This window comes from Actinoallomurus acaciae (assembly GCF_042429965.1).
Lineage (GTDB): Bacteria > Actinomycetota > Actinomycetes > Streptosporangiales > Streptosporangiaceae > Actinoallomurus > Actinoallomurus acaciae.
In genome coordinates, this window is the sequence record NZ_JBHLZP010000010.1 from 1 (window position 1) to 44,926 (window position 44,926).

Genomic DNA, 44,926 nt, shown 5'->3' on the forward strand with positions numbered 1-44,926 from the left:
CGCGTCATGGCCTCGGCCGGGATGACCAGCGCCGTGCGATCGCGGTGAGGGCCGGAGTCGACCTCGATCGCGCGCCCGGACCGGTCGGCGATGACCCCGGTCACGCGGGCGATGTCGACCCAGACGCGCTCGGCCACCGTGCCGCCGGTGCCGGACGGGCGCACGACGACGTCGCGGCCGGGCCGGAGGGCGCTCACCCCCGCCCGGCCCGCGTGCCAGACGAAGACGTCGGCCGCGATCGGCATGCGCACCTCCTCACCGTCCGGTGTGGACAGGACGAGCAGGTGCGGGCTGGCGTCGACGACGGTGCCCTCGACGCCGTGCAGGGGACGGGTGCCGGCGTCGTACGGCTCGGACGCCCGGTCGCCGGACACGGCTTCGCGGAGCCGGCGTCGGCGCAGGACGAGATCGCGGGTGGGCGACGGCATGGGGGTCTCCGGAGCTTCGATGATCGTAAGTCGTCAGGCGTTGAGTAAGACTGCATGTCAACACTTACCCCGAGCCCTCCTCCTGTCGACTCCTTTGTCCAAATAAACCAATGAACCTCATCGGAAATACGTGACAATTATTCGCGATGTGGCGTGGCGTGTTGACCGGAATATGAGATTCGACTTGGTCCATAATTACGATCTTCATGCGATCGTCAGGCCTGGTGGCAACAGCACTCCCCAGCCTTCCGGACGGTCACGTGGGCGCACTACCGCAGGACGATTTCCACGACTTCGTGGCCGCGCGGCGGCCGACGTTGCTGCGTGCGGCCATGTTGCTGACCGCGGACCGGTCCGACGCCGAAGATCTGCTCCAGTCCGCGCTGACCAAGACCTATCTCGCCTGGGAGCGGATCAACGACCGCGGCGCGCTGGACGGTTATGTGCGCCGCACGATGGTGAACATCAACATCTCGTGGTGGCGGCGCAGAAAGCTCGAGGAGTACCCCACCGACGAACTGCCCGACACCCCGATCGCCGACCACACGCGCCGCAGCGAGCTCCGCGACGGCCTGGACCGCATCCTCGACCGGCTGCCCGCCCGCCAGCGCGCCGCCGTCGTCCTGCGCTACTACGAGGATCTGACCGAGACCGAGATCGCCGAGACCCTCGGCGTCAGCGTCGGCACGGTCAAGAGCACCGTCTCTCGCGCCATGGCCAAGCTGCGCGACGAGGCCGCCGGCGAACTCGCCTCACTCGAATGACCGTGATCTCGCATCGGTGATCGTGAACTGCTGACAACCGCGCACGCTCGGGACAGAATCCGATTCACCACCCTCGAGCGTGGAGGCCGCCGTGTGGAGCACGATGCAGGACTATCCACTGACCATCTCATCGATCATGCGATACGGCACCGAGGTCTTCGGCGACGGCGAGGTCGCCACCTTCACGGGTGACGGGGTACGCCGCGTCTCGTACGCAGAGCTGGGCCGGCGCGCGGCGCGGCTGGCGAACGCCCTGCGCGACCTGGGCATCCACACCGACCAGCGGGTCGCGACCTTCCAGTGGAACACCGCCGAGCACCTCGAGGCGTACCTGGCGATCCCCTCGATGGGCGCCGTCATGCACACTCTCAACGTCCGCCTGTCCGCCGACCAGCTCATCTACATCGCCGGGCACGCCGAGGACGAGATCGTCATCGTCAGCGGTTCGCTGGTGCCGCTGCTCGCGTCCGTGCTGCCGAAGATGGAGACCGTACGGCACGTCATCGTCATCGGCGACGCCGACCTGTCCGCGCTGTCCTCCTCGGGCAAGACGCTGCACTCGTACGAGGAACTGCTGGCCGCGGCGCCCGACACGTACGACTGGCCCGAGATCGACGAACGCCAGGCCGCGGCGATGTGCTACACGAGCGGCACCACGGGCAACCCCAAGGGCGTCGTCTACTCGCACCGCTCGGCGTACCTGCACTCGATGGCCGCCTGCACCGGGAACGCCTTCGCGCTGTCCGCCGCGGATCGGGTGCTGCCCGTGGTCCCGATGTTCCACGCGAACGCGTGGGGGCTCCCGTACGCCGCGCTCATGGCCGGCGCGTCACTGGTGATGCCCGACCGGTTCCTGCAGGCCGAGGCGCTGGCGCGTCTCATCGAGGACGAGCGCCCGACGGTGTCCGGCGCCGTGCCGACGATCTGGAACGACCTGCTCCGCCACGCCCGCGAGCACGACTCGGACCTGAGCGCGCTGCGGCTGGTGGTGTGCGGCGGCTCGGCCGTGCCGGAGTCGCTGATGCGCTCGTTCGAGGAACTCGGCGTGCACATCGTGCAGGCGTGGGGGATGACCGAAACGTCACCGCTCGCCTCGATCGCCCACCCACCGCCCGGCGTCGCCGACCCGTGGCCGTACCGCGCGAGCCAGGGACGCGTCATAAGCGGCCTGGAGGCCCGGGTGGTCGGCGACGGCGACCGCGTGCTGCCCTCGGACGGCGCCGCGGTCGGCGAGATCGAGGTACGCGGCGCGTGGGTGACCGCGGCGTACTACAAGGATGAGGACCCCTCGAAGTTCAACGAGGGCTGGCTGCGCACGGGCGACGTCGGCACGGCCTCCCCCGACGGCTACCTGACCCTGACCGACCGGGCCAAGGACGTCATCAAGTCCGGCGGTGAGTGGATCTCCTCGGTGGACCTGGAGAACCACCTGATGGCCCACCCGGACGTGATCGAGGCCGCGGTCGTCGGCGTACCGGACCCACGCTGGCAGGAACGCCCGCTGGCCTCGGTCGTCCTGCGCTCGGGCGCGGAGACCTCCGCGCCGGACCTGCGCGCTTTCCTGGCCGAGCGAGTGCCGAAGTGGCAGCTGCCGGAGCGATGGACCTTCATCGCCGAGGTGCCCAAGACCTCGGTGGGCAAGTTCTCCAAGAAGACCTTGCGCCAGATGTACGCGGACGGCGGGTTGGAGGTCGTACGGGCCGATTCCTGACTGGCGTTGTCAGGGCATCTTCGGCCAGTATGCCAAGTGCGCCCAGGCGTGGGTCTGCTCCTGGACGTTGGCGAGCAGCCAGTCGGTGAACCGCGCGTGGCTGAGCGTGGGAGCGGTGTCATCCTCGCCGTAGGACCAGACCTCGGGATCCTCGCCTCCGCCGCGGAGGAAGTCGAACTGAACCCCTTGATGCATGAGGATGACGCGGTCCTCGCCGGTGAGCGAGAGGCCTGTTCCGGCCAGAAGCTCATCGGCGGCCCGCCGCAACCCGAGCACGTCGGGGTGGAAGACGTCACATCCTTGGAGGAACCGCCCCGCCCCGGCCCCCGCCTGCTCGAGAAAACACCGGTAGGCGTACGCCAACGGCGCAGGCTGGTCGTCATCGACCTGCCGGATGAGATCGCCGCTGAGCCCCTGGATGTCGTTCTCCGACGCCGTGGTGCCGTCGGAAACCATCGCGAGACACGTCCTGACCCGCTCGTCGGCCGACAACCCAACCAGGACGCTGTCACTCGCCCGCTCCATGCCACCCCCGGTCCGTTCGTCTGTAAAGCCTGGTACATGGTGGGACGCGCGAAATGAGGCCAATGTTCCGCCCGATGACCAACGATGCGCCGGGGACCGAGCCATCCACTTTGCCGGGAGACCCGGTTGACCGGTACCCTGTGTGCGGCCTGAGGGCTACCAGGAGGCTTCGCCTAGTCCGGTCTATGGCGCCGCACTGCTAATGCGGTTTGGGCTTACCGTCCATCCGGGGTTCAAATCCCCGAGCCTCCGCTCTACCTGCACCCTCTCCGGTGGCGTGAGCACTGGAGGGGGTGCTTTTGATCTTGTGGTCTCATTCGGTCCCCCAGAGGGCTGAGCCGATGAGCGCGCTGGCGTCCCGGACCTGTGGAGAGGCGACGTGCGTGTACCGCTCCGTCGTCGTGACGCGGGCATGGCCCAGGATCTCTTGGACGACGCGGATGTGTACGCCCTGCTCGATGAGGAGCGTGGCCGCGGTGTGCCGGGCGTCGTGGAGCTGGCCGTCGCGGACGCCGGCCTTCTTGAGGACGGTCTTCCACTCACGCCAGTCCTCGGTGCGGCGGATCGGGTTGGGTTACCGCCCTCCGGAGCCGGGTGCGTGGCCGCGTGAGTCTTCAGAAGAGAAGATCACGTCAATAGTCTCGGCTGGATGAACAAAACGATCTTTGACGAGGTCGCGGTGTTGTGGGCCGGACATCTCGGTGCACCGTGGCCTGATGATCTTTACCGAGTGGATGACGGTGACGTGGTCGGGATCGACGCTGCAATGGCTGGATGCGTCTCGGTCTACGTGAAAAGCCGTGGCGTGCTGGATGAGGAGCGGTCCCACGTCCTCCACCACGGCGCCCGCGCTCTTCGAAGGATCCTTCCCCGTCTGCGAGGCGAAGGCGCGGTATACGTCCGCCGCTTGATCCAGATGGCAGAGTTGATCAATGAGGACAGGCGGTCAGCCTCTTAGGCGTGGCCGTGCCCGCACGGTTGGCCCAGGTACAACGGCGGTTTCAGGACCTGAGCTCAGCGAATTTCTTCGATGTCCGTGGGAAGAAGGGTGCGCAACTGGTCGCGGGTCGCCTGAGATCCGCCGCGCTCCAGCCGGGTGATGCGGCGGGCGTGTGCGGTCTGGGCGGCTTCGAAGAGCTTGCGGATTTCGCGGCCGTTTCCCTGGTCGAACCTTTCGGTCCGATCGGTCACGTGGTCGCGGATGGCGGCGCGCGTACTGTCGGGGACGTCGAAGCCGGAGGACTTCGCGATGCCGGCGAAGATGTCGACCAGCTCGTCCGGGCCGTACGGGGCGAAGGCGATGGTCCGGGAGAACCGTGACGCGAGCCCGGGGTTCGCCGCGAGGAAGCCGGCCATCTCGTCGGTGTAGCCGGCGACGATGACGACGACCTCGTCGCGGTGGTCCTCCATGAGCTTGACGAGTGTGTCGATGGCCTCCTGCCCGAAGTCGGCATTCGCCCCGAACTGTCGCGCGAGGGTGTAGACCTCGTCGATGAACAGGACCCCGCCACGCGCCTCGTCGAACTTGGCCGTGGTCTTCTGCGTGGTCTGGCCGAGGTACTGGCCGACCAGGTCGGCTCGGGAGGCCTCGATGAAGTGGCCGCGGGCCAGCACGCCGAGAGCGGCCAAGAGCTCCCCGTAGAGCCGCGCGACCGTGGTCTTCCCGGTGCCGGGCGGGCCTGCGAAGATCAGATGGCTGGAGATCGGTGCGGCGTCCAAGCCCTCCTGCCGTCTGCGCCGAGTGGCGGCGATCAGATCGATGGTGTCACGGACCTGGCTCTTGACCGCCTCCAGGCCGATCATCGCGTTGAGCCGGTCGAGGATCGCCTGGAGCTGTCCCGCGTCGCGTACCTCGCCCAGCCTGGTGCTCAGGCCGGTGTCGACGACGCCGTCGAGATCTTCGGGCAGCAGCAGGGTCAGTTCCTCGGCCGTCGCGCGGCCGTCCTGGCCGGACAGTCGCAGCGCCTGCTGTTCGACGACGGCCTCGAAGATGCGCCGGGCCTCCCGGCCGTTGCCGAAGGTCTCGTCTCTCCGGGCCCGCTGAAAGTGGGCGAGAAGTGACGCCTGCGCCTGCTCGGTGAACCGGAAACCGTACTGCGCGGCGAGGGCCTCGGTGATGCTCGTCAACTCGGCCGGGCTGTAGTTCTCAAATTCGATGGTGCGAGAGATGCGCGACTTCAGCCCGGGATTCGCCGTCAGGAACGTGCGCATCTCGGCCGAATAACCGGCGACGATGACGACGATCTCGTCGCGGTGGTCCTCCATGAGCTTGACGAGTGTGTCGATGGCCTCCTGCCCGAAGTCGGTGCCCGTGCCGAAGCGGCGGGACAGGGTGTACGCCTCGTCGATGAACAGCACTCCGCCCAACGCCTGGGTGAAGACGGCCGCGGTCTTCTGCGTGGTCTCACCCAGCACCTGCCCGACCAGCTCCCGGCGCGACACTTCGGTGAACTGCCCGGTGGGGACCACACCAAGAGCGGCGAGCAGCCGTCCGTACAGGCGGGCGACCGTCGTCTTACCGGTGCCGGGGGCGCCGGCGAAGACCATGTGGCGGCCGATCGCCGGTCCTTGCGGCAGCCCTGCCTGCCTGCGCTGCTCGGCGATGCGCAGGAGGCCGACCAGCTTGCCGATCTCGCGCTTCACCTCCGCCAGGCCCACCATCGCGCTCAACTCGGCGAGCAGTTCGTCAACGCCCGGTTCCAGCGTCGCGCCCGAGGCCTCGGGCGCGACGGCGGCGGGTTCCGGCGGAGGCGCCGTCGCGGCGGTGGTGGAATCGACGGCACCGCCGCCGATGTCGACTTCGATGATGTCGTCGGCGCCGTTCGCCTCGGAGCTCACCCGTTCCATGCGTACCTGCGAGCCGGCCGTCGTGACGATGCCCTGGCCGGCGTTGCCCGTGATGGTGCAGTCGCGCAGAACCGCTCTGGCACCCGGGTCCACGGCGACGCCGATGCTCTTGTTGTGCGACACCTTGGCTCCGTCGAGCGTGAGCACTCCTTCGTTCGCAGCCGACGCGCCGAACTGGGATTTGGTGATCGTGCCCCCGGTGAACCGTGCCGTGCCCGCGCCGCTCACCGCCAGCCCGCAGCTCGTCGCCTGCGTGATGTCGCAGTCCTCGAACGTGGCGGTGGAGAGCTCGTCCACCACCGCACCGTTGCGCCTGCCGTCCTCGATGTGCACGGAACGTGCGGTCAGCGTCGCGTTGGCCGTGACCCACACGCCGTCGGCTCCTGATCCGGTGACGAGGCAGTCCTCGGCGGTGGCGGAGGCGTTGTCACGGACCACCAGGCTGCTCTGGCCCGACGTACGAAGGCGGGAGTCGCGGATGGTGGCCTTGGCGCGCCCCTGCGCCAGAATGCTCGCGGCCGTGGAGTCCTCGATCTCACAGCGCTCGATCAGCGGTGTCGAGCCCTCGGAGACCCAGATGCCGTGCTCGCCCGCACGCTGGACGCGGCAGTCTCGAACGGTGACCCTGCTTCCGTTGCGGATGGCGATCCCGCACAGGTCGGCGTTGAACACCTCGGTGTGCTCGACCAGACCGGCGGAGTCGGAGTAGACGATGCCACCGCCGTGAACACGGCTGTCCCGGACGAAGAGTTCGGCTCTGTTCCACACGCTGATCGCACGGCTCGACCTGCTGACGAAGTCGCACTGTTCGACGATCAGAGTGCCGCCTGCCGCCTCCAGGGGGACGCCTTCGGCGTTCCCGTTGCGCAACGTCAGGCCCCGCAAGGTGACATGGCCCTCGATCCGCAGCGTGTAGCTTCCGGCGCAGTCCACCGTGACCGTTCCAGGACCGCCGACCGCGGTGATCACCGCGTTCCCCCAGTATTTGAGGGCGTCCGAACGGTAGACGCCCGGCTCCACGGCGATGTGGCGCAGTCGCTCCCCGGGCGGCCCCAAGGCCTTCGCCGCGTCGGCGATCGTCGGGAACGCCTGTGGATTCGTCTGGGATACGACAAAGTCCGGCAACGGAAGTCCCCCTGAGCGGTCAAAATGAATCCACCACCGATAATTCACCACAGATGACCCCCGTACCGCCATAATTGCCACTCACCGCGCTCACGCGGGTCGTCGCAGTCGTGCCGCCGGGCCTGGACGACCTCGACCAGCAGGGGCCGCTCCGTTTCGTACGAGGGATCTGGGACCATGGCAGGCCCGGTGACCGGGACGGATTCCTCCCGTTTCAGTACGATGTCACCGACAGGGGCTCCTCATGGGCGAGTAAAGTCGCGGCCTGCCTTACGATCTGATGACCTTCGAGGAGCGCGACCAGGTCGACGCCGAGCGCACCGACGCGATCCGAGAGACCGTGTCCAGCCTGCCCGCGCGGCCCGGTACCCGACGCAAGGAGCCCCCCAACCGTGAAGATCATCGACCGCGTCAAGACGTACATCCGACAGAAAAAGGGAAGCGAGCCCGGCTCGACCGGCCACCCGGTCGACGAAGCGGCCGACCCCGCCCCGGCGCAGCCCGACAGCGCAGAGCACGAGCAGAGCCGCGACGACGAGAAGCCCGCGGCGTCCACGACCGAGGAGACGCCGGAGCCCGAACCGGCCGCGGAACCGGCCACCGAGGCGGCCGTGGAAGCGACGACCGAGGCGGCCGCCGAGTCGGCCCCGGAACCGGCCACCGAGTCCGAGGCGACCCCGGAACCGGCCTCCGAGGCGACCCCGGAACCGGCCACTGAGGCCGCCCCGGAACCGGCCCCCGAGCCGGAGGCAGACCCGGAACCGGCCCCCGAACCGGCCGCGGAAGCGACGACCGAGCCGACCACGGCGCCCGCCGCGTGCCCGCGCTGCGGTGCGACCGGCGAGGCGCCCTGCACGACCCCGTCCGGCAAGGCGACGAAGCCCCACAAGGGGCGCGAGCAATGAGCAGTGGTGCTGCGGACTCCCGGACGGACCCGCGGGTCGACGCGGTGCGCGAGGCGCACTCGTCGAGCACGCAGGCCGACCGGGTCCGCGGCCACCTGGCAGGACACAGATAGGCCCCCGGCGGTCTCTGCCGGACACGCGGATGATCCCCGAACCGGTCTCATTCGTGGCCGAGATCGAATAACAGCCGCCGAGGTCCGCCGACGTTCGCCCACCTGTGCAGACGCAGACGTCGACGGATCTTGGCAGTGGGGCCTTCCCCGCGTACGCCGATCCACCGGATCTCCTGCCAGGAACAGGTACGACCGCGACCGGGCCCCAAACCACCCCGCCCGGCATGGGGCCCGGTCGTACCATTCGATGCCGCGCGGCTCAGGAAGCGATGACCTCCCCCCGCGACCCGGCCGAATCCCCCCAGACGTCCGGCCGGTCGGGTCACCGCGAGCCCGGCGGCACTAGCGACATCTTCGCTGAAGGGGCCGACCGCTCATATCCCCCATCGGGTGGGGTTGTTTTTCAGGAGACCATGAGGTAAAGGGCCGCCGCCTCCCGATCGCCCGCTCAGCGCCTCGGTGATCCTTGGCCGGGGGCCGCGGTATCCGGCCGTCGCCCGGCGGCGACGTTGGCCAGTTCGACCCGTGAGCCGATGTCGAGCTTACGAAACACCTGACGAAGATGAAATTTGACGGTGTGGGGCGAGACGAACATCTGTGCGGCGACTCGCTGGTTCGTAAGGCCCTGTGCGACGAGTGTCGCGACGCTGCGTTCGGTGTCGGTCAGGCTGTCCCAGCCGGTCACGGGCCGAGCCGACTGCTTCCAGTGACGGCGCCGGAGTCCGAACCCGCGTAGTCTCGCGCGGACACGAGCGGCATCCCGCAGGGCTCCGATCTTTTCGTAACCCTCAAGCGCTCGGTCCAGGCTGTGGACGGCGGCCTGATAGTCGGGTTCGACCGTGCCACGGGTGAGCATGACGCCCAGGTCTTCGGCGGCCGAGGCGCGGGCCCATGGATCGACGAGCCGGGCGCCGGCGTGCCGGAGCGACGCCGCGTCGTTGTCGAGGATCCCGCGGGCGTGCGCTGCCGCATCGGCGAGGGCGGGGAAGTCGGGGTTGCTCTGGGCGAGTGCCTCGATGGTGTCGACGACCGCCACGGCGAGCGCGCGGTCGCCGGCGGCCAGCGAGACTCGTGTCTGCCAGGCCGCCAGGCTGGGTTCCAGTCCCAGGTGCCAGCGCCACATCCGTGTGTCGGCACCGAGCACCTGCTTCGCGCGCCCCGGGCCGCTCTCGGCCTCGGTCACCAGCGCCACGGCCCAGGTTCCCCATCCCCACGGTATGGCGTTGTCGTCGGCCTGGGCGCGATACCGCTCGATGTGCCGGACGGCCTGGGACAGGTCGCCACGCCGCAGCGCGACGATGGCGAGCACGGCGTGTCCCAGCCGGGTGAACCCGTAGGTGCCCAGCTCTCCGGCCGTCTCGAGCCCTGCCTCGGCCTCGGCGGCGGCGTCATCGGGCCGGCCGGCGGTGAGCCGCATGTACGCACGTACGAACACGATGTTGGCGGCGTGCACGGTCTGTCCCGTCGCCTCGATCTCTTCCTCCGCGGCCCGGATGACCGTCTCGGCCTCCTCGAAGTGACGCATGCACTGGAGAATGGCCGCCAGGAAGAGACGCGGGGTCGCGGCGTGCGTCCTACTCGACTCGCCGAGCGCGATCCGTACGGCATCGCGGATGTGACCGAACCCATCGGCGATCCGTCCTTCCGCCCAGGCGATGTGCAGGAGAAGCATGAGCGCTCCCACTCGGGCGTCGTCGCCGTGCCCGTCGGGGTCGGCCGTGATCGTCTCTGCCCGCCGCCTGCCCTGCCAGAAGTCCTTGTGCAGGATGAGAGCCCCGAACCACGCCAGCTCGGCGGCGTCACGCAGCTCGTCGGAGAGATCCCGCCGGGCGAGCACCTTCTCGATCTCGACCACCGCCTCCTCCGACCGGCCGTTCATCAACAGGATGAGCGCCAGTTGGTGTCGCAGGCCGGCGGCCTGGCCGTGCGGGGCGTTCTCCAGCGCACTGCGCGCCAGCTCGGCCGACTCCGACAGCCTTCCGGCGGCGGTCAGGGCACTGACCGCGGTCACCGTACGGTCGAACCGGGCGGGATCGGAGCGGCCGGTGAGCTCCAGAGCGCGGGTGAGGAGTTCGGCCGCGGTCTGCGGTGACGACGGGAGCACTTCGGCCGCCGCGCGATCCAGCCCGGCGAGGATACGCGCGTCGCCGGGCTTGGCATGCACCATGAAGTGGGTGGCCGCCATGACCGCCGAGCCGTCATGTTTCAACAACGTCTCCCCGGCCCTGAGGTGCAGCCATCGGCGTATGGACACGGGGAGGCCGTCCATCACCGCCTGCCGTAGCAGATCGTGCCGGAACATCAGCAGCTCGTCGGCGGGGACCACGATCTGGGCTGTCAACGCCTCCTCGAGCGCCAGCAGCAGTTCGTTGGCCGGCTCGTCCAGCATGTCGGCGAGATCGTCCACCGAGAAGGAACGGCCGAGCACCGCCGCCGCCTGGAGCAGGCGCCGGGTCTGTGACGACAGCCGCTCCAGACGTGTCCGTGCGAACGTCTGAACCCTCTGCGGCAGTTGTGCCTGCCGTGCCGAGGCGAGCCGTGCGTGTCCCCGAGACAGCTCGACGGCCGCTTCCTCACTGAGCCCGTCGAGCAACTCGACGAGCAGAAACGGGTTGCCCCCTGCTCTCTCGGCCAGTGTCAGCAGGTCGGACTCGGGGGCCGCGCCGAGGATGTCCTCGGTGACCTTGATGACCGCGTCCTCGCTCAGCGGCACCAGCGCGACTCGGTTGGCGCCTTCTTGCTCCAGCACCTCGTACAGGAGATTCAGATCGGTGTCGTTCGTGCCGCTCGTACGGGCCAGTATCCACACGACCGGGTAGGAGGCCAGGTCGGGCAGCAGCGAGCGCAGCGCCCGTACGGTCGAGGGGTCGGCCCACTGCAGGTCGTCGAGGGTGACCAGCATCGCGCCGCGCATCAGCCGATGCTCCAGGCGAGTCCGTAGCTGATCCAGCAACCACAGCCGAAGGTCGCCGGCGTCCGAGGAGGCCAGTCTCTCGGGAACTCCCAGGGTGCCGGGGGACTCCCCGAGAGCCGACATCAGGGGCGCCAGCGGGACCAGCCGGCGCAGCTCGTCCCCTCGGCCTTGGGCGATCATGAACCCGCGCGCCGCCGCGGCGTCCGTCGCCTCCGCGAGCAGCCGAGTCTTGCCTATTCCCGACGGGCCCTCGACCAGCAGGACCCCGGCCCGACCCATCTCGGCCGCTCGTAGCAGCCGGGTGACAACACTCCACTCCCGGTCCCGGCCACGCCAGCCGCGCCACGACAGCCCCCGGTCGTCGACGTCAACTGACGGCGACATATCCCCCATGTTTTCAGGAGACTACTCCGCGGACGTTCGTTCAGCGATAGGTCCTCGCGGCCATGAAGGGCCGATGAACTGGGCAAACGCGCCCGGACTCGGGCGCTCATCGGGCCGCCGGAGGATACGCTCTTCTAGGCGGTTCCACAACCCCACCCTCCGGGTGATACGCCGCGCGCGCCGCCGGAGTGCACTGTGGTCATGGACGAGACGATGATTTCACCCACCCTCGGCTCCCATGGCCAAGGCGCCGGAGCCTCCACCCTTCGATGTCTCATCGTCGATGACGACGATCACTTCCGCCGGGTCGCCGGCGATCTGCTCGAAGGAGAAGAAATCGCGATCATCGGTGTCGCCTCGACGGGCTCGCAGGCCCTCCGCCTGCACGATGAACTGCAGCCCGATGTGACACTCATCGACATCGTTCTCGGCGAGGAGAACGGCTTCGATCTCGCGGAGCAACTCACGGCGATACCTCGCGCCGAACCGATCACCGTGATCCTGATGTCGGCCGCGCTCGACCGGGAGGAGGTCGCGGACGTGATCGCCGAGGGCGGCGCAGCTGCGTTCCTGCCGAAACTCGACATCTCCCGGGCGGCGGTACGCGAGATCTGCCGCCGGAGCGGCCTGACCACGAAGGCCCGGTCGACGGCGTGGTTCTACCCGCCGCCTGGACCGTGAGGCGGACGCCGCGCGGTCTCGGAAAGCGGTCGGGCATTACGGCATTCAGCCGGCCGGGCGGCCGGGGTCGCGGGCGCTGACGAGGCCGGACTGGTAGGCGAAGACCACGAGCTGGGCGCGGTCGCGGGCGCCGAGCTTGGTCATCGCCCGGCTGATGTGGGTCTTGGCGGTGGTGGGGCTGAGCACCAGCGACGCGGCGATCTCGTCGTTGCTCAGGCCGTGCGCGGCCAGGGCCACCACCTCGCGTTCCCGGTTGGTGAGGGCCTCCAGGCCCGCCGTGCCGAGGGTGTCCGGCGGGCGGGCGACGAACTCGGTGATCAGTTGCCGGGTGACGGCGGGGGACAGCAGCGCGTCGCCGCGCATCACCACCCGCAGCGCCTGGAGTAGGTCGGCCGGCTCGGTGTCCTTCAGCAGGAACCCGCTGGCCCCGGCCCGCAGCGCGCGGAAGACGTATTCATCCCGCCCGTAGTTGGTGAGGATGACCACGCGGACGGCGTCCAGCTCCTCATCATCCGCGATCTGCCTGGTCGCCTCGATCCCGTCCAGTACGGGCATCTGGATGTCCAGCAGGACGATGTCCGGCCGATGCTCCCGGGCCAGCGCGACCGCCTGCCGCCCGTCGGCGGCCTCGCCGGTCACCTCGATGCCGTCCTCGGACTCCAGCAACATCCGGATGCCGTTGCGGATGAGCGCCTGGTCGTCGGCGAGCAGGATCCGGATCACGGGGACGGCCGCATCGGGAGCTCGGCCCGTACCCGGAAGCCGCCCTGCTCGCGCGGCCCGGCGTGGAGCCGTCCACCGAGGGCGGCGACGCGTTCGCGCATGCCGATCAGCCCCAGCCCCCGGGCGGAGGACGGCTCCAGGCCGCCTTCCACACCATCGGCCGGGTCCATGCCGCCGGTGGAGCCCGGAGCGTCGTTGTCGATCTGAACGATCAGCGTCTCCTGCCCGTACCCGAGCCGTACGGACGTGTCGGCCGGGCCGGCGTGCCGGGAGACGTTGGTGAGCGCCTCCTGCACGATCCGGTAGGCGGCCTGGTCGACGTCGGGCGGGAGCCGCCGCTCGGTCCCGGTCACCGTCACGGTCGCCGTCAGCCCCGCCGCCTGCGCCCGGGCGATCAGGCCGGCCAGCTGGTCGAGGCCGGTGCCGCCGTCGGCGTCGCCGCTGCGGAGCACGTCGAGGGTGGCGCGCAGTTCGCGGGCGGCGTCGGCGCTCGCCTCCTTGATCGCCAGCAGCGCGGAGGGGACCTCCTCGCCGCGCTTGCGGGCCAGGTGGGCCGCCACGCCCGCCTGCACCCGGATCACGGAGATGCTGTGTGTCAGGGAGTCGTGCAGCTCGCGGGCGATGCGCAGCCGCTCCTCCATCGTCTGCCGCCGTGCGACCTCGTCCCTGGTGCGCTCCGCCTCCTCCGCGCGCTGCTCGACCTCGCGTAGGTGCAGATGCCACATGCGGAACGCCACCAGTGTGACGCCCGCCGAGATAAGCCAGCCGGTGCCGTAGAGCCAGCCCCGGCCATGATCCGTGCCCATCCTCAGAGCGTACGTGCCCGGTCCCCCGCTGCCATCCTTCCGGCGGAGGGGCTCCCACCTGCTCCCGCCGTAGTATCGCCGCCCCTCCCACGGGGGTACCGGCGCGGCCCGCCCGCTCCCCGCCGACCAGGCAGGAAAGACGCCCTGCGCACGACGACCGGCACCCCTGCGCCCGAGCAGCATCGTCGGCATGACACAGACCTCACATTCCGAACCCCTCCACGGTGGCCTGTGCGGTGTCGCGAGCAGGCTGCCCGGCGAGGTGCTGGCACCCGGCGTCGACGGCTATGCCGAAGCCGCGGCCACCGTGTTCGCGCAGGGCACGCCCGACCTGGTGATCCGTCCGCCCGACGCGGCCGGAGTGGCCGCCGCCGTACGCTACGCCACCGCCGCCGGCCTGGCCGTCACGGTGCGTTCCGGCGGGCACAGCATGGCCGGGCTCAGCACGAACACCGACGGCATGGTGATCGACCTGCGGAACCTGTGTGCCGTCGAGGTCCTGGACCGGACGAGCCGCCGCGTCCGCATCGGAGCGGGCGCGACCTGGGGCGCGGTGACCGCCGCGCTGGCACCGTACGGGCTGGGCCTGACCGCCGGCGACACCCGGGAGGTCGGCGTGGGCGGGCTCACCCTCGGCGGCGGGATCGGGTGGCTGGTGCGCCGCCACGGGCTGGCCATCGACAACCTGGTCGCCGCGGACCTGGTCACCGCGGACGGGGAGCTGATCCGCGCCGACCCGGAACAGCACGGGGACCTGTTCTGGGCGCTGCGTGGAGGCGGCGGCAACTTCGGCGTGGTGACCTCCTTCGAGTTCACCGCCCAGCCGGTCACCACCGTGCACTTCGGGGCGATCGGTTACCGGCTCACCGACCTGCCGCGGCTCGTCGCCGACTGGCGGGAGCTCGCCCAGGCGGGCGACGAGAACCTGACCACCGCCCTCAACCTGCTGCCGCCGATGTCCGGCCGGCCCGCCGCGGCCATGGTGCAGTGCTGCTACGCCGGTCCCGACCGCGACGCCGCCGACGCGGCACTGCGCCCGTTCCGCGCGCTCGCCCCGGTGACCTCCGACGCCGTGCGCGCGATGCCGTACGGCGACGTTCTGGTGACCTCTCCCGCCCTGCCACCCGGGGCCCGGATGGAAGTACGCAACGCGCTCGTTCCGGCCCTGGACGACGCGACGGTCGGCGCCATCGCGGACGTGCACGCCGACGGCTCGATGGTCGAGTTGCGCGGGCTGGGCGGCGCGTTCGCCCGCGTCGCGCCGGACGCCACCGCCTTCGCCCACCGGGATGCCGAGGCGCTGGTCGTGGCGGGTGTGATGCTGCCGCCCGGTGCCGCGCCGGAGCTCGCGACCGCGCCGTTCGCCCGGTGGCCCTCGGTCGTGGCCCGGAGCCGCGGTACCTACGTCAACTTCCTCGGGACCGCGACCGACGCCGACGTCGAGAGCGTCTACCCGCCGGCCACCTACCGGCGGCTGGCCGACGTCAAGCGGCGCTACGACCCCGGCAACGTGTTCCGCCGCACCCACAACGTCCGCCCCGCGCGCGGTTGATCCCGCTCGAACCACGGTCAGGAAGAGGAACCCTCATGTCCGAAACTCGCTCGGTGGTCGCCCCACCCGTGCCGGCCGCACGCGGCGCCGCGCCGGTCGGGCACCGCCCCCGCCAGGGCCTGTCGTTGCTGGTCATCGCCACCGCCCAGCTGATGGTGGTGCTCGACGCGACCATTACGAACGTCGCCCTGCCACGGATCCAGGACGCCCTGCACTTCTCCGGGGCGAGCCTGTCGTGGGTGGTCAACGCCTACGCGCTGGCGTTCGGCGGGCTGCTGCTGCTCGGTGGCCGGGCCGGCGACCTGCTGGGCCGCCGCCGGATGTTCGTCATCGGTCTGCTGGTGTTCTCCGCCGCGTCGCTGGCCGGAGGGTTCGCCACCTCCCAGGCCTGGCTGCTGGCGGCCCGTGCCGTACAGGGCGCCGGCGGCGCGATCGTCGCTCCGGCAGCGCTGTCGCTGATCGTCACCACCTTCCCGGAGGGCAGGCCGCGCGCCCGGGCCATGGGCGTGTACTCCGCGATGAGTGTGGCGGGCGGTGCGATCGGGCTGGTGGCCGGCGGGCTGCTGGTCAACTACGCGTCCTGGCGGTGGGTGCTGTTCGTCAACGTCCCCTTCGGGGTCGCCGCGGCACTGGCCGCGCCCCTGGTGCTGGCCGGGGCGCCGCGGCTGCCCGGTCGTCTCGACATCCCGGGGGCGCTGACCGGGACCACGGGGATCGCCGCGCTCGTCTACGGTCTGTCCGGCGCGGCGACCGGCCCGGACGGCGTGTCCCACTGGGGCGACACCAAGGTGGTCGTCGCGCTGGTGGCCGGCGTGGTGCTGCTCGCCGCGTTCGGCATCGTCGAGTCGCGGAGCCGGCACGCGCTGCTGCCCGGCAGGCTGCTGCGCGACCGCGGCCGGCTCGGGGCGAACCTCATCATGCTCAGCGTGGGGACCGTGCTGTTCGGCGCGTTCTTCTTTCTCATCCTGTTCGCGCAGGAGGTCTGGGGATATTCGGCGATGCGGGCCGGGGTGGCGTTCCTGCCGCTGACCGTCGCCGTGCTGGCCGGTTCCGCGGTCGCCTCCGTGCTGATGCCGCGGATCGGGGCACGCCCGCTGCTGCTGGCCGGTGGCGCCGGCTGCGCCGGGGGCCTGTACTGGCTGTCGCTGCTGACCGAGAACGCCGGCTACGTGGGTGGAATGCTCGGCCCCACCCTGGTCACCGGCGCGAGCCTGGGCCTGATGTTCGTGCCGCTGCCGCTGGCCGCGCTCGCCGGCATCACCGACTCCGATTCGGGGGTGGCCGCCAGCGTGCTCAACGCCGGCCGGCAGATCGGCGGCGCCGTGGGGCTCGCGGTGCTGAGCACCGTCGCCTGGAGCGCGGTCGCCGGCTCCGCCCGCGCCCACGGCGACTACCGGCACGCGCTGGTCGTCGGCTTCGACCGGACCTTCGCCGTCGCCGCCGGGATCGCGGCGGTCACCCTGCTAATCACGGTCGCCATGATCCGGACCCGCCGCGCCGACCCGACCGGCCCGCGGCCCGACGCCCCCTTGCCGTACCACCGAGGATCAGCGCATGGGGCATGAGGCCACCTTGGGCCTCTGCGGCTTCACCCGGGGGCCGGTGGGCGATGATTGGTCGCATGACCGCGAACCCCGGGCGTCCAGGTCTGTTGCGTACGCTGAACGATCGCGCCGCGCTGGAGCTGCTGGCGTCGTCGGGACCGCTGACTCGGGCGCAGGTGAGCGAGACGACCGGGCTCTCGAAGGTGACGGCCAGCCATGTCCTGCTGCGGCTGGAGGAACGCGGCCTGATCGTCAAGGCCGGCGTACGAGAGAGCGGGCGCGGGCCCGGCGCGGCCCTTTACGGGCTCGACCCGTCGTGCGGCCATGTGGCCGCGATCGAGGTCTACCCGGACACGACGACCGCCGTTCTCGCCGACATCACGGGGCGAGTGCTGGCGGAGACGACGGTCGTGACCGACGCCGCCGCGGACCCGGCCGAAGCGGTACACGCGATCGTGGAGCACCTCACCCGGGCCGCGCAGATCTCCATGGCGCGGGTGCAGGTGTGCGTGATCGCCCTTCCCGCCGTCATTGAGCCCGATACAAGCCATGTTCAGTTCTGCTACGAAATGCCCGCATGGGACGGAGACGTGGTTGAAGTCATCCGCCGAAAGCTGGGGCTGCCCGTCCGGATCGACAACGACGTCAACCTCGCCGCGATGGCCGAGCGCGCGCTGGGAGTGGCGGGCGACGCACGCAGTTTCGTGCTGGTCTGGGTCGGGCGTGGGCCTGGGTCGGCCGTCATGGTGGGCGATCAGCTGCTACGAGGGGCCGCGGGTGCGGCCGGTGAACTCGGTGCGATGCCCGTTCCCGGCTCGACGGTGAGCAACGGCGCCTTCGACCGCAGCCGGTATGCGGCGACCGCCGCCTTCCAGGCCCTGGTGGGCTCGCAGGCAGTGCGGGAACTCGCCGAGACGCACCAGATCGCGGGGGAGAATGCCGCGCAGAGCGTGGCGGCCGCCGTGGGAAGTGCGGCGGGGGCGGGCTTCCTCGACGAGCTGGCCCGGCGGATCGCCTTGGGGGTCGCCTCCATCTGCACCGTTCTGGACCCCGAACTCGTCGTGCTGGGCAGCCACGTCGGTTCTGCCGGAGGCGGCGAACTCGCTGGACGTGTCCAGCGGGCCGTTGCCGGCATGTGCCTGGCCCGGCCGCGGGTGGAGGCGAGCGCGATCCCGGACCGGCCCGCCGTACGCGGCGCCCTGCTGGTCGCCGTCGAACAGGCACGTGAGCGCGTGCTCTTCGCCGATCTGTAGCCGAGCGGCCTTCGGGGAGGTGCGGCGACGTCCGGGGCCGTCAGCTCGATGATTCGTGGAAGCCTGCGGCCGAGGCCTCCTCGCGGGAGCAGAAGAAGCGGTCGTCGAGGGGCGTCACCGCATACGCCGGGCTGCCGGGGACCCTGTACGTGTAGCCGGCGGCGAACGTCGTACCCACCACGGGCAGGTGGCCGCAGCGGACGACGTGCAGCGGGTACCGCGCCATCCCGGAGGCCAACGGCACCACCAGCGCGACCAGGTAGACGACCACGGCGGCGACGGCGGCGCGAGGGAGCGGCGGTATCACCCACAGCAGCGCCACAACGGGCAGCGCGACCAGGAACCACATCAGGACGAAGAGCCCGTACCAGGAGGCGAAGGCCATCGGGGGCCGCGGACGTGCCACGAGCAGCACCAGCAGGTACCCGAGCGCGGGAAGGACGACGACGAGCAGCGCCAGCCAGCCCACGGCCTGCGAAAAGCGCGTCACGGCCCGAACGTACCCCTCATGGGGGACGAGGCACAGACCCGCGGTCGCCACGTTGATCTTGCGGATCAGCCGCTGGTCGTCCACGGGGCGGCGCCGAACGGTCCGTAGGTCGCCGTCGCCTCGGCTCACCCGAGGATCGCCGTGGCGACCTGAGCGGGACGGGAGATGAAGGACAGATGGCGGGCGCCGGGGATGAGGACCGGCGCCGGGGCGCCGATTCGTTGCGCCGTCTCGTACGGCGAGGACCTGGTGAACACATCGTCGGCGGCGCCGAAGATCACCGCCTTGGAGATCGGGACGCGGGCGAGCGCGGCCACGCGGGTCGCGGGCAGGCCGACGATGCTCGTCATGTGCCAGATTCCGTTCTCCGCGCCCGCGACCTGCAAGGGGCGGCGCCACTGGTCCACGCCCGCGCGGTCGAGGTGGGGGCAGCCCGGGCCGCAGTTGGATTCGTAGATCTGGCGGATCAGCCAGTCCGAGCGGATGGCGAGCCGGAGCAAGGTCGCGCGGTACGGGGGCGGAAGCGTGGTCTGGAGCCCGGCGGCGCTCGCGCCGGCGCCGGTGTTCAGCGCGTCCCCGTCAAGGAACACCAGCCGCGAGACGCGGCCCGGCGACCGTAGCGTCGCGGCGGCGACCACGGCCGCGCCGGTGGAATGCCCGACGAGCGTGACGTGGTCCAGGTGCAGCGCGTCGAGGAAGCCCAGCACCTGCGCGGCCTGGTGGTCGGTGTCGTACGGCCCCTTGCGCTCGCTGTAGCCCCAGCCGGTCAGGTCGAGCGCGTACACCCGGCGGTGTCCGGCGAGTGCCCGGCCGAGTGGATCGAAGGTGTCCGCCGATTCGGCGAACCCGTGGACCAGGACGACCGGTGGCCCGTCGCCGCCCCATTGCCGGTACCGGGTGCGGATGCCGTCGGCGGTGACGAACCGCAGGCCCGCCGGCTCGCGGGCCCGGCCGGCGGTCGCGGCGTTGTAGCCGAACGAGAACAACGTCGCGGCGACGGCGCACGCCAGAGCGGCGATGAGGAGGCGGCGCGCCCATCGCCACCAGGCCTTGCTTCGGCGGCCGGCGCCATCCGCGGTCGCGTGATCGCGGCCTTGTCCTGACGTGCTGATTCGTGTCACCCCGCGATCGTCGCCGACCATGCCCGATCGGACATCGTCCCGGAGGCGGCGACCGGACTACGCGGATTCGCGTACGGAAGCGGTCAGTCGCCCAGGCCGGACTGGTAGGCGAAGACGACCAGCTGCGCCCGGTCGCGGGCGCCGAGCTTGACCATCGCGCGGCTGACGTGGGTACGGGCCGTGGCCGGGCTGATCACCAGCCGTGCGGCGATCTCTTCGTTGCTCAGGCCCTCCGCGACCAGCGCGAGGATCTCCCGCTCCCGGTCGGTCAGCGTGTCCAGGGCCGGGTGCGGCCGGACCGGGCGCGGGGCGTTCGCCACGAAGGCGCGAATGACCTTGCGTGTCACCGAGGGCGACATGAGCGCGCCACCGTGGACGACCGAGCGGATGGCGCCCAGGAGCTCGGCCGGCTTGGTGTCCTTGAGCAGGAAGCCGCTGGCCCCGTGGCGCAGGGCGTCGAAGACGTACTCGTCGTGTTCGAACGTGGTGAGGACGATGACCTTGGTCCCGGTGAGGGACGGGTCGGCGGTGATCCGCCGGGTGGCGGTGAGCCCGTCGACGCCGGGCATGCGGATGTCCATCAGGACGACGTCCGGCCGCTCCCGCCGGGTGGCGGCGACCGCGGCCAGCCCGTCGGCGGCCTCTCCGGCGCAGGACATCCCGTCCTCGTTCTCGATCAGGGTGCGCAGTCCGAGGCGGACGAGCTCCTGATCGTCGACGACGAGCACTTCGATCATGTTCGACCTCCGTACGGCAGCTGGGCGCGGACCTCGAAACGGCCGTGCGGGACCGGCCCGGCGGCGAACTCCCCGTCGAGGGCGAGGACGCGTTCGCGCATCCCGGAGATCCCGAGCCCGCCCATGCCGGCCGATCCGGCCGTCGTCTCCGTCACGGGATTGGCGACCACGATGACGACGCTCCCGGGCCGGTACCGGATGCTCACGCTCGCCGTCGTGGCTCCGCTGTGCCGCAGCACGTTGGTCAACGACTCCTGGACGATCCGGTAGCCGGTCACGTCGACCGCGACCGGGAGGGCGGCCGGAGGTTCCCCCGAGGTGGCGAGACCCACGTGGACACCGGCGTCCGCCATGCGCCGCCGGAGCCCGCCGAGCCCGGCCAGCCCCGGGACCGGCGACCGTTCCGCGTCGGCCCGTGTCCGGCGGATCACCGCGAGCGTCGCGCGGAGCTCGTCGAGAGCGTCGCTGCTGGTACGGCTGATGGCCGACAGCGCCAGCTCCGCCTGGTCGGGCTTCTTGGCGAGCAGGTGCAGCGCGATATCGGCCTGCATCTTGATCGCGGCGAGCCCGTGCCCCACGATGTCGTGCACCTCCTGGGCGACCCGGAACCGCTCCTCGTCGACATGCCGACGGATGGTCTCGGCGCGCGCCCGTACGGCCGCCTCCCACCGCGTCCGCAGGGTGAACCCCAGGGCGAACGGCACGACCACCCAGGCGGAGACGGGGATCAGCCCGTACAGGCCGAGCGCGGTGTCGCGGACGAACAGGTGGATCACCAGGAGGGCGAGCGCGGCCAGCGAGTACGGCGCGGACCTGGCCGGCGCCGCGTGCCTGGCCGCGCTGTACACCGAGAGCATGAAGCAGACCAGGATCGGCCCGTAGGCGTACCCGCGGACCAGGTACGCCGAGGTGACCGCCGAGACGGCGGCCAGCACCGGCAGCGGCCACCTGCGGCGCACGGCGAGTGCCAGGGCCGCCGCCACCACCAGCGCGAACCCCGGCGCGTCGATCGGAACCGCCGCCCGGTCCGGAGCCCCGGCGAACGCGCTGCCGACGACCCCGACGAGGGTCAGCACGGCCGCCAGGGCGATGTCGACGGCAAGAGACCTGACTCTCATCGGAGCAGGGAGTAGGCGAGGGCGGCGGCGGTGGCCAGGCCGTACCCGGCGGCCGCGATCGCCACGACCCGGGTACGGCGGGGCTCGTCCCAGGAGGTACGGGACGACAGCCAGGCCAGCGCGGGCAGGACCAGGACCCCGTGGAGGCTCACGCCGTGGACGGGCTTGAGGAAACCGAGGTCGTGATAGGCCTGCCGCTGGTGCCCGGCGCCGACCTCGGCCGTCCCACGGGCGATCATCGCGGCGCCGGTGGCCAGTCCGATCATCAGGCTCACGAACCCGGCCCGCAGGCCCAGCCGCATACTGGCCGGAACCCCGGGATTCGCCCGGAAGGCGGTCCCGGCCAGGACGCCCAGGACCACGACGAGCACGGCGCCCCCGGCGGCGAGCACGGTCGAGACCGCGGAGTCGAACGCGGTCTCCCGGTTCAGGTGGGAGGGCACGTGCCGCCACGCCTGCAACGTGATGCCGCCGACCTCCACGACACAGTCGGCCGCGAAGACGCCCAGCAGCGCCGCGCGCCTGCGCTCGCCGATCGGCAGGTACGAGGCCACCCACGCGACCGTGACCAACGTCAGCCCGAAGGACGATCCGAAGGTGGCCGGCTTCCGCCAGGACACCGGGCCGTACCAGGGGCCGCCGTCGACCGAGAAGACGAGCAGGTGGAACAGTCCCGCGCAGATGAGCACCACACCGAGGCCATGGCAGAAGCGCTCGATGCGGCGGCCACGGTTCCAAGCCCCGGCGAGCACGTCCCGCACGGCACCTCCTCGGGCATCGGCATGTCGCTGTGCCCGGCCATCATTCGGTACCGCGGACCGCCCGGCGTCGGCCGAGGGGCGGCTTTCGGACTACGCCGACGCGCGTAGTGCGGGCGTCACGGCAGGGTCCCCGGTTCGCCGGAGCTGGTCTCGGCGTCGACGCTCGTATGCCATTCCGGCCCATCGAGCTGGTGGTTCTTCGGGCCGCGGATGATCAGCGTGTTCCCGTCCACGTTCTTGTCGTGTCTGCCCCAGGCGCGCATCCGGACGATGGCCGGCGTGCCGCCGGCGACCATGTACCAGCGGTGGGACGGAGCGTGCCAGGAGGCGACCGCGTAGGCGGTTTCGTCGGCCAGGCCGCCCTCGCCGTCATCGGTGGCGCGTTCGACGATCTGCACCGTGCCGGGCTTGCCGGACGGCCGGTCGATGAGCAGGGTCTGGGTCTCCTGTTCCACCGGCCGTAGCACCTGCGGCGGGCTGTCCGGTTCCCAGCCGTAATGGATGACGAGGCTCGCGAACGCGCCCTGGTGGTGCGCCTCGGGCAGCGCACCGTGCCAGAAGCCCTCGACTCTCACCTCATCGATCACTCTCGTGTAGCGCACGGGAAAGGACTCGTCGTTGCAGATCACATCGCGAGTCAGCCGGGTGTCGAGATCTGCTTCTGACTTGGACTCGGTGGGCGGCGGGGACCACGAGACCCGCGTCATCGTCAGCGGGTTGTCCAGGCCGGTGAACACACCGGCGCCGCGGCCGCCGTGTTCGGCGAACACGCGGAACAGCGTGCGGTGGCAGGTCGGCCCGTTGCGCTCCGGCATGGTGAGCACGCCGTCCTGTATCGTCCCGGGCCGCCACGCCGGCCGTGTCTCCTCCAGCGTCGCGACCTCCACGCGGTCGGCATCCGGGGGGAGCAGATACGCCAGCCGCGTCCCGTTGGACGAAGCGGGTGGAGTGAGGGCCAACGGACCGGCGCCGAACACGCCCGGCGGATCGGTCTGGACGGTCAGGGACCCGTCGCGATCCTCCTCGGAGTCCGCGGGGTACTCGGAGTACAACGCGTGGAGATATCCGTCGGCGAGCACCACGCTCCGGCGCGACCCGACGGTCCCGGCGAACAGCACCCTCAGCGTTCCCGGCGCGGGCCGGGGATGAGGCACCGCACGAAGGCCGTACAGCGTGACGGGGCCGTAGTCGAAGCCGTCCTCCTTCGGGCTCTCCGGTACGCCCTCCCACGCGTCGCGCGCCCGGCCGAGCAGCGCGCGGTCGTGCAGGCGGTCGCCGCGGGACGGCCAAATCCCGAGGGAGGCGGCGTGCGCATCGACTCGGGTCTCCACCTCCAGGGAGGCCTTCTTCCCCGGCCATCCCAGCACCGCACCGGCCACGGCCAGCACGCCCACGAGCGGCACGGCCAGCCGCCTCCGGGCACGGCGCGGCGACCACCGCGGCGAGACGGCGACCGTCCCCACCTCCAGGGCGCTGATCGCCGCACGCTGCTCGTCCGGGCTCAGCCCGGTCGCGGCATCGACGGACTCGACCCCGCGGCGGACGACGACGTCATCCTCCACGGGGAGGCGCAGACGCCGCAGCTCCGCCACCGCCTCCTCGGCGGTCAGACCCTCCAGGCGCTGCAGGACGTACGCGACGCGTTCGCCACGGGACAGCTCCTTGAGCGACTCGGCCAGCCCCGGATCGAGAGCGGCCTCGACCGGGCACATCCTCAGCCAGCCGCGCGGTCGGCCCGCGGCGTTCCGCGAGGCGTGGTAACTGCGCCTCAACACGCGTCGCCGGACGTTACCGCCCTCTCGAAACAGCACGCTCCCCCGGACGATCCGCAACGCCCGCTCGATGCGGTGTGCCGGTTCGAGATCCCACAAAACCACGTATGCCAACAGCGCCAAGCGATTGTAATCAGGCTTCGACGGCGTTTTAGGACCGTCCAATTCCGATTTCCCCATGAAAGCAATTCTGTCGCACATGCATCGGCCGAAATTGGCCTTTCATGCCTTTTGCGATGCCGACGTCAGCCGTCGTCCTCGTCATCGGTCTCGGACGGGAAAAGCAACATGTCCGCGACGAAGCAGGCCACCGGCGTCGACGCCGAATCCGAAGAACTCCTGGTAGCCGAGGTCGATCGGGTCCTGGCCGTCGAGCAGCGCCGGCTCCCACCGGTCCACGGGCCGGTCCGTGACGTCGAGCCGGGCGGCGACCACGCGGCTGTGGCCGGGATCGTCGACGAAAGTGGCCAGGCCGACCGTCACCGGATACGTTCCCGGCGAGACGGTGACGCTGAACGGCTTGCCGGCGTAGGGCAGCGACGACGGGTCGGCCGCGACCAGCCGGCCGGAGGGCAGGCGCAGCGACCCGGCGCCACGGGTGCTCAGCCGGAGGCGCCGGCCCTCGATGACGCGCTCGGCACCGGTGGCGAACAGCTCCTCGATCCCGTCCGGCCGCAACGGCCGAGGCGGACGCCATGGAGGGCGGGAGTCCGTACGGACGGGCATCGGGTTGCGGGCGGCATCGACGATGTCGGACGGCCCGTCGCCGGCGAGTCCGAGCAGGTCCTGCCACCGGCCGAAACCCGGGACCGGCAGCCGGGGCGGGCTCTGCGCCGAGCGGGACTCATGCCGGGAACCGCGGTCACCGAGCGGCTCGTCCACGTCCGTGCGCTCGCCACTGAGGCGGTACGTCGTGAGGTGCCTGGCGGCGACGTGCGGAAACTCGAACGCGCCCACGCCGGGTGTGGCGCTGCCGTCCCAGGTGCGGGCCTGGCGCAGGAACAGGTCTCCGTCGGGCGTGCCACGCAGCTCGTGCCGGGACAGCCGCCGACCTGCCGCGTCGAACCGCTCCACGCGGCAGTACCCGTCGCTCCAGGAGATGTCGATCACGGCGTGCCGTCGCCCGTCGGCGAGCAGCAGGACGGTGTACGGTTCCCCGGCCGCGTCGCGCGCCTCGGCCACCGCGCGGGTCAGCGGATTGACGACCTCATCGTCCCATCCATCGGCATATACCGCCTCGAACAGCGAGCTCATGCGCGGCGATCGTACCGGCCGCCGACTCCGCCGCAGGGCTCACCGAGACCCTCATCCGGCGGCCAGAAGGGCGGGAAGGTCCTCGAGGGTCTGGATGACCGGCGGCTCCACCGGCCCGAGGTCGCTGCCGCGGTTCAGCCAGATCCCGCGCAGCCCGGCGTCGATGGCGGCGATGGCGTCGGTGCGGAGCCGATCCCCGACGTAGACGACCTCGTGCGGCACCAGGCCGAGCCGGGCGCAGCCCGCGCGGAAGATCCGCGCACTGGGTTTCGCGGCGCCCACCTCACTGGAGACGATGACGTCGGGCAGTGCGTCCGCGAGCCCGACGTGGAGGAGCTTTCTGCGCTGCTGGTCGGCATCACCGTTGGTCAGGACCCCTTGGCGCAGGCGGCGTACGGTGAGCGCCTCGAGCGCCGGCCGTACGTCGGGGTAGACCCGCCAGGCGGCTTCGTAGCGGCGCAGGTACTCGGCGAACCAGGCGTCGGCTCGCCGGTCGTCCCAGGCGCCCAGACCGAGTTCGGCGGCGAGAGAGGTGACGCGGAGGCGGCGCTGTTCGGTGAAGGTGAGCTCTCCGGACAGGTAGCGATCCATCGCCGGTTCTTCGAGATGCCTCCACCGGCGCCGTACGTGCGCGTCGTCGACGTGACGTACGCCGGAGGTCGCCCGAAGGGTCTCGACGAGCGCGATCTCGGCGGCGGTGTCGTGGTCGACCAGCGTGCCGTCCAGGTCGAAGAGCACGGCCCTGACTTCCAAGGTCTTCCTTACTGTCCGCGCCACCAACCCATCAGGGTGCTCCGCCGGCGCTGGGACCTGCCGCGGCTGGGCCTCGACGTCTCAGCCGGTCGGGGAGCCGGAGGGGGAGGAGCGGGGTCTCGCGGTTCCTCCGCGGCCGTCGCCTGGGCGGGCAGGGGTTCGAACTCGACCGGCAGCGCGGTCAGGCCGCGGTGGAAGAAGCCCGGCCGCCAGGTGAGCTGGTCCGCGGGGACGGCGAGTCGCATGTCCGGCAGCCGGTCGAGGAGTTTCTCGATGGCCACGGAGGCGATGAGACGCGCCTGCATCTGGGCGGGGCAGGCGTGCGGGCCCGCGCCCCAGGCCAGGTGGGCTCGGTTGCCGGTGCGCTCGAAGGACAGTGACGGATCGGTGTTCGCGCCGGTGAAGCTGATCACGACCGGCTCGCCCTCGGGAAGGCGCGCGCCGGCGACGTTGAGGTCCGACCGGGGATAGGAGGTGGCGTAATTGGCGATCGGTGGATCCGTCCACAGGATCTCGTCGATCGCGTCCTCGATGGGCAGGCTGCCCCCGGAGAGGTCACTCGCGAACCGGTCGTCGGACAGCAGCAGGCGAACGCCGTTGCCGATCAGGTTCATCTCCGGCTCGGTCCCGCCGCCCTGGAGCGTGACGAGCTGGTGCACCATCTCCTCGTCGGTCAGTTCGGCGGGATGTTCCATCAGCCAGGACGTCATGTCGGGGCCGGGACGCGCGCGTTTGAGGGCCACCAGCTCGAACAGCGTCCGGGTCAGCAGCTCGTTGGCCTTCTCGGGCTCGACGAGCTCGAATATTCCGCTCATGCCCTCGACCAGCCGGTCGCCGAGGTCGGGCGGGCAGCCGAACAACAGGTTGAACACCATGAGCGGGAGGATCCGGGCATACTCACTGATCAGATCGGCTTTTCCGCTCGCGCCGAATCGGTCGATGAGCATGTCGGCGGTGTCTTCGACATAGGAACGCAGGTCGTTCAGCTCGATGCGGGCCAGGGCGTCGGTCGTCGCCCCGCGCACCCGGGCGTGTGCGGCGCCGTCGGTGAAGAGGGCGTTGGGCCGGTATCCCATCATCGGCAGCACCGGGCAGTCCGCGGGCACGCGCTCCTGCCAGCGACGCGGATCGCGCGGGAACGTCGCGGGATCGCGCAGCACCTCCAGCGCCGTGTGATAGCCGATGACGAGCATGGCGGGGGTTCCGGGGGCGATCTCGACCGGGGCGATGGCACCGTGCCGGCGGAGCTCGGCGTACACGCTGCTCGCATCGGCGGTGAAGGCGGGTCCGTACAACGGCGTCCGACTCGCGTGCGCGGGGCAGCCGGGCGGTGGTCCGGGACGATCGGAGGTCAAGGCTGCTCCTGATCACGAAGGTGGGCAGGAATCCTACTGGTCCGAGGGCCGGAGTCGATGCCGGGCGACGGGCCGTGGTTCGGGAATGTTCCAACTGATCGCGGGGTCAGCTTCGGCGGATGAACCTCACCGCGTCGGCGACGACGTACCCGTCCGGCGCGTCGCTGAGCTCGACCGAGCCGTCGAGGCCGGCGGTGAAGGAGAACGTGCCCAGGGACACCCACTCGCTGCCATCCGTCGCCGGTGTGCCGTACGCCGTCTGGTCGATGCCGACCGGGGTGCTGCCTCCGGCATGGTGGACGGTGTACATGGCGGCCCGCGAGCGGTTCGACGCGGCGGTGTAGGAGGCCGTGACCTCGTACTGAGCGTCGGCCGGAAGCGCCGGTCGCCACCGTACGGTGCTGGTGCCGTCGCCGGCCGCGTGCGACTGGTAGTTGCCGCCGTAGTAGCCGGCCACGCCCGTGCCGGCGGCCCAGGTGCCGGAGACCACGATGAAGCCCAGGGCCCCGTTGTCGATGGTGATGTCCTCGTTCACGTCCGCGTGGGCGGGGGCCCGTACGACGCTGAGCTCGTCGAGGGAGATGATCTGGCCGCCGCCGCGTCCGGCGCCGGCCGAGGTGAACCGCAGGGTGTGCCGGCCGGCGGAGAGCCGTACGGTGCCCAGCGCCAGGATGTCGTACCCGTCGGCCGCCTCGGCCGTGGTGTCGATCACGGCGTTGTGCGGTCTCCGGCCGTCGATCGTCACCGTGACCAGGCCGCCGTCGCCCGAGCGGTGATAGCGCAGCAGGACGTCGAGGTCGCCGCCGCGCTCGACGCGGAACGTGTAGTCGAGGTGGTCGCCGGCGGCCGAAGGGGTGAAGACCGCGCGGGCGCCCTCCCTCGCGGTCGGCTCCCGGACGATCTGGACCGTCCCGCCACTGGTGCGCCGGGAGAGGCGGGCCAGGTCGTACGCCTGCTCGCGGAGCCCGGGGCCGGTGGCCAGGCCGTCGCGCCCCCGGGTGAGCCATTCGAGGTTGAAGCGCGCGACCTTCACCCGGAGCGGGGCGCTCGCGTTGTCGCCGTCGCAGCCGTACAGCAGGACGATCGTGCCGTCGGACAGCTGGGCGAGGTCGGAGTAGTACGAGCGGTTCGGGGTGATGACGCGGCTGTACCGGAAGGAGTACGCCTCGTCGTAGCTCACCGAGACGGTCATGTTGTAGCGCACGGGTGCGTCCGGGCGGCTGAACAGGACACGTCCGCTCGTGTAGCGGACCAGGCTCGCGTCCACCGCGTTGAACGTCCCGGTCGCGCCGTCCAGCTTGGGCGCCGACCAGGTCAGGCCCTGATCCAGGCTGACCGCGGTGATCCGCTGCCGGTTGCCGCCGGCGGCGGCCCGCCCGTTCACGAGTACGGAGCCGTCCGCGCGCTGGACGAACCGGGCCTCGTTGATCGGATAGTCGGCGGACACCGGCACGGCGCCGCCGGCCTTCCAGGTACGGCCGTGGTCGTCGCTGTACAGCGACGACACGCCATAGTTGCGGGTGGCGGCGGTGGTGCCGACGATGACCCGGCGGTGCGCCACGTTGACCAGGAGGCGCCCGTTGTCGAGCTGGATGCCGTGGCCGGGCCCCGGGCCGTGCAGCGCCCAGCCGTAGTCGAACCCGTCGAACAGGCCGGCGAGTGAACGCTGCTCGCCCCACGTGGCACCGCCGTCGGTGCTGGAGACGACGTACAGTTCGCCGCTGTCGCCCGAGCAGCTGGTGTTCTCCGGCAGCCGCTCGGACAGCATGTGGAAGAGGAACACCTCCTTGGTGGTGCGGTCGGCCACCAGCGTGGGGTTCCCCCACGACTGCCCGTCGACCGACGTCACCACGGTCTGGGAGTCACTCCACGTCCTGCCCTTGTCGGTGCTGCGGCGCAGCAGCAGGTCGCGCGGGCCGGCGTCGCAGACCTCGTGGCGGCCCTCGGTCACCGCGAGGATCGTGTCGTCGGGCAGCACGGTGAGCGCGTGCACGTGGTAGTTCGCCAGCGGGCCGCTCGACGCGTCCCACAGCGTCGTCTCGGTGAAGAACGGTGCCCCCGGACGCGCCGTGCTCCGCGCCTCGGCGCGCCCGGCCAGTGTGACGGGCCCGATGGCCGCCGCACCGGCCGCGAGGCCGAACGTGAACGTCCTGCGCCCGATCTCTCGCTCGGTCATGAGTCCTCCTTCGCCGGAGGGCGTGACCACTCGCTTCGGTCATTCATGCGGATCTCCTCAGGAGGTAGTGGTCCAGCGGTGCGACGACGCGCGTGAGCTCTCGGATCTCCTCATCCGTGCAGGGCGCCAGGGGCGGCGCGGTGTGGGGCGGGCAGAGCCCCCGGGCCGACAGCAGTGCCTTGACCGCCGGGACCCCGGGCCGTACCGAGTGCAGCCGGGTGAGCCGCGTGGTCAGCGACTGCAGGCGGTCGAGTTCGGCATCGTCGTCGGCGGCGGCCAGTTCGAGCGCCAGCAGCGGCGCGAGGTTCGCGGTGCCGGGCGTGATGCCGTCGGCCCCGGCGCGCAGCGCCTCGGCGAGCAGCTGTTCGTCGCCCTGGCTGACGGCGAACTCCGGGCGGCGGCGGGCCGCCTCGACCATGTACCGCAGCAGGTCGATGTCGCTGGAGGAGTCCTTGACGCCGACGACGTGCGGGAGCCCGACCAGCGCGTCCAGGCACGCCGGAGTGATCGGCGTCGCGCGGGCCGGCGTGTTGTACGCCACGACCGGCAGGCCGTACCGGGCCATCGCCGCGTAGTGCGCGACCACCTCGTCGTCGCGGTGCCGGAAGTACGTCGGGGGACTGAGCACCAGCCCGTCCGCGCCGGCCGCGGCGGCGTCCGAGGCCCGCCGTCCGGCCTCGTCGGTACCGGGCGCGGTGACGTTGACCAGGACCGTTCCGCCGGGGACCAGCTCGTGCCAGCGTGCGACGGCCTCCCGGGCGAACCCCGCGGCCACGGAGGCCGGTATCAGCGGCCCCTCGCCGTTGCTGCCGAGCAGCATCAGCCGCCGTACACCGGCCTCCGCCATCGCACGCAGCAGCGGCTCCCCCGCGTCGGCCGACGGCACTCCCGGGGCGCTCATCGGCGTCACCAGGGGCACCACCACGCCGTCCAGCAGACCGGTCATCAGTACCCCCGGACCTGCGGCCAGGACAGCTCGACGCCGTCGGCGGCCAGTTCGGCCTGGAACCGCTCCAGCAGGGCGGGGTCCGCATGCACCTGAGCGGGTTCGGTGCCGTGGGAGAGGCAGTGCGCGGCCAGCGCCCCGGCCGCCTCGCCGATGTTCCACTCCACCGGGTGCAGGCGATAGCAGCCGTTGGTGATGTGCGTGGTGCCGAGGTTCTTCCCGGCCGCCAGCACGTTGCGCACGCGCAACGGCAGCAGCGCGCCGAGGGGGATCTGGAACGGGCAGCTCGCGACGTCGATGTAGTTGTCGCCCCCGGTGGAGGGATGCAGGTCGATGCGGTACATCCCGATGCCGACGGTGTCGGGGTAGGCCACCGCGCCGTGCTCGCCGCGTACGGCCAGGGAGAGGTCGTGTTCGACGACGGTGCGACGCGCGCGGATCCGCCGCGACTCGCGGATGTAGGGCATCTTGGCCAGGCCGTCGGCGCTCCCCATGACGTCGGGCCGCAGCCGCAGGCCCGGCCACCCGGTGCCGCCGTCGGGCCGGGGGGCCTCGGTCTGCAGCCAGTACAACATGCTGAGCGCCTGGCCCCGGGCGCCGTCGAGGTGCTTGTCACGCTCGTCGTCGGAGACCCCGATCAGCGGGCCGGGCAGGTAGTCGATCATCGGCCAGTTCACGATCGTGACGTCGCTGGCGGCGAAGCCCGGCTCGAACAGCTCGCGGCTCAGGACGCGCCGGAACACCCACAGGTCCTCATCGCCCGGGCCCAGGCTCTGGTCGGCCACGATCGGCCCGGTCGAGCCGTGGGGGACGAACGTGCGCGACACCGGTTCGAGCGTGCGCGGATCGGGCGACGTAAGGCTGAGCAGCCGGTCGGGCCAGAACGGCGGCCGGTACTCGCGCCAGAACCCGTACTGTGCCGGCCGGTCGATCGTATGGTCCTCCCCCTCGCGGTGCTCGACCGCGAACACCCACGAGAACGCCTGCATGTTGCCGGGCTGGGCCTGATCCGGCGCGCTGGGCTCGCCGGTCTCGTCCCGCGACTCGAAGCCGGTGACGTGCTCGACACCGGCCAGGGGCAGCAGGTCGCCCAGCTCCGTGCCGTCCAGCACGTACGGCGCGGCGGCCGTGATCCGCTCGCCGTCCGGCCCCTCCAGGGTCACCGACCGTACGCGGTCGCCGTCCACGTCGGCCGCGACGGGCCGGTGCCGGTAGAGGATGGTCAGCCGCCCGGCGGACAGGTAGGGCGCGACCATGCCCGACAGTACGGAGGCGGCGACGCGCGGCTCGTGGCACAGCCGGCTGACCGTGCCCTGGCCCGGGTTCAGGTCCGGCGCCGCCGCGGCCTCACGGGTGAGCGGGTACCAGGTGCGGTAGTAGTCGCGGATCGCGTCGCGCAGCCGTCGGTAGGACCGGGTCGCGCCGAACTGCTCGATCCACGGGTGCTCGTCCGGCGGTACGCCCTGGCTGGTCAGCTGCCCGCCCAGCCAGTCGGTCTCCTCGGTCAGCAGTACGGTGCGGCCGCGCCGCAGCGCGGCCAGCGCCGCCGCGACGCCGCCGACCCCGCCGCCGACCACCAGGACATCGGCCTCGGCAGCACGCCGAACACCCACAACGATCACACTCCGCTCAAGCTCAGGGGGAATTCGAAGGATCAGGCCCAGTCGGGGAAGAGGTCGGCCTCGCCGTGGTCCATGAGGACGATGAGGCTCAGCAGCGCGCCCCAGGTCTGGAAGGGTTCGCTGTTCGGCTTGTCGCACGCGCCGCCGTGGAGGCTGGAGTAGTTCTCGTGGACGTGGCGCTTCTCGTTCCACTCCTTCAGGACGAGCCGCGAGCTCCCGTCGGCCAGCCACCGGGCGGCCGACCGTTCGCCGGCGCGCAGCAGTCCCAGGTAGACGAGGAAGTTGACCGGGGGCCAGGCCCGCCCGGCCCAGTAGGTGCCCTCGCGCAGGTCCAGGGGCTCGTGGCGCGGCGAGGTGGGCAGGATCCACTCACCGCCGAACCCGTCGTCGGCGAGCAGGTGCTCGGACACCATGCGCTTGCCCCGGTCCCCCGTGCCCAGCCCGGCGAGGAAGGGATAGAAGCTCATGGTGGACAGCCGCTCGGTGAACAGCCCGGTATCGGTCCGCCGGCTCCGGTAGATGCCGCCCGGCTCGTCCCACAGCGACGCCTCCATCGCCGCGGTCACGACCGCGTGGCGCTCCCGCAGCTCGGCGGACGCCGCCGGGTCGCCCAGGACATCGGCGATGTCGGCCAGGACCTCGCAGTCGAGGGCGTACAGGCTGTTCATGCCGACGTCGTGGGCGGCGAGCAGGCTCTTGGCCGCGTCGAACGGCACGTCCTCGAAGACCGGATGCCCGTCCCAGCCGCTCTCGCACGTCGCGCCGAAGTGCTGGTGGATCCGCGGGATGTCCTGCGGCGAGGGATACTCCGGGTCGAAGTACGTGGAGCCCAGGCACAGCAGGTCGCCGTCGCGGCGCACGCGCCACCACCAGCGGTTCCACGACAGCAGTGCGTCGAAGGTCTCCTCCAGCAGCCATCGGTCGCCGAAGATCCGGTACAGCTCGCGCACCACCAGCGAGCCGACCGGCGGCTGCGAGCCGTCGAAGGTGCGCCGCCCGGTGCCCTGCTCGACGTTCGGTACGAACCCCTCCGGCGTGAGCGCCCGGAGCATCTCGACCACGTTGACGTAGGCGATCTCCTTGCCGGCGCGGGCCGCCAGCAGCGCGTTGAAGAACTGGTCCCAGCAGAACAGCGCGTACCCGCCGCGCTTGCCGACGTTCCACAGGCGGCTGACGGTGGTGAGCACACGGGACCTGGACGGGTCGTAGATCGTGTTCCAGGAGATGGCGTCCCGTACGATCTCGCGATGCCGGGCGAGCTCCGTCGCCTCGGGCTCGCCGATCTCGGCGGAGGCCCGGGCGACGATCTCGGCGATCTCCCGGATGTCGCGAGGGCGTCCGGTGCCGACCCCGACGGCGGAGTTCAGCTCCATCGCCAGGTACGGGCCGTCGATGTCGGTGTACGGGTCGTCGACGTGCGGTGCCGTGCCGAAGACCTCGACGGTGCGTCCGCCGGACGCCGTGATCCGCTCGCCGTCCCGGCTCACCGAGCCCGGCCGGTTCCACAAATAGCCGACCGCGACGGTCAGCAGCGCGCTCTTGCTCTGGTTCGCCGTCGGTGTCACCAGCGCGACCAGGTCCTCGCCCACGTGCGCGGTCTGCACGCGGATGGTGATGCCGGCCCACGACACGGTCGCCTCGGTGTACCGGCCGTCCATGGCGTGGCGGCCCAGGGTGACGGTCTCGGCGCCCTCGGGACCGGGTGCGGTGCGGCGGCCGATCTGCGCGGCGCGCAGCGAGGTGCCCCAGTAGTACTCCTTCAGGCCGAGGGAGATCCCCAGCGCGTCGGGGAGGAGGACGTGGGTGAGCACGCTGCGCGTGTCCCACGTGTTCCACCCCCGCGCGAGCGACGCCTGGATCTCCGCGTAGGCCGTTTCACTGTTCTGTGTCATCGATCCTTCTCAGGTGCCCAGGTCGTTCAGTTCCAGGGCCGCGTCCAGCAGGGCCCGGGTGTACTCGTGGCTCGGGGCGGAGAACACCGCGTCCGCGGTGCCCTCCTCGACGATGCGGCCCTGCCGCATGACGACGACGCGGTCGGCGATCTGGTGGACGACGCCGAGGTCGTGGCTGATGAACAACATCGACAGCCGCCGTGTGGTGCGCAGCTCGAGGAGCAGGCGCAGCACCTGGGCCTGGACGGACACGTCCAGCGCGGACACGGCCTCGTCGCAGACGATCAGCCGGGGCTCCAGCGCGAGCGCCCGCGCCAGGCTGACCCGCTGGCACTGGCCGCCGGACAGCTGCGCGGGATAGCGGTCGGCGACGTCGGGTTCGAGGCCGACGTCGGCGAGCGCCGCCACGATGGCGTCCGCGCGCGGTCCCGGCGGCGCGACCGAGGGGTGCATGCTCCACGCCTCGTCGACGATCGCGCCGACCCGCATCCGGGGGTTCAGCGAGGACCGCGGGTCCTGGAACACCATCTGGATCGCGCGCCGGAGCTCCGCCGTACGGCGTGCCGGCAGCGGTGAACCGGCGAACGTCATGACGCCGGCGTCGGCGCGCTGGAGACCGACGACGCACCGGGCCACGGTCGTCTTGCCCGAGCCGGACTCCCCGACCACGGCGACGATCTCGTTCTCCTCGACGGTGAGGCTCGCGCCCTCGACGGCGGCGAACCGGGACCGGCGCAGCGACCCCCGGACCGGGAAGGTCACCCGCAGCCCGTCCACGGAGAGCAGCGGCGGGTTCGTCACGTCAGCACCCTTTCGGCCTCGTGGCAGGCGCTCCAGCGATCCGGGACGACCTCGCGCAGCGGCGGGATCTCCGTCCGGCAGCGGTCGACCGCGATCGGGCAGCGCGGATGGAACGGGCAGCCGGCGGGACGCCGGGCGGGCGTGACCGAGGTGCCCGGGAGCGGGTCGGCGATCGCGGTCTTGGTACGGACGGCGGGCACGCTCCGGACGAGCGCCCGGGTGTACGGGTGCGCCGGCCGCCGGAGGATCGCGGAGGCGGCGCCGCGTTCGGCGACCCGCCCGGCGTACATCACGACGAGGTCGTGCGCGACGTGCGACATGACACGCAGGTCGTGGCTGACCAGGAGCATCGCGGCGTTCTCCTCGGCCTGGAGCCGGCGCAGCATGTCGAGCACGCGTGCCTGCACGGTCACGTCGAGCGCCGTCGTCGGCTCGTCCGCAAGCACCAGCGACGGTTGCGCGATCATCGCCATGGCGATCATGGCCCGCTGCCGCAGCCCGCCGGAGAGCTCGTGCGGGTAGGCCCGCGCCCGGCGGGCCGGCTCCGGGACGCCGACCCTCTCCAGCATCTCGATCGCCCGGCTCCGCGCCTCCGCCCGTGGGACGCCCGAGCGGCGCAGCACCTCGCCGACCTGCCGGCCGACGCGCTGGGTGGGATTCAGCGACGCCATGGGGTCCTGGAAGATCATCGAGATCTCGTGGCCGCGCAGGGACCGCAGCCGTGCCCGGCCGGCGGTGACCAAATCCGTGCCCTGGAACTCGATCGACCCGGTGACGGCCGACTCATCGGGGAGCAGGCCGATGATCGACATCGCGGTCATCGTCTTCCCGCTGCCGGTCTCGCCGATCAGCCCGACGGTGGTGCCGGCCCGGACATCGAAGGAGACGTCGTCGATGATCCGAACCGGGCCGTCCTCGCCGGGCAGGTCCACCGACAGCCCGGCCACCCTCAGGAGGACGTCCGGCACGGACGCCTCCTGAGGAGCGTCACCCATCCTCACTTCCGTCATCGGTCAGCCGCCCGAGAGGACGGCTTTGGAGAAGTCCGGGTAGCCGAGGGCGTCGAGCGTGAACCCGGACAGGTTCTTGTTCCACACGTAGGCGACCTTCGCCGTCATCGGGTACATGCCGACCGCGTCGTCCCAGATGATCTTCTCGGCCTGCGCGTAGGCCTGCTGCCGCTCGTTGCGGTCGGCGGCCTCCCCGGCCTTGGCCAGCAGCTTGTCCAGCTTCGGGTTGCAGTACCCGTTGCGCTTGGCGTCGCAGGGGTAGAGGCGCCCGAGGTTGGTCGAGGCGTCGTACCCCGGGGTGCCCAGCTGCTGGAAGTTGACGTCCCATTTGAGAGCCAGCAGGTCCTTGATGAAGACGGCCTGCTCCTTCTGCAGCAGGTCCGTCTTCACGCCGATCTTCGCCCAGTCGGAGACCACCGCCTGGAGGAACGGCTTGAAGGCGGCCTGGCCGAACTGGAGCCGGAGCGGCTTGTCGAACGGGAACCCGGCGTCCTGTAGGTCCTTCTTTGCTGCGGCCGGGTCGTACGGCACGGGCGACTGCGGGGCGTAGCCGAACACCGTGGACGCCAGCGGCGAGTCGGCGAGCTGCCCGGTCTCCGGGTAGAGCTGCTTGATGATCGACTTGTAGTCGACCGCCTCCCACAGGGCCCGGCGCACCTTCGCGCTCTTCAGCGCCGGCGTGCCCGAGTTGAACCACATGGTGATGTTGGCGTTGCTGGGGACCGACTGGACCTTCAGCCTCGAGTCGGACTTCAGGGACGGGAGCTGGTCATCCGGTACGCCCCACACCGCGCTGATCTCACCGGTCTTCAGCGCGGTCAGCCGGGCCGAGACGTCCGGGATGCTCCGGAGCGTCAGCGATTTGATCTTCGGCGCGCCACCCCAGTAGTTCGGGTTCGGGACCATCGTCAGGTCGGCGCTCGGCTTGAAGGACTCGACCATGAACGGGCCCGAGCTGACCGGCTTGGCGAAGTACGACGCGGCGTCCGTCGGAACCCCGGACGGCAGGACGTACAGCACCGTCAGCTTGCTCGGCAGCGCCGGGTCGGGGGTCTTCTCGGTGAAGGTGACGGCGGTGTCCGAGCCGGCCTTGACCGTGACGCCCTTGAAGTTGGCGGCGGACGGCCCGTTCAGCTTCATCAATCGCTGGAAGGTGTCGACGATGTCGGCGGAGGTCAGCGGGCTGCCGTCGGAGAACTTCAGGCCGCTGCGCAGGGTGAAGTCCCAGGTCGTCGAGTCCGCGTTCGCCTTCCACGACTGGGCGAGGTCGGGTTCGAGGGTCCCGGTGGCGTTCGGCTTCAGCAGCCGGCCGTAGATCTGCTGGCCGGCGAGCTCCTTGCCCGCGGCGCCGCCCTCGGCCGAGCCCGGGTCGATGTTGTCGATGACGAAGGTGCCACTGGCGACGACGCCCTTCCCACCCGAGGCGGAGCCGCCGCCGTTGATGGAGCATGCCGCGCTCACAAGGGCGACCGCGAGCAGCCCGGCGGCCTTCGATGATGTTCTGATGCCCATTGGTGATCCTTTTGCGGGGGACTTTGAGGGAGGGCTCTCGCTACCGCGACCGGGCGCGGCCGTAGCGGGCCGTGAGGTCGTCACCGAGCAGGCCGACGCTGATGACGAGGATGGACAGGGCGATGCCCGGGGCCGCGGATATCCACCACGCCGAGCTGAGGTACTCCTTGCCGGCCGCGATGGTCTGGCCCCATGAGGGGGACGACGCGGGCAGGCCGATCCCGAGGAAGCTCAGGCCGGCCTCGGCCAGGACGATGAGGGCGAATTCGAGGGTGGCCATCGCCACGACGGGGCCGAGCGTGAACGGCAGGATGTGCCGTCGCAACAGGCGGCCGGTGCCCACGCCGATGAGCCGGGCCGCGTCGATCCAGTAGCGCTCGCGGACGCTGAGGACGACACTGCGGGTCATCCGCGCGAACGACACCCAGCCGGTGACCGAGAGCGCGATGACGATGGTCCAGATGCTCGGCGTGAAGACACCGGCGATGACGATCGCCAGGAGGATGCCGGGGAACGCCTGCAGGATGTCGATCAGCCGGGCGAGAACCGAGTCGGCCCAGCCGCGGTAGTAGCCGGCGACGAACCCGATGAGCAGGCCGATCACCGTGCACACCGCGACGGTGACGACGCCGATGAACACGGAGGTGCGGGCGCCGTACACGATCTGGGCGAGCACGTCCCGGCCGAGCGCGTCCGTGCCGAGCAGGGCGGTGGCCCCGGTCGAGGTCCTCGCGCCGGGGGCCAGCAGCCGGTCCTGCAGGTGGGTGCGCACCGGGTCGTAGCCGATGACCAGCGGGCCGAACACCGCGACGACGACGTAGACGCCGATGATGACGGCCGGCACGAGCCCGCCGCGTCGCCGCCGGGCGGACCGGCGGCGCGAGGCCACGAGGGCCGCCATGCCGGTCATGAGATCTCCCCCGCTCCACCCCGCGGGCCGCGCTCCTCGATTTCCGTGCTCCGCTCGGTCATGACCTCACCGCCATGCGGATGCGGGGGTCCAGTTGCCCGTACAGCAGGTCCGCGGCGAGGTTGAGCAGCACGATGATCGCGGCGATCGTCAGCGTCGCGGCCTGGACGACCGCGTAGTCGCGGTTGCCCACCGAGTCCACGATGAGCGTGCCCAGGCCCGGCCAGGCGAAGACGTTCTCCACCACGACCGCGCCGCCCAGCAGCGCGCCGACCTGGAGACCGACGACGGTGGTGACCGGGATGAGCGCGTTGCGGAGCACGTGCCCGGTCAGCACCTGGCGCAGCGTCAGGCCCTTGGACAGGGCCGTCTGCACGTACGGCTCGGACATCGCCTCGGCGACGCCGCTGCGGGTCACGCGGGCGACGATCGCGGTGAACGGGAAGGACAGCGTCACCGCGGGAAGGACGATGCTGCCGATGCCGTCGACGCCCGCGCTCGGCAGGAGCCGCAGCCCGAGGGAGAAGACGAGGATCAGCATGATGCCGATCCAGAACGTCGGGAACGACTGCAGGACGATGGTCAGGGTCGTCACGATCCGGTCCTGCAGGGAGCCCGATCGGATGCCCGCGGCCGATCCCAGCACCAGGCCGACGAACAGCGAGATCGCCGCCGCGGTGAGGGTCAGGTCGATGGTGGCGGGCAGCCGGGAGAAGACCGCGCCGATCGCGGACGTACCCAGGCGGTAGGAGTCGCCGAAGTCGAGGTGCAGGACCCGGACCAGGTAGTCCCAGTACTGCACCAGAATCGGCTTGTCGAGCCCCAGCTTGACGTGCATCGCCGCGACCTGGGCCGGGTCGGCGTCCGGGCCCAGCATCACCGCCGCCGGGTCGCCGGGGGCGACCCGCACGATCAGGAAGATCAGCGTGCACGCGCCCCACAGGACGAGGACGCCGGCGAGCAGGCGGCGGCCGATGAGCGTCAGCATCGCCGGCTGTCGATCCGTGCGCGGGACGGCGCGAAGCGGCGTCGCGTAACCCGCTCGTAATGCCCGGGGTTCATGGCGCAACCCTCCTGATACGCATTAGAAATCGGTGGACCGATGCTGGCAGCCGTCCTTAGGGCTGTCAAGGGGCCGTCCGAAATCGCTGGCGCCCTTCGGCTCTCGCGCAGATTAGGCCTTCCACCTGCGAGAATCCCGATTGGCAGTGCCGGGGCCGGATCCCGGCGCGGTCTCGGCCGGCGACGGCGGGTGCTAGATTCTCCGTGTTAATAGGCATCAGTAATCAGGGAGAACGCGGTGGCGAGAGGCAGGCGGCCCACTCAGGCGGACATCGCACGCGTCGCCGGCGTGAGTCAGGCGACCGTCTCCCTGGTGCTGAACGAGCGTGCCGAGCCGTCGGGCATCACCGCGGCGACGCGGCAGCGCGTGGCGCAGGCGATACGCCAGCTCGGGTACGTCCCCAACCCGGCGGCCCGCACGCTCGCCGGCGGGATGAACAAGATCCTCGGGTTCTACACGTTCGAGTCGGTCTTCCCGCTCGACGGCGACGACTTCTACTTCCCGTTCCTCATGGGCATCGAGGAGGAGACCGAGTCGCTGGGCTATGACCTGCTGATGTTCAACAGCACCGGGCGCGAGCGCCAGATGTTCGCGAACGGGTCGACGCGGCTCGCGCTCGCCGACGGCACGCTCCTGCTCGGCCGCGAGCCGAACCTCGCCGACATCTGCCGGCTCCGCGACGACGGCTACCGGTTCGTCTACATCGGCCGGCGCGACGTCCCCGGCGGCGGCATCTCGTACGTTACGGCCGACTACACCCGCGCGACGCGCGAGGTGACCGAACGCCTCATCGGGCTCGGCCATCGCCGGTTCGCGCGCTACCGGTTGCGCGAGGCGACCTCGGAGGCGGCACGCGACCGGGAGGACGGTTTCCGCTCCGCCCTGGCGGAGGCGGAGCTCAAGGCGCCGCCCACGACGACGCTGGAGTCGCCCGAGGACGCCCTGGTGCTCTTCGAGCACGCGGTCCGGTCGGGCGTCACCGCCCTGGTGGTCGACCAGCAGTCCATCGCCGAGGTCGTCCGTGCCCACGCCGCGGACACCCGCTCCGCCGGCGACCTGAGCATCGCGGTCCTCGGCGACACGATGGGCACGCGGTCGGACGCCGGGCCGCCGCTCGAATGGTCCGGCTTCCGCATCCCCCGCAAGGAGATGGGCGCGGCCGCGACACGGGCCCTGGTGGACAAGCTCGAAGCGGACGTCGAGGAGCCCGTCGAGATCAAGGTTCCGTGCGAACTCGTCAACGGCGAGACCGTGTCCGCACGCTGACGCGGGTCACCGGGCGAACAGCGCGACGGGAGCGTCCAGCACCAGGCCGAAGACGCCCCGGCCGTTGTCCGAGACGAGGCACGAAGCTCCATCCCCGGCCGGGCGCGCACGTCGGTCAGGGGGATCCCCGTCCGGCTAACGCGACAGCACGAGGTGGAAGGCGAACTCCTCGCCCGCGTACCGGGTCTGCGTCTTCTCCAGCGGCACGTCGTGCTGGTCGAAGATGAGGCGCTCCTCGACGAGCAGCGCGGCGGCCGGGCGGACGCCGAGCAGCTCCGCGTCCTCGTCGCCGGCGTTGGCCGCGACGAGCGTTCCCGTGGCCCTCGCCGGGACCTCGCCGAGCGCCTGCAGGGCCTCGTGCAGCGACCCCTGTTCGAGGTCCTCGTTCAGGACGGCGGCGCACGAGATCGGCAGGACGACGTTCTCGATCGCGACCGGCCGGTCGTCGGCCAGGCGGAGCCGGCGCAGGTGCGCGACCTTCGCCCGCGGGGGCAGCTGGAGCGCGGCCAGCTCGGCGGGCTCTCCGGTGCGGATCTCCGAGGCCAGCACCCGCGAGCCCGCCACCGCGCCGCGCAGGGCCATCTCCTCGGTGAAGGACCGAAGCCGCGGGATGTCGCGGTGGACCTTCGGCTCGGCCACGAACGTGCCGACGCCCGGAACGCGGTAGATGAGGCCTTCGTCGGCGAGACGCTGCGCGGCCTGGCGCACGGTCATCCGGCTGACGTCGAACAGAGCGCACAGCTCGGCATCGGACTCGATCGCGTCGCCCGGGCGCAGGCTCGCGATCCGGCTGCGCAGGTGTCGCTCCACCGCCTTGTGGCGGGGGATGGCACGGGAGGTCACGACGGCGTCCCCGCGGTGGCTGACGGCCGGATGCGGGGCTCACGAGCAGGTCGCATGGCAAGCAGTCTAGACGGGTGGCGCAGAACCTGACCTTGCGCCGCCGGTGGGGTCGGCCTCCGCTTACCAGTCTAGACAGGTTGTACGGGAGTCGTACCCCGGGTGTTTCGGCGTGGTGTGCAGAGACACAGCCTGAACGTGTCGATATGGCGGGATTGTGAGGGTTACGCTCGGAGAACGCGATCAGGTGCTCAGAGCGGAGGGGTCACCGTGAAGGACAAGCCGGCCGTTCCCGAACCGCAGCCACACTGGGCGCTCGACACCGGCGTGCCGCACACCGCCCGCGTCTGGAACTACTTCCTCGGCGGCAAGGACAACTTCGCCTCCGACCGCGAGGCCGCCGAGCGCATCGCCGAGGTCAACCCGCCCGTGCTCGAGCTCGCTCGCGCCTCCCGCGCGTTCCTCGTCCGCGCCGTCCGCCACCTGACCGGCGAAGTCGGGATCAGGCAGTTCATCGACATCGGCACCGGGCTGCCCACCTTCAACAACACGCACGAGGTCGCCCAGAAGATCGCCCCGGAGTCGCGCATCGTCTACGTGGACAACGATCCGCTGGTGCTGGTGCACGCCGAGGCCCTGCTCACCAGCACGAAGGCCGGCGTCACCCACTATGTCCAGGGCGACCTGCACGACCCCGACACGATCCTGCGCGAGGCGGCGGAGATCCTGGACCTCGACCGGCCCGTCGCGATCATGCTGATCGCGATCCTGCACCACATCGGCGACACGGACGAGGCGCGGAAGATCGTACGCCGGCTGGTGGACGCGGTGCCGTCGGGCAGCCACCTGGCGATCGCCCACGCCGTGCACAGCGAGACGATGGACGAGGGCGCGCGGCAGTGGAACAAGGTCGGCAGGCCTCCGCTCATCCCACGTGACCCCGAGGAGATCGAGAGCTTCCTCGACGGCCTCGACGTGCTGGAGCCGGGAGTCGTCACGACGACGCGCTGGCGCCCCGGCGAGGTCGACCTGGGGGTCACCCACGACGTGGACCAGTACGCCGCCGTCGGCCGCAAGCCCTGACCTGCGGCCAACGGCGGATCGTTTCACGCGGCCGGCGGCTCGCCGGACCGCCACACCGGCATCACCTCGACGGACGTGAAGCGCCAGCCGGCGTCCGTGCGGGTCGCGGTGAAGTGGTAGCGCTCGCCGACCGCGAAGGACGGCGTGGTGTCCGAGACGAAGATCGCCACGACGTTCGCTCGTACCGTGGCCGCGTCGCCGTCCAGATCCACCAGGACGTTCGACGTCACGTGCTGGGTGCGGTCGACGCGTTCGTGGATGAGCCGCGCGTGCTCGGTGATCGCCTCGATGCCATGGGCCCGGCCGCCGCCGGTGGACACGGTCGCGTCTTCGGTGAAGATCGAGCCGGTGGCGTCCCAGCGTCGCTCGTCCAGCCAGCGGCCCTGGCGTGCCAGCAGGTCGGTGAGTTCGGCTCGGTCGAGTAGCTCCTGCATGAGTGAACCTCCAGAACGTTAGTGGCCCTAACGGTAAATCGTTAGGGCCACTAACGCAACTGGGTCCGCGTCATGCGCCACGACGAGAGCGCGGGCGCGCCCGGCCGCCACGGTGGCGGAAATCCGGGCGACGGAACCCAGAGTCATGCCCGGTAACGGCAACGGATGGTCGTGAGAACAGCGTGATTTGATGTGCCTCTTGCGAACACGGGCTGTGAACAATCGTTCGTCATCCGGGCCGAAGTGCGCTCGAACACGGTGATGACAACGAGAAAACCATCACATAACCTGGCTCCGACAGCCCGTATTCAGTCCTGTCGCAGGACGCCATTAGACGGAGCAGGAGATGCCTGTGCGGCACGAAGCTCGTTACGGGAGGAAAACGGCTGTGCAGCCCGCCACGTACACCCCGACGGACCACGCGAAACACGAGTCAATTCCGGACATGCGAGAAGTACCATTTTCGGAGCTGGCCAATGATCGGCGCGTGGATGATGTAGCACGGCGATTCGCCGGTGACATCGACGGTTCTCGCTACCTGAGGTCGCGGAGCTTCAATTCCCACTGAGCACATCGCGATGCCGGCGGCGATCGGCCAGTACGTGCTCAAGGTCCACAGCCGGTGCGATCTGGCCTGTGACCACTGCTACGTCTACGAGCACGCCGACCAGAGCTGGCGCGGCAAGCCGGCGCGGATCGGTGCCGACGTCGCGCGAAGAGCGGTGCGGCGCATCGCCGAGCACGCCGTCGCACACGACATCCCCGCCGTGCAGATCATCCTCCACGGCGGTGAGCCGCTGCTGCTCGGCCACTCCGGCCTCGACGGGCTGCTGAGGACGCTGCGCGCCGGCCTCGACCCGGTGACCCGTCTCGACCTGCACATCCACACCAACGGGATCCGCCTGGACGAGCGGTTCTGCGAGATCTTCGCCGAGCACGGCGTCAGGGTCGGTGTGTCGCTCGACGGCGACCGCGCGGCCAACGACCGGCACCGCGTCTACCGCGACGGGCGCAGCAGCCACGCGGGCGTCCTGCGCGCGCTCGCCCTGCTGCGCGACAGGCGCCCGCTCTACGCCGGGATCCTCTGCACGATCGACCTGGCCAACGACCCGATCGCCGTCTATGAGGCGCTCGTCCGCGAAGAGCCGCCCGTGCTCAACCTGCTGCTGCCCCAGGCGACCTGGGACTCGCCGCCGTACCGGCCGCCCGGGGTGCCCGCGCCGTACGCCGACTGGCTCGGCCGCGTCTACGACCGCTGGACCGCCGACGGCCGCCCCGTCCCGATCCGGCTGTTCGACTCCATCATCTCGACCGCCCGCGGCGGGCCCAGCTGGACCGAGGCGATCGGCCTGGACCCGGTCGAACTGCTGGTCATCGACACGGACGGCGGCTGGGAGCAGGCGGACTCGCTGAAGACGGCCTTCGACGGCGCGCCGGCCACCGGCATGAACGTCTTCTCCCACGCCGTGGACGACGTCGCGCGACACGCGGGGGTCGCGGCCCGCCGTACCGGCCGGGAGGGGCTCTCGGCCACCTGCCGGTCCTGCGACCTGGTCTCCATCTGCGGCGGCGGTCTCTACGCGCACCGCTACCGCACCGGCTCGGGCTTCGACAATCCGTCCGTGTACTGCGCCGACCTCAAGGCGCTGATCCGCCGGATCGCGCCGCCCGCAGGCGCCCGGCCCGCCGAGGCGGCCGGCGTGCACCGGCTGTCGCCCGCCGCACTCGCCTCGCT

General features: G+C 71.0%; 37 protein-coding genes, 1 tRNA gene and 1 pseudogene. 12 read left to right on the plus strand and 27 right to left on the minus strand.

Annotation, left to right across the window (positions count from 1 at the left end; translation table 11 throughout):
- Positions 1-428, minus strand: a pseudogene (locus ACFFNX_RS02995) (hypothetical protein); the annotation flags it as partial.
- Between the two features lie 224 nt (positions 429-652).
- Between ACFFNX_RS02995 and ACFFNX_RS03000 the strand changes: the two are divergent.
- Both ACFFNX_RS03000 and ACFFNX_RS03005 read left to right on the plus strand, forming a co-directional pair.
- Positions 653-1,192 (plus strand): SigE family RNA polymerase sigma factor, encoded by a 540-nt coding sequence (locus ACFFNX_RS03000; RefSeq protein ID WP_378194650.1) that lies wholly within the window; start codon positions 653-655, stop codon positions 1,190-1,192.
- 103 nt (positions 1,193-1,295) lie between these two features.
- Entirely contained in the window at positions 1,296-2,903 is a 1,608-nt protein-coding gene (locus ACFFNX_RS03005; protein WP_378194653.1) for a fatty acid--CoA ligase, read from the plus strand.
- Positions 2,904-2,912: 9 nt separating this feature from the next.
- Here ACFFNX_RS03005 and ACFFNX_RS03010 read toward each other — a convergent pair whose 3' ends face one another.
- On the minus strand, positions 2,913-3,359 hold the full coding sequence (locus ACFFNX_RS03010) for an SMI1/KNR4 family protein (RefSeq protein ID WP_378194656.1): 447 nt from the start codon (positions 3,357-3,359) through the stop codon (positions 2,913-2,915).
- 231 nt (positions 3,360-3,590) lie between these two features.
- Between ACFFNX_RS03010 and ACFFNX_RS03015 the strand changes: the two genes are divergently transcribed.
- Positions 3,591-3,680: transfer RNA gene (locus tag ACFFNX_RS03015), tRNA-Ser, on the plus strand.
- A 61-nt stretch (positions 3,681-3,741) separates the two neighbouring features.
- On the opposite strand, the gene ACFFNX_RS03020 is transcribed toward ACFFNX_RS03015, so the two are convergent.
- A complete protein-coding gene (locus ACFFNX_RS03020) occupies positions 3,742-3,993 on the minus strand; it encodes a tyrosine-type recombinase/integrase (RefSeq protein ID WP_378194762.1) in 252 nt (83 codons plus the stop codon).
- Positions 3,994-4,077: 84 nt separating this feature from the next.
- On the opposite strand from ACFFNX_RS03020, the gene ACFFNX_RS03025 reads away from it, so the two are divergent.
- Complete coding sequence (locus ACFFNX_RS03025; protein WP_378194659.1) at positions 4,078-4,386, plus strand: hypothetical protein; 309 nt, start codon at positions 4,078-4,080, stop codon at positions 4,384-4,386.
- 56 nt (positions 4,387-4,442) lie between these two features.
- On the opposite strand, the gene ACFFNX_RS03030 is transcribed toward ACFFNX_RS03025, so the two are convergent.
- Positions 4,443-7,400 (minus strand): right-handed parallel beta-helix repeat-containing protein, encoded by a 2,958-nt coding sequence (locus ACFFNX_RS03030; RefSeq protein WP_378194663.1) that lies wholly within the window; start codon positions 7,398-7,400, stop codon positions 4,443-4,445.
- Positions 7,401-7,792: 392 nt separating this feature from the next.
- On the opposite strand from ACFFNX_RS03030, the gene ACFFNX_RS03035 reads away from it, so the two are divergent.
- Complete coding sequence (locus ACFFNX_RS03035) at positions 7,793-8,305, plus strand: hypothetical protein (protein WP_378194666.1); 513 nt, start codon at positions 7,793-7,795, stop codon at positions 8,303-8,305.
- 561 nt (positions 8,306-8,866) lie between these two features.
- On the opposite strand, the gene ACFFNX_RS03040 is transcribed toward ACFFNX_RS03035, so the two are convergent.
- Positions 8,867-11,716, minus strand: coding sequence for a helix-turn-helix transcriptional regulator (locus ACFFNX_RS03040; RefSeq protein ID WP_378194668.1), 2,850 nt, complete (start codon positions 11,714-11,716; stop codon positions 8,867-8,869).
- Positions 11,717-11,917: 201 nt separating this feature from the next.
- On the opposite strand from ACFFNX_RS03040, the gene ACFFNX_RS03045 reads away from it, so the two are divergent.
- A complete protein-coding gene (locus ACFFNX_RS03045; protein WP_378194671.1) occupies positions 11,918-12,397 on the plus strand; it encodes a response regulator in 480 nt (159 codons plus the stop codon).
- Between the two features lie 45 nt (positions 12,398-12,442).
- On the opposite strand, the gene ACFFNX_RS03050 is transcribed toward ACFFNX_RS03045, so the two are convergent.
- Together ACFFNX_RS03050 and ACFFNX_RS03055 are read right to left on the minus strand one after the other, a co-directional pair.
- Entirely contained in the window at positions 12,443-13,120 is a 678-nt protein-coding gene (locus ACFFNX_RS03050; RefSeq protein ID WP_378194674.1) for a response regulator, read from the minus strand.
- The gene (locus tag ACFFNX_RS03055; RefSeq protein WP_378194677.1) at positions 13,117-13,926 is read right to left on the minus strand and encodes a sensor histidine kinase; all 810 of its coding nucleotides are present in this window, start codon (positions 13,924-13,926) and stop codon (positions 13,117-13,119) included. The genes ACFFNX_RS03050 and ACFFNX_RS03055 overlap by 4 nt, the downstream gene beginning before the upstream one ends.
- A 190-nt stretch (positions 13,927-14,116) precedes the next feature.
- Here ACFFNX_RS03055 and ACFFNX_RS03060 point away from each other — a divergent pair, with 190 nt between their 5' ends.
- The 3 genes from ACFFNX_RS03060 to ACFFNX_RS03070 are packed head-to-tail and all read left to right on the plus strand — an operon-like array spanning position 14,117 to position 18,275.
- Positions 14,117-15,478: an FAD-binding oxidoreductase gene (locus tag ACFFNX_RS03060; RefSeq protein ID WP_378194680.1), complete on the plus strand. Its 1,362-nt coding sequence runs from the start codon at positions 14,117-14,119 to the stop codon at positions 15,476-15,478.
- A gap of 35 nt (positions 15,479-15,513) precedes the next feature.
- Positions 15,514-17,043 carry an MFS transporter gene (locus ACFFNX_RS03065; RefSeq protein ID WP_378194683.1) on the plus strand — a complete coding sequence of 510 codons (1,530 nt, stop codon included), beginning with the start codon at positions 15,514-15,516 and terminating at the stop codon, positions 17,041-17,043.
- Positions 17,044-17,099: 56 nt separating this feature from the next.
- Positions 17,100-18,275 (plus strand): ROK family transcriptional regulator, encoded by a 1,176-nt coding sequence (locus ACFFNX_RS03070; RefSeq protein WP_378194686.1) that lies wholly within the window; start codon positions 17,100-17,102, stop codon positions 18,273-18,275.
- Positions 18,276-18,315: 40 nt separating this feature from the next.
- Here the strand turns inward: ACFFNX_RS03070 and ACFFNX_RS03075 are convergent, their stop codons facing one another.
- From ACFFNX_RS03075 to ACFFNX_RS03160, 18 genes are all read right to left on the minus strand, one after another.
- Positions 18,316-18,849, minus strand: a complete 534-nt coding sequence (locus ACFFNX_RS03075; protein ID WP_378194689.1) for a sunset domain-containing protein — start codon at positions 18,847-18,849, stop codon at positions 18,316-18,318.
- Positions 18,850-18,890: 41 nt separating this feature from the next.
- Positions 18,891-19,886 (minus strand): alpha/beta fold hydrolase, encoded by a 996-nt coding sequence (locus tag ACFFNX_RS03080; RefSeq protein ID WP_378194692.1) that lies wholly within the window; start codon positions 19,884-19,886, stop codon positions 18,891-18,893.
- Positions 19,887-19,969: 83 nt separating this feature from the next.
- Positions 19,970-20,623 (minus strand): response regulator, encoded by a 654-nt coding sequence (locus ACFFNX_RS03085; protein ID WP_378194696.1) that lies wholly within the window; start codon positions 20,621-20,623, stop codon positions 19,970-19,972.
- Entirely contained in the window at positions 20,620-21,741 is a 1,122-nt protein-coding gene (locus tag ACFFNX_RS03090) for a sensor histidine kinase (RefSeq protein ID WP_378194700.1), read from the minus strand. The genes ACFFNX_RS03085 and ACFFNX_RS03090 overlap by 4 nt, the downstream gene beginning before the upstream one ends.
- Positions 21,738-22,502, minus strand: a complete 765-nt coding sequence (locus ACFFNX_RS03095; RefSeq protein ID WP_378194704.1) for a hypothetical protein — start codon at positions 22,500-22,502, stop codon at positions 21,738-21,740. Before ACFFNX_RS03095 ends, ACFFNX_RS03090 begins: the two co-directional genes overlap by 4 nt.
- A 116-nt stretch (positions 22,503-22,618) precedes the next feature.
- A complete protein-coding gene (locus ACFFNX_RS03100) occupies positions 22,619-24,277 on the minus strand; it encodes a hypothetical protein (RefSeq protein WP_378194707.1) in 1,659 nt (552 codons plus the stop codon).
- 258 nt (positions 24,278-24,535) lie between these two features.
- Complete coding sequence (locus ACFFNX_RS03105; protein ID WP_378194710.1) at positions 24,536-25,528, minus strand: DUF4241 domain-containing protein; 993 nt, start codon at positions 25,526-25,528, stop codon at positions 24,536-24,538.
- Positions 25,529-25,579: 51 nt separating this feature from the next.
- Positions 25,580-26,281, minus strand: coding sequence for an HAD family hydrolase (locus ACFFNX_RS03110; protein WP_378194713.1), 702 nt, complete (start codon positions 26,279-26,281; stop codon positions 25,580-25,582).
- An 8-nt stretch (positions 26,282-26,289) separates the two neighbouring features.
- Positions 26,290-27,636 carry a cytochrome P450 gene (locus tag ACFFNX_RS03115; protein ID WP_378194716.1) on the minus strand — a complete coding sequence of 449 codons (1,347 nt, stop codon included), beginning with the start codon at positions 27,634-27,636 and terminating at the stop codon, positions 26,290-26,292.
- A 106-nt stretch (positions 27,637-27,742) separates the two neighbouring features.
- Complete coding sequence (locus tag ACFFNX_RS03120; protein ID WP_378194719.1) at positions 27,743-29,812, minus strand: golvesin C-terminal-like domain-containing protein; 2,070 nt, start codon at positions 29,810-29,812, stop codon at positions 27,743-27,745.
- 43 nt (positions 29,813-29,855) lie between these two features.
- Entirely contained in the window at positions 29,856-30,758 is a 903-nt protein-coding gene (locus tag ACFFNX_RS03125; RefSeq protein ID WP_378194722.1) for a dihydrodipicolinate synthase family protein, read from the minus strand.
- Positions 30,758-32,371 (minus strand): FAD-dependent oxidoreductase, encoded by a 1,614-nt coding sequence (locus tag ACFFNX_RS03130; protein WP_378194725.1) that lies wholly within the window; start codon positions 32,369-32,371, stop codon positions 30,758-30,760. Before ACFFNX_RS03130 ends, ACFFNX_RS03125 begins: the two co-directional genes overlap by 1 nt.
- A gap of 41 nt (positions 32,372-32,412) precedes the next feature.
- The gene (locus ACFFNX_RS03135; RefSeq protein WP_378194728.1) at positions 32,413-34,272 is read right to left on the minus strand and encodes an MGH1-like glycoside hydrolase domain-containing protein; all 1,860 of its coding nucleotides are present in this window, start codon (positions 34,270-34,272) and stop codon (positions 32,413-32,415) included.
- Positions 34,273-34,281: 9 nt separating this feature from the next.
- Positions 34,282-35,073, minus strand: coding sequence for an ABC transporter ATP-binding protein (locus ACFFNX_RS03140; RefSeq protein WP_378194731.1), 792 nt, complete (start codon positions 35,071-35,073; stop codon positions 34,282-34,284).
- Positions 35,070-36,068 carry an ABC transporter ATP-binding protein gene (locus tag ACFFNX_RS03145; RefSeq protein ID WP_378194734.1) on the minus strand — a complete coding sequence of 333 codons (999 nt, stop codon included), beginning with the start codon at positions 36,066-36,068 and terminating at the stop codon, positions 35,070-35,072. Before ACFFNX_RS03145 ends, ACFFNX_RS03140 begins: the two co-directional genes overlap by 4 nt.
- Before the next feature lie 18 nt (positions 36,069-36,086).
- On the minus strand, positions 36,087-37,595 hold the full coding sequence (locus ACFFNX_RS03150; RefSeq protein ID WP_378194737.1) for an ABC transporter substrate-binding protein: 1,509 nt from the start codon (positions 37,593-37,595) through the stop codon (positions 36,087-36,089).
- A gap of 40 nt (positions 37,596-37,635) precedes the next feature.
- Positions 37,636-38,505 (minus strand): ABC transporter permease, encoded by an 870-nt coding sequence (locus tag ACFFNX_RS03155; RefSeq protein WP_378194740.1) that lies wholly within the window; start codon positions 38,503-38,505, stop codon positions 37,636-37,638.
- Positions 38,506-38,563: 58 nt separating this feature from the next.
- Entirely contained in the window at positions 38,564-39,493 is a 930-nt protein-coding gene (locus ACFFNX_RS03160) for an ABC transporter permease (RefSeq protein ID WP_378194743.1), read from the minus strand.
- A 312-nt stretch (positions 39,494-39,805) separates the two neighbouring features.
- Between ACFFNX_RS03160 and ACFFNX_RS03165 the strand changes: the two genes are divergently transcribed.
- The gene (locus ACFFNX_RS03165; protein ID WP_378194746.1) at positions 39,806-40,834 is read left to right on the plus strand and encodes a LacI family DNA-binding transcriptional regulator; all 1,029 of its coding nucleotides are present in this window, start codon (positions 39,806-39,808) and stop codon (positions 40,832-40,834) included.
- Positions 40,835-40,969: 135 nt separating this feature from the next.
- Here ACFFNX_RS03165 and ACFFNX_RS03170 read toward each other — a convergent pair whose 3' ends face one another.
- Positions 40,970-41,677 carry a GntR family transcriptional regulator gene (locus tag ACFFNX_RS03170; RefSeq protein ID WP_378194750.1) on the minus strand — a complete coding sequence of 236 codons (708 nt, stop codon included), beginning with the start codon at positions 41,675-41,677 and terminating at the stop codon, positions 40,970-40,972.
- Between the two features lie 267 nt (positions 41,678-41,944).
- Between ACFFNX_RS03170 and ACFFNX_RS03175 the strand changes: the two genes are divergently transcribed.
- Positions 41,945-42,757 (plus strand): SAM-dependent methyltransferase, encoded by an 813-nt coding sequence (locus ACFFNX_RS03175; protein ID WP_378194753.1) that lies wholly within the window; start codon positions 41,945-41,947, stop codon positions 42,755-42,757.
- Between the two features lie 23 nt (positions 42,758-42,780).
- On the opposite strand, the gene ACFFNX_RS03180 is transcribed toward ACFFNX_RS03175, so the two are convergent.
- Complete coding sequence (locus ACFFNX_RS03180) at positions 42,781-43,191, minus strand: nuclear transport factor 2 family protein (RefSeq protein ID WP_378194756.1); 411 nt, start codon at positions 43,189-43,191, stop codon at positions 42,781-42,783.
- Between the two features lie 578 nt (positions 43,192-43,769).
- On the opposite strand from ACFFNX_RS03180, the gene ACFFNX_RS03185 reads away from it, so the two are divergent.
- The coding region (locus ACFFNX_RS03185) for an FxsB family cyclophane-forming radical SAM/SPASM peptide maturase (protein WP_378194759.1) at positions 43,770-44,926 on the plus strand (1,157 nt) is incomplete at its 3' end.

What these genes read in the sequence shown, in the direction of transcription:
- ACFFNX_RS03005 (WP_378194653.1), top strand. Translation starts at nt 1,296, where the DNA reads ATGCAGGACTATCCACTGACCATCTCATCGATCATGCGATACGGCACC.
- ACFFNX_RS03010 (WP_378194656.1), bottom strand. Translation starts at nt 3,359, where the DNA reads ATGGTTTCCGACGGCACCACGGCGTCGGAGAACGACATCCAGGGGCTC.
- ACFFNX_RS03025 (WP_378194659.1), top strand. Translation starts at nt 4,078, where the DNA reads ATGAACAAAACGATCTTTGACGAGGTCGCGGTGTTGTGGGCCGGACAT.
- ACFFNX_RS03040 (WP_378194668.1), bottom strand. Translation starts at nt 11,716, where the DNA reads ATGTCGCCGTCAGTTGACGTCGACGACCGGGGGCTGTCGTGGCGCGGC.
- ACFFNX_RS03045 (WP_378194671.1), top strand. Translation starts at nt 11,918, where the DNA reads ATGGACGAGACGATGATTTCACCCACCCTCGGCTCCCATGGCCAAGGC.
- ACFFNX_RS03055 (WP_378194677.1), bottom strand. Translation starts at nt 13,926, where the DNA reads ATGGGCACGGATCATGGCCGGGGCTGGCTCTACGGCACCGGCTGGCTT.
- ACFFNX_RS03060 (WP_378194680.1), top strand. Translation starts at nt 14,117, where the DNA reads ATGACACAGACCTCACATTCCGAACCCCTCCACGGTGGCCTGTGCGGT.
- ACFFNX_RS03065 (WP_378194683.1), top strand. Translation starts at nt 15,514, where the DNA reads ATGTCCGAAACTCGCTCGGTGGTCGCCCCACCCGTGCCGGCCGCACGC.
- ACFFNX_RS03070 (WP_378194686.1), top strand. Translation starts at nt 17,100, where the DNA reads ATGACCGCGAACCCCGGGCGTCCAGGTCTGTTGCGTACGCTGAACGAT.
- ACFFNX_RS03085 (WP_378194696.1), bottom strand. Translation starts at nt 20,623, where the DNA reads ATGATCGAAGTGCTCGTCGTCGACGATCAGGAGCTCGTCCGCCTCGGA.
- ACFFNX_RS03090 (WP_378194700.1), bottom strand. Translation starts at nt 21,741, where the DNA reads ATGAGAGTCAGGTCTCTTGCCGTCGACATCGCCCTGGCGGCCGTGCTG.
- ACFFNX_RS03105 (WP_378194710.1), bottom strand. Translation starts at nt 25,528, where the DNA reads ATGAGCTCGCTGTTCGAGGCGGTATATGCCGATGGATGGGACGATGAG.
- ACFFNX_RS03120 (WP_378194719.1), bottom strand. Translation starts at nt 29,812, where the DNA reads ATGACCGAGCGAGAGATCGGGCGCAGGACGTTCACGTTCGGCCTCGCG.
- ACFFNX_RS03125 (WP_378194722.1), bottom strand. Translation starts at nt 30,758, where the DNA reads ATGACCGGTCTGCTGGACGGCGTGGTGGTGCCCCTGGTGACGCCGATG.
- ACFFNX_RS03135 (WP_378194728.1), bottom strand. Translation starts at nt 34,272, where the DNA reads ATGACACAGAACAGTGAAACGGCCTACGCGGAGATCCAGGCGTCGCTC.
- ACFFNX_RS03145 (WP_378194734.1), bottom strand. Translation starts at nt 36,068, where the DNA reads ATGGGTGACGCTCCTCAGGAGGCGTCCGTGCCGGACGTCCTCCTGAGG.
- ACFFNX_RS03150 (WP_378194737.1), bottom strand. Translation starts at nt 37,595, where the DNA reads ATGGGCATCAGAACATCATCGAAGGCCGCCGGGCTGCTCGCGGTCGCC.
- ACFFNX_RS03155 (WP_378194740.1), bottom strand. Translation starts at nt 38,505, where the DNA reads ATGACCGGCATGGCGGCCCTCGTGGCCTCGCGCCGCCGGTCCGCCCGG.
- ACFFNX_RS03160 (WP_378194743.1), bottom strand. Translation starts at nt 39,493, where the DNA reads ATGCTGACGCTCATCGGCCGCCGCCTGCTCGCCGGCGTCCTCGTCCTG.
- ACFFNX_RS03180 (WP_378194756.1), bottom strand. Translation starts at nt 43,191, where the DNA reads ATGCAGGAGCTACTCGACCGAGCCGAACTCACCGACCTGCTGGCACGC.